Raw genomic sequence first — 57,671 nt, 5'->3', positions numbered from 1 at the left:
GTCCACTACCAGGAAGCCATCCAGACAGTCAGAAAACTTAGGATCTATATTGAAGCAAATGATTTTTGCATTCAGATTCATGTATTGTCTTAATAAAACAGGGATCTTGATATGAGAGTTTTCAATATCAGAAATCAGGCTATCGAGGTCTTTTAGCGATTCACTACTTTCAACAAGCAAATCTTTATCAATGGCCGACAAGTCCGCTTTAAACTTGTTTTTAGGTTTTACGTAATGTGCCAGCTCATAATCGAAGTGGTTTTTGGTGATGTAATCAACTATCAGCGATTTAGAAAACTTGGAGAAGTTGTTGCTGATGCTCACCGGTCCGAACATGTACCTGTACTGAGGGTTATCCAATAGGTATTTTAAAATACCTTTCCATAGTAAGAACAGGGGTAAGGGCTTTAGCTGATATTCTTTTCTGATCCATGAACGGCCAAGCTCAATACCTTTTCTCAATAATGGATAGAATGGCTCTTTAATTTTAAACAGTTCTGAAAGGTAAAATCCTCTGCGACCCATAGTGTTTAAAATTTCATCGCCTTTACCGATACGGTAGGCACCTACAATATTTTGAAGCTCCTTGTCCCATATAAATAAGTGATTGTAATAGATGTCGTAATTATCGAGGTCAATTTTTTTATTTGTCCCTTCGCCAACTTCTCTAAAGGTAATCTCCCTTAAGCGACCGATCTCTCTTAATATATTAGGGATGGCCACTGTTGGCGCAATATATACTTCGTAGTTTTTTTCCTGCCAGACCCTAAAGCCTTCCAGTCCTTCAATCTCTTCGACAATCACATTGCGATCTGTTTCTTCGATAACCGGCTCTGGCTTTTTCTTAATTTTGAAAAGGTTGATAGGGTTAAACAACTTCTTCTCTTCTTCAAGTCCGGTACCTAATGCATAAGTCCGTGCCCTTAGAAAATCAAGTAGCTTATTGGTGTTGTTCCGGTATGATATATCTTCAATATGAATAGGCTTGCCAATCCTCACTTTTATCTTAAGTCCTTGTTTATTTAAAAATTCAGACGGAAGTTTTGCAGTCCTTAATGTCGGATGTATAAAACTCAGGATATTAAACAAAACCCCATTATTACCATGAAAGTAGATAGGAACAACAGGCAGCTTCGCCCTTGCGATCAGTTTCCCTACTACCGGGTGCCATAATCTGTCGGTAATCTCCTGTTTGTCCAGACTGAATGTCGAAACTTCTCCGGCGGGGAATATTCCGATAGGAGTTCCGCTTTGTAAAAGATCGAAGGTCGCTTTTAATCCACTTATACTTGAGGTGTGTTGTACATTTTCGAATGGATTTACTGCTACAAAGAATTCGCTCAGATTAGGAATTTTTTTAAGGATAAAATTAACCATTACCTTAGATTCTGGTCTTACCGTACATAGTAATTTTACGAGTGCAAGGCCTTCAATACCTCCATATGGGTGATTGGCTATGGCAATAAATCCGCCTGTTTTAGGTATGTTCTTAAGGTCATCTTCGTCAAAATCAATACTAACGCCTATCGTTTCCAGTATTTTATCTACAAACTCAAGTCCGTTAAAATGTTCATTTTTAGAAAAGACTTTGTTGATGTCATTTAATTTCATCATCTCCATGAGCAAAGCCGCTAAACCGGGAACACCTAGCTTATCTATTTTAGTAGCTTTTGCAAACTCTTTGGTAGTTATGATCTTCATTTAAAATCTGTTTTATAGAATGTAATGCAGTTTCAAAAATAAGACTAATATTTTTAATTTGGTTACATACCGGAAATATATGGCCTGGAATAAACATGGGCTTAATTGTGGATGCTTCAATCAGGCTTGCCTAAATTAGCTGATGCGTAAATTGTTGGATACTTATTTCGGTTTTAATAGAAAGGAATACAATGGATTGATGACTTTAGTAGCACTTATTGGGTTGACAATGCTTGTACCTTATGTATATAGTTTAATAAAAGAGGAAGAACCCATTACAGAAGCTGATGAAATGGCGATTCAGGAGTTGATATTAGCTGAACAGAAAAAGTTTTCGACTATAAATAGAAATAAAGAGGGGTTTAAAAATACTAAAAGGGATAAGTCAGTACTGTTTATTTTTGATCCGAATATAATTGGACAAGCAGATTGGGTACAGCTTGGTTTATCTGAAAAGCAGGCTTCTGCAATTGTAAGGTATAGAGAGAAAGGTGGACGATTTAGAAAAGCTGAAGATTTGCAGAAAATGTATACCATTAATGAAGCCATGTATGAAAGATTGAGACCATACATAAGAATTGCAGAGGATCATTCGGTTATTAAGGAGGATGTTGTAGGAGTTGTTAAAAAACATGTCTATGAAAAGAGGATCCCCGTTGTCATTGAAATTAATGGAGCGGATACAACTGAACTGGATAAAATAAGAGGGATTGGAATGGCCTTTGCAAATCGCATTATAAAATATAGAGACCGTATCGGGGGCTTTTATAAAAAAGAACAGTTAATGGAAGTGTATGGCCTGGACTCAGTAAAGTATATTGAAATTAAAGATCAGGTGCAGATTGATGTTTCGAGGATCAAAAAGATAAATGTAAATAAAGTTAACTTTGAGGATTTTAAATTTCATCCTTACATTAGATATAAGCAGGTAAATGCGTTAATACAATATAGAAAACAGCACGGAAATTATAGTAATATTGCAGACTTAAATAAAGTAGCCATTTTAGACCAGGAAACGATAGACCGTCTGGCAGCTTATCTTGAATTTTGAACATGATCGAATCGAAAATAAAATTAACTGTACGAGATGTAAACGATTTTCCAAAACCAGGTATCGTTTTTAAAGACATTACTCCGATATTAAAAGATCCTGCTTTATGTTTAGAGATCACGAGGGCAATGGCTGCACAGGTAAAGGGAATGGATATTGATGTTGTTGCTGGAATTGAGAGCAGGGGCTTTTTGTTTGGACCACAACTTGCTGAACTTTTAAATGTGCCTTTTGTGCCAATAAGGAAAGCTGGAAAGCTACCATATACTACGGTGCAGCAGACTTATGACCTGGAATATGGTACGGCAACCATAGAAATGCATGAGGATGCTTTGCTGCCAGGACAGAAAGTTTTGATTCATGACGATTTGCTGGCAACCGGGGGAACTGTTGTTGCTGCCTCAAAATTAGTTATGCAGCTAGGTGCTGAAGTTGCAGGATATTCATTTATAATTGCCCTCGATTTTTTAAATGGACGTTTAAGATTAGCGCCATATAGCGATAAAATTTATTTGCTGGCATCATACTAAATCGAATCAGCGTATTCTATTTTATAGATTTCCATATTTATCTGTTTTTTTGAAAAAAAAATAAATATTTTTTTTTGACCTTTTTGATTTCCCTAAAATGAAAGGGTAAGGTTAATGAACTAAATACCATTTCGTTCTACCTATAATCGGGCTTTTAAGTTGTGTTGCTGTGGTTTTATTTGATTATCATTGCCCAAATTCAAACCATAAAATATGTTCGAAACGATGGATAATTCCGTAGGCTTTAATTTTAGTATTTCAGAAAATCAGGAGATGATAAGAGGGATGGTGAAAGATTTTGCCGAAAAAAATATAAAGCCCAATCTGATGGAATGGGACGAAGCACAATATTTTCCGATTGAAGTTTTTAAGCAATTAGGTGAACTGGGCTTAATGGGTGTATTGGTTCCTGAGATTTATGGCGGCTCTGGCTTCGGTTATCAGGAGTATGTGGATGTAATTGTCGGAGTGGCAAAAGTTTGTGGTTCAGTAGGTTTATCATTGGCGGCCCATAACTCATTATGTACAGGACATATCCTTACGTTTGGTAATGAAGAGCAGAAACAAAAGTGGTTACCTAAGCTGGCCACTGCTGAGTGGATAGGAGCCTGGGGGTTAACTGAGGCGAATACCGGATCGGATGCTTTAAGAATGATGACAACCGCTGTTCTGGATGGCGATGAATATATTATTAATGGTGCAAAGAACTGGATTACCCATGGTAAATCAGGTGATGTGGCTGTTGTAATGGTACGCACAGGAGATAAAGGAGATGCTAAAGGTATTTCTGCAATTGTTGTTGAACGTGGGACACCTGGTTTTTCTGCCGGCAAAAAAGAAAATAAGCTGGGAATGAGAGCTTCGGAAACAACGGAAATGATATTTGATAATTGCCGTGTGCCTGCTGCTAATCTTTTAGGTAAGGAAGGGGAAGGTTTCAAGCAAGCTATGAAAGTACTGGATGGTGGAAGAATTTCTATCGCAGCTCTAGCGCTGGGTATTGCCAAAGGAGCTTATGAAGCTTCTGTTGCTTATGCAAAAGAACGTCACCAGTTCGGACAACCTATCGCAAGCTTCCAGGGTATCAGTTTTAAACTTGCTGATATGGCAACAGAAATTGAGGCTGCCGAATTACTGATCAGACAGGCTGCTGATTTAAAGAACCGGGGTTTACCTATGACTAAAGAATCGGCAATGGCCAAATACTTCGCTTCTGAGGTGTCAGTTAGATGTGCGACGGAAGCTGTACAGATTTTCGGAGGCTATGGATATACTAAAGATTTTCCGGTAGAGAAGTTTTATCGCGACAGTAAGCTTTGTACCATTGGAGAGGGTACATCTGAAATACAAAAAATTGTAATAGCAAGAGAAGTACTTAAAGCTTAGCTTTCTCCATTTATAAAAAAGACTATTCTAACCAAATATCTATTAAAACTGGTAAATCCGGCGTATTGAAATGATACCCGGATTTATTTTATATACCTATTATTTTATAGAAATAATACTGTCTACTACATAAGGGCTGTAACCTCTCCAGGGTAGGGAGTTGACATACTCTTTATAATGCAGTTCGAATACCTTGCCGCTATTCAGCATCATCTTTTGGGCAATGGCTTCATCACTTACAGAAAATTCAAATTCATTTGACTGAATATTTCCTGTTTGTCTGGACCGTATCCCAGATTGGATCAACTTGCCTTCATAGGTTTTAAACATGTAACCCTTTTTAACTACATAATTCAGTTCGCCAGCTTTAACGCCTTCGCCAAATACAAAGTAGTAACGGTAATAGATGAACCCGCCTAGAATAAGGATTAGGATGCCGATAGTAATGTAAATTGGTTTTTTAGATTTCATAATAGACAGATTGATGAATAAATATAGCTAAATACTTTTTCATATCAAATGAAAGTTCTATCTTTGCAATCCTAAAAACAACGAGAGGAGGTATTTTTACGTTATGATCATTATTAATATTAAAGACGGCGAATCACTAGATAAGGCGTTAAAACGTTTCAAAAAGAAATTTGAAAAAACTGGGGTGTTAAGAGAATTACGTAGCCGCCAAGCTTATGAGAAAAAATCTGTAGCTCGTCGTATACAAGTGAAACACGCTATTTATAAGCAGAACATGCAACTTGAAGGAACAATCTAGTTCTTAAAAGTTTAATATAAAATTAAAACGCCATCGATTATTCGGTGGCGTTTTTTTTTGTTTTTAAAAGACATGTATTGAATAAATATTTTGTATATTCAAAAAACGAGTAATACAAGATCATCTATGACGGTTGAACAATTTTTGACCTATTTGCAGCACGAGAAGAGATATTCTTCACATACCATACAGTCTTACAGAATAGATCTGATTCAGTTTGGTGATTTCATGTTAGAGACATATGAATTGTCTTTGCCGGAAGTGAAGTATATACATGTGAGAGATTTTATGGTGTCTTTAATGGACAATGATCTCTCTGCAAATTCTGTGGGTAGAAAATTATCAACCTTACGCAGCTTTTACAAATACCTTGTAAAGCAAAATATAATCACAGCAAATCCAATGAAGTTGATAAAAGCACCAAAGGTGCCCAAAAAGCTTCCTGTTTTTGTTGATGATGAGAAACTTGGTCTTTTGCTCGACTCTGAAGAGGTTTTCGATGACAGTTTTTCATCTATACGTGAACGATTGATAATTGAAACTTTATTTGGAACGGGGATGCGTCTGGCAGAACTCATTTCGCTTAATGATTCTGATGTCAATTTTTATGACTCCACGATTCGTGTAACAGGTAAAAGAAACAAAGAACGGGTCATTCCTATAGGCCGGATTTTGAGTGATCAGTTAAAAGCTTATATCGAATTAAAAACATTACAAAATTTTGATAACAAAACAGCACGCCTAATCGTTACTAATAAAGGAGCGGAGGCTTACCCTGAATTTGTGAGAAGAATAGTTCAGCGTTGTTTGGCATATATAACGACACAAGACAAAAAGAGTCCGCATGTATTACGACATACTTATGCAACGAGTTTGTTGAACAGGGGGGCTGATTTGAATGCTATAAAAGAATTATTGGGGCATGCCAGCCTGGCTGCCACGCAGGTGTATACACACAATTCAGTAGAAAGATTAAAAACAATATATAAACAGGCCCATCCAAAGGCGTAAAAAAGGAGGAAAACATGAAAATTACAGTTCAATCGATCCATTTCAATGCAGACCAGAAGTTGTTAGATTTTATTCAAAGGAAAGTTGATAAGCTGGATCAGTTCTTTGATCAGATCATTAGTGGCGAAGTATACCTAAAACTAGAAAATGTAGATGATGAGGCTAATAAAATAAGTGAGGTTAAACTCATTGTCCCGGGAGGTACAATGTTTGCAAAAGAACAATGTAAAACATTTGAAGAGGCAACGGATTTGGCGATAGAATCATTAAAAAAACAAATCACTAAACATAAAGATAAGACCAGAACTAAATTGAGCGAACATAAGATTTTGTTGAACGCGAATGAAGTATCTGATTATTAGATATATATTTCTTCGGTTTTTGATAATGAATTGGCAGATTTAGTTCTGCCAATTTTTTTTTGAAAATAATTTTGCTTCGTATAGAAATTCTTGTAGATTTGCATTCCCATTCAGAGAGGGCGTTGGCCCGGTAAGAAAGAGGGAAGTTCTGTGAAAGATTAATATTGTAGAAAACATTACTAAATTATAGTAATGGGTTATATAAGCCTCCTTAGCTCAGCTGGTAGAGCAACTGACTTGTAATCAGTAGGTCATTGGTTCGATTCCGATAGGAGGCTCTTTCTAATTTTAGAATTATGTTCTGAAATTGAAAGAGGGGGGATACCAGAGTGGCCAAATGGGACAGACTGTAACTCTGTTGTCGCAAGACTTCGAAGGTTCGAATCCTTCTCCCCCCACTATAATAAAAGCGGAAGTAGCTCAGTTGGTAGAGCGATAGCCTTCCAAGCTATAGGTCGCGAGTTCGAACCTCGTCTTCCGCTCAAATTGGAAAAAGAAAGCTGGGCAGTCTGCAGGCAGTTTTTTAACCTTTGTTACTGGTTAGAAAAATGCAGGCTAAGAATAAAAGCCGAAGTAGCTCAGCGGTAGAGCACTTCCTTGGTAAGGAAGAGGTCGTGGGTTCAAGTCCCATCTTTGGCTCAAAAAAAGAGATGCTTTGTGAATCTGTTATAGAAAGCAGCTGAACAAGGTTTTTCGTGTTGAAATAGTATCAAAACAAATAATAAATAAAAAGTTAACCTACTAATAAGTATAAAAACATGGCAAAAGAAAAGTTTGACCGCAGCAAGCCGCACTTAAATATCGGCACAATCGGTCACGTTGACCACGGTAAAACAACCCTAACAGCAGCTATCTCTAAAGTGTTGTCTGATGCTGGTTTGTCTGAGGCACGTTCATTTGATTCTATTGACTCTGCTCCAGAGGAAAAAGAAAGAGGTATCACTATCAATACATCACACGTTGAGTATTCAACATCAGCTCGTCACTATGCACACGTTGACTGTCCAGGTCACGCGGATTATGTGAAGAACATGGTTACTGGTGCTGCGCAGATGGATGGAGCTATCATCGTTGTAGCTGCTACAGATGGTCCGATGCCACAAACTCGCGAGCACATTCTATTAGCTCGTCAGGTTGGTGTTCCTTCATTGGTTGTATTCATGAATAAAGTGGATATGGTTGATGACCCTGAATTGTTAGAATTAGTAGAAATGGAAGTTCGTGAATTATTATCGTTCTACGAATTCCCAGGTGATGATATTCCAGTTATTCAAGGTTCAGCTCTTGGTGGCTTGAACGGAGATCCGAAATGGGTTGGAAAAATTATGGAATTAATGGATGCTGTTGATAGCTACATTCCAATTCCTCCACGTTTAACTGATCTTCCATTCTTAATGCCTGTTGAGGACGTATTCTCGATCACTGGTCGTGGTACTGTTGCAACTGGTCGTATTGAGCGTGGTGTAATCAACTCTGGTGATCCAGTTGAGATCTTGGGTATGGGTGCAGAAAATCTTAAATCAACTGTAACAGGTGTTGAGATGTTCCGTAAGATCCTTGATTATGGTGAAGCAGGTGATAACGTAGGTCTATTGTTACGTGGTATTGAGAAAACTGATATCCGTCGTGGTATGGTTATCTGTAAACCAGGTTCAGTAACTCCTCACACAGATTTCAAAGCTGAGATCTATGTATTATCAAAAGCAGAAGGTGGACGTCACACTCCATTCTTTAACAAATACCGTCCACAATTCTATTTCCGTACCACAGACGTAACTGGTGAGATTTCACTAGCTGAAGGAACTGAAATGGTTATGCCAGGTGATAACGTTACGATCACAGTTAAATTGATCAACGCAATCGCAATGGAAAAAGGTCTACGTTTCGCAATCCGTGAGGGTGGTAGAACAGTAGGTGCTGGTCAGGTAACTGAAATTTTAAAATAGTCAATACCTCCTTCGGGAAGTAGAGAATATAAAGCAAAGTACTTAGGCTTTATCGCCTGAGTACTTTGTTCTAAAGATTGCCAATTCTTAAGACAAGAATTAATATACACGGGAATAGTTCAATGGTAGAATAGAGGTCTCCAAAACCTTTGATCAGGGTTCGAATCCTTGTTCCCGTGCAAAAAGATAATTATGGCTAAAGTAGTTCAATTTATTAAAGAATCATACGATGAAATGACCCACAAGGTTACTTGGCCTACATGGGGCGAATTGCAAAATTCGGCAGTGTTGGTTTTGGTAGCTTCATTAATCATTGCGTTAGTAATATTTGCGATGGATAAAGGATCTACTTTTGTTTTAGAGACTTTTTATAAATCACTTTCTAATTAAAAGAGCTAAATGGACAGTCAGTTGAAATGGTATGTAGTTAGAGCTGTTAGCGGAAAAGAGAAGAAGGTAAAACAGTATATCGATTCTGAAATTAGCCGTTTAGGTTTTTCTCATTTGGTACCGCAGGTATTGATACCAATGGAAAAATATTATCAGATGAAGGATGGTAAAAAGATTGCAAAAGAACGCAATTTTTATCCGGGCTATGTTTTGATAGAAGCTACTTTAGATGGAGAATTAGAACACATTATTAAGAATATTAATAGTGTGATTGGCTTTTTAGGGGATAAGGGAGGAAACCCTGTACCTATGCGCCAGGCAGAAGTTAACCGCATTTTAGGTAAAGTTGATGAGATGAGCCAGCAAGGCGAAACCATGAACGTAGCTTACTATGTTGGTGAGAACGTGAAAGTTATGGATGGACCATTTAATGGTTTCACCGGCGTAATCGAAGAGGTTAACGAAGAGAAAAAGAAATTAAAAGTTATGGTTAAGATTTTCGGAAGAAAGACTCCATTGGAGCTTAACTATATGCAAGTTGAAAAAGAATAGTTTTATTTTTTTAAAACAATATCAAGATCTTAAATGTTACTTGCTTCCAACATTATAACATTGAGTATTACAAATTAACAAAAACAGAAAATGGCAAAAGAAGTCAGTGCACTTGTTAAGTTACAGATCAAGGGTGGAGCTGCAAATCCATCGCCACCAGTAGGACCTGCGTTAGGTGCTAAGGGGGTGAATATAATGGAATTTTGCAAGCAATTCAATGCTCGTACCCAAGATAAGCCAGGTAAAGTATTACCAGTTGTAATTACTGTTTATGCTGACAAGTCTTTCGAATTTATCATCAAAACCCCTCCTGTTGCTATCCAACTTAAGGATGCGACTAAACTAGCGAGTGGTTCTGCTGAGCCCAACCGTAAGAAAGTTGGTTCGGTGACTTGGGATCAGGTTAAGTCGATTGCTGAAGATAAAATGACTGATTTAAATGCATTTACTATCGAATCGGCAATGAGTATGGTTGCCGGTACAGCACGCAGTATGGGAATCACCGTTAGCGGTGATGCACCTTGGTCAAATTAATTAACAATTAACAGTTTACAACAGTGGCTAAATTAACAAAAAATCAAAAAAAGGCACATGCTAAACTAGAATCTGGAAAAACGTATTCTTTAAAGGATGCGGCTGCTTTGGTAAAAGAGATTACTACAACTAAATTTGATGCATCGGTTGATATCGACGTATCTTTAGGCGTAGATCCACGTAAAGCCAATCAAATGGTACGTGGTATTGCTACTTTACCACACGGAACAGGTAAAACTGTACGTGTATTAGTTCTTTGTACTCCTGATAAGGAAGAAGAGGCTAAAGCGGCAGGTGCAGATTTTGTAGGTTTAGATGAATATGTAGCCAAGATTGAAGGTGGATGGACTGATGTTGACATTATTATCACTACTCCTGCTTGTATGGCAAAAGTAGGTAAACTGGGCCGAGTTTTAGGTCCACGTAACCTTATGCCAAACCCTAAGTCAGGTACTGTTACTAACGAAGTTGGTAAAGCAGTAACTGATGTAAAAGGCGGTAAGATTGATTTTAAAGTTGACAAAAGTGGTATCATTCACGCTTCGGTAGGAAAAGTATCATTCCCAGCAGAAAAAATATATGAAAATGCATTAGAAGTACTTCAGGTAATTTCTAAGCTAAAACCATCTGCTGCAAAAGGAACTTATTTTAAGAGCATTCATGTTTCTTCAACTATGAGTCCTGGAATTGCAATCGAAACTAAATCAGTAGCGGGGATCTAATTATGAACAGAGAAGAAAAACATGAAGTCGTTTCGGCTCTTCAAGTGAAGATGCAGGAATTCGGTAATTTTTATATCACCGATACATCAAGCTTAACTGTTGAGAAGATTAACGCTATTCGTCGCAAATGTTTCGAAAGCGGGATTGAAATGCAAGTAGCTAAAAATACTTTGATCAAAAAAGCGATCGAAGGATTAGATGGCGATGCATCAGAAATCTTTGTTGCGCTAAAAGGTCAGTCAGCATTATTATTCTCAACAGTAGGTAATGGTCCAGCTAAGCTGATCAAAGCCTTGAGAAAAGGATCTGACAAACCACAGCTTAAGGCTGCATATATCGATTCAACAGTATTTGTTGGTGATAACCAATTAGATACTTTAGTAAGCTTGAAATCAAGAGAAGAGCTTATTGGAGATATCATCGGATTATTACAATCACCAGCTAAAAACGTTATTTCGGCATTAAAGTCTGGCGGTAACAAAATTGCAGGAATTGTTAAAACTCTTCAGGAAAGAGAAGGTTAAGGGACACCTTAAAAGTTCATATTAAATAATTATTATTACGTAAATTTTTAAAAATCTATAAAAATGGCAGATTTAAAAGCGTTTGCTGAGCAATTGGTAAACTTAACAGTTAAAGAAGTTAACGAATTAGCTCAAATCTTAAAAGACGAGTACGGTATTGAACCAGCTGCTGCTGCAGTAGCTGTTGCAGCTGGTGGCGGTGACGCTGCTCCTGCGGCTGAAGAAAAATCTACTTTTGATGTTATATTGAAAGAAGCTGGTGGTCAGAAATTAGCAGTTGTTAAATTGGTAAAAGACTTAACTGGTTTAGGTTTGAAAGAAGCTAAAGACTTAGTTGATGGCGCGCCTAAAGAATTAAAAGCTGGTGTTGCTAAAGACGAAGCAGAAGCTTTGAAAAAACAATTAGAAGAAGCTGGAGCTGTAGTTGAAATTAAGTAAGAACTTAAATTCGATATAAATTAAACGTAGACTCCGACTTTATAGTCGGAGTCTATACCTGTTTATAAACATTTCATTTAGTTTGGTTGATGGAATAGTTGAGCGGCAAACCAAACAAATAGTTTATTCTTAAACTAAATTAACTTTAGTCCATTGGCAAATAAAGTCGACCAAAGAGTAAATTTTGCACGTAGTAAGCATATCATAGATTACCCAGATTTTCTAGATGTGCAGTTGCAATCATTCAGAGAATTTTTTCAGATTGAAACTACTTCAGATAACCGTCATACAGAGGGCTTATTTAAGGTGTTTGCTGAAAACTTTCCAATCACAGATTCCAGAAATATCTTTGTTCTAGAGTTCCTGGATTATTTTATTGACCCACCACGTTATGATATACCTGAGTGTATTGACCGTGGGTTAACTTATAGTGTTCCATTGAAAGCTAAATTAAAGCTTTCGTGTAATGATGCTGAACACGAAGATTTTGAAACCATCATTCAAGATGTATATTTAGGAACCATACCTTATATGACTCCTAAAGGTACCTTTGTGATTAACGGTGCAGAGCGCGTAATTGTTTCGCAATTACATAGATCTCCGGGAGTGTTCTTCGGTCAAAGCCGTCACACTAACGGAACTAAGTTATATTCTGCTCGTGTTATTCCTTTCAAAGGTTCATGGATCGAGTTTGCTACTGACGTAAATAACGTGATGTATGCATATATCGACCGTAAGAAGAAGTTCCCTGTTACCACGTTGTTACGTGCTATTGGTTACGATTCTGATAAAGACATCCTTGAGTTGTTTGATCTTGCCGATGAGGTGAAGGTTAGCAAATCTGGTCTGAAGAAATACATCGGCCGTAAACTTGCTGCAAGAGTATTGCGTAAGTGGGTAGAGGATTTTGTGGATGAGGATACTGGTGAGGTAGTTTCTATCGATCGTAATGAGGTAATCCTTGACAGGGATACTGTTTTAGAAGATGACCATATTGATATGATCATTGACGCTGGCGTTAAAACGATTATCTTATCTAAAGATGATGGTGCTAGCCAAGCTGATTATACCATTATATATAATACTTTACAAAAGGATACTTCTAACTCTGAAAAAGAGGCTGTTGAAAACATCTATCGTGCTTTGCGTAACGCAGAACCACCTGATGAGGAAACTGCAAGAGGTATTATCGAGCGTTTGTTCTTCTCGGATAAACGTTATGACTTAGGTGATGTGGGTAGATACCGTATCAACCGTAAGTTGAAAATGGATACTCCTGATCATGTAAAGGTTTTAACAAAAGCAGATATTATTGCTATTGTTAAATATTTGATTAAACTAATCAACTCTAAAGAAGAGGTGGATGATATTGATCACTTGTCGAATCGTCGTGTTCGTACTGTAGGTGAGCAATTATACGCTCAATTTGGTGTTGGTTTAGCACGTATGGCCCGTACCATCCGTGAGCGTATGAACATTCGTGATAACGAGGTATTTACACCAACAGATTTGATTAATGCCCGTACTTTATCGTCGGTTATTAATTCATTCTTTGGTACTAACCAGTTATCGCAGTTCATGGACCAAACGAATCCTCTGGCAGAGATTACGCACAAGCGTCGTCTGTCAGCCTTAGGCCCAGGTGGTTTATCACGTGAGCGTGCAGGTTTCGAGGTTCGTGACGTTCACTATACGCACTACGGTCGTTTGTGTACTATTGAAACTCCGGAGGGACCAAACATTGGTTTGATTTCATCTCTGTGTGTTCATGCGAAGATCAATAACTTAGGGTTCATTGAAACTCCATACAAAAAGGTTGAGAATGGTATCGTTGTTGTTGATGAACCGGTTATCTATTTATCTGCTGAAGATGAAGACGGTAAAACGATTGCACAGGCAAACGCTGCTTATGATGATAAAGGTAACTTCACCACTTCACGTGTAAAAGCACGTTATGAGGGGGACTTCCCGGTTATTGAGCCTGAGAAATTAGACTTAATGGACGTGGCACCTAATCAGATTACATCGATCGCTGCATCGTTGATCCCTTTCCTTGAGCATGATGATGCGAACAGGGCTTTGATGGGATCGAACATGCAACGTCAGGCCGTACCATTGTTACGTCCTGAAGCTCCGATTGTTGGTACAGGTTTGGAAGGTCGCGTAGCCCGCGATTCAAGAACACTGATCAATGCTGAAGGTGATGGTGTTGTTGAGTATGTTGATGCTAATGAAATCACTATTAAATATGTTAGAAACGACAGCGATCGTTTAGTTTCTTTCGAAGGTGATAGCAAAACTTATAAACTGATCAAATTCAAGAAAACTAACCAGAATACTTGTATCAACTTGAAACCAATCGTTCAGAAAGGTCAGAAAGTTGTTAAAGGTCAAGTACTTTGTGAAGGTTACGCTACTGAAAATGGTGAGTTGGCATTAGGAAGAAACTTAAAGGTTGCTTTCATGCCTTGGCAAGGGTATAACTTTGAGGATGCGATCGTAATTAGCGAGCGTATTGTTCGTGAAGATATCTTTACTTCATTACACATTGAAGAGTTTGAATTAGAAGTACGTGATACAAAACGTGGGGAAGAGGAGTTAACACCAGATATCCCTAACGTTTCTGAGGAAGCTACTAAAGATTTAGATGAGCATGGTATTATCCGTGTTGGTGCTGAGGTGAAAGAAGGTGACATCCTTATTGGTAAGATCACTCCTAAAGGAGAGTCTGATCCTTCACCAGAAGAGAAGTTATTACGTGCAATATTTGGTGATAAAGCAGGAGATGTGAAAGATGCATCTTTAAAAACTCCTCCATCGATTAAAGGAGTTGTAATTGATACCAAATTATTCTCAAGAGCTAAGAAAACTACTAAAGCTGAAGAAAAATCAGCGATAGAGAAATTAGACAAGCGTTATGAGATTGCTACTACGAATCTGAAAAATGAACTTGTTGACAAGTTGTTCCAGATTGTAAATGGCAAAACATCTCAAGGTGTATTCAACGTTTATAAAGAATTGTTGTTCCCTAAAGGTGCTAAATTTACTCAGAAGAGCTTAACTGATCTTGAATATGCTCACATCAATCCATACAAATGGACTACTGATGATGATAAAAATGATCAGATTAAAATGTTGTTGCATAACTATGGTATTCGTGTAAACGAAGAACTTGGTGCTTACAAACGTGATAAGTTTGCCATCAGTGTTGGTGATGAACTTCCATCAGGTATTGTACAGATGGCTAAAGTTTATGTAGCTAAAAAACGTAAGTTAAAAGTAGGGGATAAGATGGCTGGACGTCACGGTAATAAGGGTATTGTTGCTCGTATTGTTCGCGATGAAGATATGCCATTCCTTGAAGATGGAACTCCTGTTGATATTGTGTTGAACCCACTGGGTGTACCTTCACGTATGAACTTGGGCCAGATCTATGAAACTGTATTGGCATGGGCCGGTAAAGAATTGGGTGTTAAATTTGCAACTCCGATTTTTGATGGTGCTAAACATGACGAGGTAGAAGACTGGATCGCTAAAGCTGGTGTTCCTGCTTCAGGTAGAACCTATTTACATAATGGTTTAACGGGTGAGAAATTTGACCAGCCAACAACTGTAGGTATTATCTACATGTTGAAATTAGGGCACATGGTTGATGATAAGATGCACGCCCGTTCGATCGGACCATACTCATTGATTACACAACAACCATTGGGTGGTAAAGCCCAGTTCGGTGGTCAGCGTTTTGGTGAGATGGAGGTTTGGGCATTGGAAGCATTTGGTGCTGCCAATATTCTACAAGAGATATTAACTGTGAAATCAGATGATGTTATCGGTAGGGCCAAAACTTATGAGGCGATTGTAAAAGGCGAGAACCTTCCTACTCCTGGTGTACCAGAATCGTTTAACGTGTTGGTGCATGAGTTACGTGGATTAGGTTTAGATATTACGTTAGACTAATGTTGAAAGTTATTTTGTTGGGGTGCTTAGCATCCCAACTTTTTAAATTTTTCAACTTTCAAACAAAAGAGCTATGTCTTACAAAAAGGATAATAAATTAAAAAGCAATTTCACCTCGATTACCATTAGCTTGGCATCGCCGGAGGCTATTTTAGAGCGCTCAAGTGGTGAGGTGTTAAAACCTGAGACTATCAATTATCGTACTTACAAACCTGAACGTGATGGTTTGTTTTGCGAGCGTATTTTTGGTCCGGTAAAAGATTACGAATGTCATTGCGGTAAATATAAACGTATCCGTTATAAAGGTATTGTTTGTGACCGTTGTGGTGTTGAAGTAACAGAAAAGAAAGTACGTAGAGAGCGTATGGGACACATCAATTTGGTGGTTCCTGTTGCGCATATCTGGTATTTCCGTTCTTTACCAAATAAAATTGGATACTTATTAGGCTTACCAACAAAAAGACTTGATCTGATCATTTACTACGAGCGTTATGTAGTAATTCAGCCAGGTTTTATGGCAGAAGAAGGTATTCAGTATATGGATTTCTTAACTGAAGAGGAATATTTAGATATTCTTGATAAGTTACCTAAAGAAAACCAATACCTGGATGATAAAGATCCTAATAAATTCATCGCCAAAATGGGTGCTGAAGCATTAGAAGATTTATTAAAACGTATTGACTTAGATACATTATCATATAACCTGCGTCACCAGGCTGCAAACGAAACTTCTCAGCAACGTAAAAACGAAGCTTTGAAACGTTTACAGGTGGTTGAAGCTTTCCGTGGATCAAGATCTCGTATTGAGAATAACCCTGAGTGGATGATCATTAAGATTGTTCCTGTTATTCCACCAGAATTACGTCCTTTAGTTCCATTGGAAGGTGGTCGTTTTGCGACTTCAGATTTGAACGATTTATATCGTCGTGTGATTATCCGTAACAACCGTTTGAAGCGTTTGATCGAGATCAAAGCTCCAGAGGTAATTTTACGTAACGAAAAACGTATGTTACAGGAAGCTGTAGATTCGTTATTTGATAACTCACGTAAAGTAAATGCGGTAAAAACTGAAGGTAACCGTGCTTTGAAATCTCTTTCAGATATCCTGAAAGGTAAACAAGGTCGTTTCCGTCAGAACTTATTAGGTAAACGTGTGGATTATTCGGCACGTTCGGTAATTGTTGTAGGTCCTAACCTTAAATTACACGAATGCGGTTTACCTAAAGATATGGCTGCTGAGCTATTCAAACCATTTATCATCCGCAAGATGATAGAAAGAGGTATCGTTAAAACAGTAAAATCTGCAAAGAAAATTGTAGACAGAAAAGATCCATTAGTTTGGGATATTCTTGAGAATGTTTTAAAGGGACACCCTGTATTACTAAACCGTGCGCCTACGTTGCACAGATTAGGTATACAGTCGTTCCAGCCTAAATTGGTTGAAGGTAAAGCGATCCAGTTACACCCATTAGTGTGTACGGCTTTTAACGCGGATTTTGACGGTGACCAGATGGCAGTACACTTACCATTAGGGCACGCCGCAATCCTTGAAGCGCAAGTATTAATGCTTGCAGCACACAACATTCTGAACCCTGCAAATGGTACCCCAATTACAGTACCTTCTCAGGATATGGTTTTGGGTCTTTATTATATTACTAAAGGCCGTAGAACTGATGAAACACGTGTAGTTAAAGGTCAGGATTTTTCTTTCTATTCTCCAGAAGAGGTAATCATTGCTTACAATGAGAAGATGATCGATCTTCATGCATTTATCAAAGTAAAAGTAAATGTTAAATTAGAAGACGGTACAATCGCTAATAAATTGATTGAAACTACTGTAGGTCGCGTATTGTTTAACCAAATGGTACCGGAAGAAGTAGGTTATATCAACGAATTGTTGACTAAAAAATCTTTAAGAGATATTATTGGTGAGGTTGTTAAAATCACAGGTATGGCTCGTGCATCAAGGTTCCTTGATGACATTAAGGAATTAGGTTTCCAAATGGCATTCCGTGGTGGTTTATCATTTAACTTGCAGGATGTAAACATCCCTGTTGAGAAGCAAGCGCTATTAGAGCAAGCTTCTAACGAAGTTGATGAGGTAAGAAACAACTATAACATGGGTTTCATTACCAACAATGAACGTTACAACCAAATTATCGATATCTGGACTCGTATCAATAACAGATTAACATCATTCGTGATGAATCAGTTGTCGAGCGATAACCAAGGTTTCAACTCTGTATATATGATGTTGGACTCTGGAGCCCGTGGTTCGAAAGAGCAGATTCGTCAGCTATGCGGTATGCGTGGTTTGATGGCTAAGCCTCAGAAATCTGGTTCAGGTGGTGAGATTATTGAAAACCCGATCTTATCAAACTTTAAAGAAGGTCTGTCGGTATTAGAGTACTTTATCTCTACCCACGGTGCTCGTAAAGGTTTGGCGGATACGGCGTTAAAAACTGCCGATGCTGGTTACCTGACACGTCGTTTACATGATGTGGCCCAGGATATGATCGTTAATTCTGAGGATTGCGGTACATTAAGAGGTATGTATACTACAGCATTGAAAGATAATGAAGACATTGTTGAACCGTTATATGACAGATTATTAGGTCGTATCTCTCTACATGATGTATTCAATCCTTTAAATGGAGAATTATTAGTTGGTGCCGGACAGGATATCACTGAAGAAATTGCTAAGACAATTGAAGAATCTCCGCTTGAGGGTATTGAAATTCGTTCGGTGTTAACCTGCGAAAATCAAAGAGGTGTTTGTGCATTGTGTTATGGTCGTAACCTTGCAACTGGTAAACGTGTTCAAAAAGGAGAGGCTGTTGGTGTAATTGCTGCACAGTCAATCGGTGAGCCGGGTACACAGTTAACACTACGTACGTTCCACGTTGGGGGTACTGCATCGAACATCGCTGCAGAATCTCAGATCATTGCTAAGTTTGATGGTCAGATCGAATTTGAGAACGTTCGTACTGTAGCAACTAAAACTGAAGATGGTGATACTCAGATTGTATTAGGTCGTTCAGGTGAATTCAAGATTGTTGAGCCAGGTACTGGTAAAGTAATCATGACAAACAATATTCCTTATGGTTCATTCTTATATGTTGAGGATGGCACTAAGATCACTAAAGGTGATAGAATTTGTTCATGGGATCCGTACAACGCGGTTATCATCTCGGAATTTGCCGGTAAGATTGAGTTTGATGCAATTATCGAAGGTGTAACCTTCCGTGAAGAGTCGGATGAGCAAACTGGTCACCGTGAGAAAGTAATTATTGATACACGTGATAAAACTAAAAACCCTTCAGTAAGAATCGTTGACAAAAAAGGTGAATTGATCAGAGGATATAACATCCCGGTTGGTGCCCACATTGCAATTGATGAAGGTGATATGGTTCAAACAGGACAGATCCTTGTTAAGATACCTCGTGCAACTGGAAAAACAAGGGATATTACGGGTGGTTTACCACGTGTAACTGAACTTTTCGAAGCACGTAATCCATCTAACCCTGCTGTAGTAACAGAGATTGATGGTGTGGTAACTTTAGGAGGTGTGAAACGTGGTAACCGTGAGATGACTATCGAATCGAAAGATGGTGAGGTTAAAAAATATCTGGTTCCATTGTCTAAACACATCCTTGTACAGGATAATGACTTTGTAAAAGCAGGTATGCCTTTATCAGATGGTTCAATCTCTCCTGCAGACATCCTGGCTATTAAAGGCCCTGCGGCTGTACAAGAGTACTTAGTGAATGGTATCCAAGAGGTTTACCGTTTACAAGGTGTGAAAATCAATGATAAGCATTTTGAGGTAATTGTACACCAAATGATGCAGAAGGTTCATATTGAAGATCCGGGAGATACAACTTTCTTAGAGAACAACTCTGCGGATCGTTGGGACTTCATGATCGAGAATGACGAGATCTACGACAAAAAAGTTGTTGTTGAAGCTGGTGATTCTGAGACTGTGAAACCTGGTCAGATCATTTCATTACGTAAATTAAGAGATGAGAATTCTCAATTGAAACGTAAAGATTTGAAACAGATTGAAGTTCGTGATGCAAGACCTGCAACGGCAAGTTCTATGTTGCAAGGTATTACACGTGCTTCATTAGGTACGAAATCGTTCATCTCGGCGGCATCGTTCCAGGAAACTACAAAAGTGTTAAACGAAGCAGCAATTGCTGGTAAACGTGATAGCATGCTTGGATTGAAAGAAAACGTAATTGTTGGACACTTAATCCCTTCAGGTACTGGTGTACGTGGATATGAGCGTATCATTGTAGGTTCTCAAGAAGAATACGATAAATTATTAGCTTCGAAACAAGAAGAAGTAGATGCTTAATATTTAGATATCTTTTAAAGATCCCCCTTCTTTTTAGTTGGGGGATTTTTTTTGCCATCCACACTAAAATTTTCTCTAAGTTTGTTTTATGGAAGAACAAAACAACGATAACCAATTAAACATTGAGCTTTCTGAAGAAATCGCAGAAGGGGTATTTTCAAATCTTGCCATTATAACGCATTCAAATACTGAGTTTGTACTTGATTTTATCAGGGTTATGCCTGGCGTACCTAAAGCAAGAGTGAAATCCAGAATAATATTAACACCAGAGCATGCCAAAAGGTTGGTAGCAGCGATGTTGGATAATGTAGAGAAATATGAAGCAGCAAACGGGCGTATTAAAACGCAGGAAGAGCCTCCAGGTTTTCCAATGAATTTTGGTGGGCCAACAGCTCAGGCTTAATCTATTTTTTTACTGATGTAATTGATGACAGTATCATCTTGTCCCGGTTCAAACCAGGCGGTGCTGTCATCTCTTCTAAACCAGGTTAACTGGCGCTTGGCAAATCTTCGGGTGTTTTGCTTAATCTGATCTACAGCTTCTTTTAAACTGATATCTCCATCTAAATGAGTAAATAACTCCGAGTATCCTACGGTGTTTAGTGCGTTATTTTTTCTAAAAGGCAGTAATCCTTTAACTTCATTAAGTAAGCCCGCTTCCATCATTTTATCTACCCGCATATTTATGCGGTTATAAAGTGATGCACGATCCATATTTAATCCTATTTTAAGGATATTAAAAGATCTGACTTTTTTGTTATTAGTTAGGTGTGCTGATAATTTTGTGCCAGTTGATAAATAGAACTCCAATCCCCTTATCATGCGTTGAGGGTTCGCCTGATCAACTTTCTGATAATATTCAGGATCAAATTCACTCAACTGTTTTTTAATAGATTCCAAGCCCTCGCCAGCAAGTTGTTGATTGAGCTTTTCCCTGATATTTAAATCAGTTTCAGGCAGATCATCCAGTCCTTTACATACCGCATCAATATAAAGTCCGGAGCCACCTACCATCACAAGTGTATCGTGTTTTTTAAACAATTGTTCAATCAGCTCGATGGCTTGTACTTCAAAATCACCCGTACTAAACAGGGTTTCAATACTGTGAGAGTTGATAAAGTGATGAGGAGCAGCAGCAAGTTCTTCTGCCGAAGGCTTAGCTGTGCCAATTTCCATTTCTTTAAAAAACTGTCTTGAATCTGCTGAAATGATTTCTGTATGGTATTGCCTGGCTATAGAGATAGCCAAGGCAGTTTTTCCTATTCCTGTAGGGCCGACAACGACAATCAGGGTTTTATTTAATGCCATGATAGGCACTAATAATCATCTTCTTTATATTCCTCATCTCCGAAGTTATCATCGTCAGAGAATTCATCATCCTCATCAGCAGTCTCTTCTTCCTCAGCGTCGTCAGACTTTTCTTCAGCATTGATACCTCTTCCACCCATTGCTTCAAGTTCTTCAGTATCTTCAGGAACAAAGTCCATCTCATTTAAAAAGTCAAAATCTGTTGATACAGGATTTGAAGATACAGCCACAGCATCAAGATTGTTTTTTTCGATGATTTTTGGGGCTTCTCCAGAACTCTTTACTAAGAAAGGGTATTCGATATTAGGATCAGTATTCAGAATAATTTTAATCAGTTCTACGTGAAAGTCAAATGGACGATCGAAGTTATAGATATAATAAAATTTTTGATGAGGGTCATCAATAAATTTATTCAGTCTGGCATTCTCCATAAGCGCAACACCTCTGTCTATTTTACGCTGATTAGGCAAGTATGCAATTTCATCACCCTTTATCCAATTATCGGTACTTACAAAAAAGGACGATGATTTTTCCGTTGAATATCCGGTTGAACGATGAATTGCTTTATGTAAATCTTCAAATGTCTGGGTCGATTTGATATCTATTTCCCTAACTACTTCATCGAAATCTTCGAAAGTTATTCTAAATCTATAAATTGCCATTTTAGCCTCTTTTCTAGGTATAAAATTAAAAAATAAAATATACTTTATATAATTGTATTAACGCTTTATGGGTTGAAGTCCGAACTCCTTAGCCTTTTCGAGCATAAACTTTAATGCGTTATCGTATGTGTTTGTTATTTCACCTTCCAGAATTGCTTCTCTGATTGCATTCTTAATCAGTCCAACTTCTTTCCCTGCAGTTAACCCAAATGTTTCCATAATGTCATTGCCAGAAATTGGAGGTTGCCAGTTTCTGATCTTGTCCCGTTCTTCTACATCTTTGAGTTTTTGTTTAACCAGCTCAAAGTTATTACGGTACTTCTTTACTTTGTACTCATTTTTTGTAGTTACATCAGCATTACAAAGTAGCATCAGACTCTCAATATCTTCACCTGCATCAAATAAAAGCCTGCGAACTGCCGAGTCTGTAACCACCTCTTGTGCAAGTACAATAGGGCGTAGGTGTAATTGTACCATTTTCTGCACAAACTTCATTTTTTCATTTAATGGAAGTTTGAGTTGTGCGAATATTTTAGGAACCATTCTAGCCCCCTTATCCTCATGACCATGAAAGGTCCAGCCATGCCCCTCTTCAAATCTTTTTGTTGCAGGCTTGGCTATATCATGCAGTATTGCTGCCCAGCGAAGCCAAAGGTCTGAAGTAGATTTACAAATGTTATCGAGCACCTGTAAGGTATGATAGAAATTATCCTTATGTCCTTTTCCATTGATGATATCAACTCCGTAAAGTTGTGCCATTTGAGGAAATATAAGATGCAATAATCCAGTATCAAATAAGTATTTAAAGCCGACAGATGGTACCTCTGATAGGATAATTTTATTCAGTTCATCAGTTATACGTTCTTTAGAAACTATGCTGATCCTTTCTTTTTGCTTTTTGATAGCATTTAAAGCCTGTTCATCAATTGTGAAATTAAGTTGACTTGCAAAACGAATTGCACGCATCATCCTTAAAGGATCATCAGAAAAAGTCAGTTCAGGATCTAAAGGTGTTTTGATCAATTTATTGTTAAGATCTGCGATCCCATTAAAAGGATCGATCAGCTGTCCATAATTCTCTTTATTAAGCGATATAGCCAGCGCGTTGATGGTAAAATCTCTCCTGAGCTGATCATCTTCAATTGTTCCGTTTTCGACAATCGGTTTTCTCGAATCAGAACGGTAAGATTCTTTTCTTGCACCTACAAATTCTATTTCAAGATCCTGAAATTTCAGCATTGCTGTGCCGAAATTTTTAAATACAGCGACTTTACTTCTCAGGTGTTTGCCAGCGAGTTCTGCAAAATGAATTCCGTTTCCAAGAACAACAATATCAATGTCTTTCGACGGTCTATTAAGGAAAATATCCCTAACATAACCACCAATTATATACGCTTCGATATGATGCGTATTCGCAATATCTGCAAGGGCTTTAAAGACAGGGTGTTGTAAATGTTGTTCCATTGATGAGATTGCAAAAGTAGTAAAACTTACCTTCTAATAAAGGAAAATTGACCTCCGGGTGCTAATTTCATTATAGTTGACGGCTTTTTATTGGTTCTGAGTTCTTGTTCCCAGTCTACCACATGATCCACAGCATCTTTTATTTCATCACTGATTTCATCAAAAAACATTGGGGTGGGTACACCTGATACATTCGCAGAGGTGGAGGTAATAGGTTTGCGGAACCTTTGGATTAGCTGCTGACAGAAGTCGTGTTTAGCTATTCTTATTCCTACGCTTCCATCTGCATTTATGACATTTTTTGCTAAATTTTTTGCTCCTGGAAAAACCAATGTAAGTGGGTTTTCTGCATACTCAATCAGGTCGTAAGCAACATCGGGTACTTCATTTACATAACTTTGCAATTTAGCATCTGTATCCAATAGAATGATAAAGCTTTTATCAGCTGTGCGCCCTTTTATTTCATTTATTTTAGCAACAGCCTCTTCATTTGTAGCATCGCAGCCTAAACCCCATACGGTATCGGTAGGGTAGAGTATAACACCACCATTCTTTAAAACAGCAAGTGCTTTTTCAATTTCTGTTTTTAGCATGAGGTAAAATTACAGTTTATCCAAGAGTTTTAAGGTATAACTGCATCATTTGACTACTGATATTCTCGTTATTAAATTTTTGAACATAACTCAGGCCTTTTCCTATCATCTCTTCTTTCAGCGATGGATTTGTTAAGATCTCGTTAATGGCTTTTGATAGTGCGGTATGATCATCAGGATGCACATATAGACTATCTGGTCCGCCAGCTTCTTCAAGACAAGAGCCGGTAGCCGCAACAACGGGAACTTTGCTATATAAAGCTTCAATGATGGGGATACCAAAACCTTCAAAAACGGAAGGGTATGCAAATACCGATGCCATTTGATAAATGACGGGCAGATCAGTGAAAGGAATATGCTGAAGAAATACAATGCGATTTTGTAGGTTGAGTCTATGGATCTCATTTTCAACCAGTTTAAAATAGCTCGTTTTTTTTCCAATAACAATTAGCTTAATTTCCTCATCAATAGTTTTTAATGCCCTAACCAGTGCAATCAGGTTTTTTCTGGTTTCTATGGTACCAACATTGAGAATATATTTAGCTGGTAAATTATATTTCTTCTTTATCTGTTCTTTAACTTCCTCTGTTGCTGCTGATTTGAAACTATCATCACAGCTTTGGTAGATGACTTCAATTTTTTCAGGGTCAGTTTTATAAAACTCGATGATATCCCTTTTAGTCTGTTCGCTAATGGCAATGATGCGGTCTGCATTTTTACAAGCAGTTTTCGTTTTTATTTTATAGATAAAACGATCAATTGCACTAAAATTTTGCGGATACCTGATAAAGATGAGGTCGTGGATGGTGACTATAGACGGTATACCTGTATTGCGAATACCTATTGGAAGTTCATGGCTTAAGCCGTGAAACAAATCTATTTTGTCATTTATGAGTTGTTTTTTTATTCCCAGTGCCCGCCATAAAATGCCTTTTGTATCAGGTAATTTCAGGTGGATAGATTTGATATCAGTAAAAAAACTGATTTGAGGATTGTCTTTTACCTTGGGGGTATAAACGAAATATTGGTTTTGAGGGAAATATTTTGCCATGTGGGCAATAAGCGATCGACTATAGTTTCCTAAGCCGGTAAGGTTATTCGCTGCTCTTTTTCCATCAAAACCAATCTTCATTATATTATACTGATACATTGTTTTCTCTCAATGCATCATTAAGAGAAGTCTTTTTATCTGTTGATTCTTTACGTTTTCCTATAATTAAAGCACAAGGAACGCTGTATTCGCCTGCAGGGAATTTTTTAGCATAGCTACCTGGAATTACCACAGAGCGGGCAGGAACAATACCTTTATATTCTACAGGAGAAGGACCTGTTACATCAATAATTTTTGTAGAGGCTGTTAATACTACATTGGCACCTAGAACTGCTTCTTTTTCTACACGTACACCTTCAACAACAATTGCTCTTGAACCAAGGAAACAGTTATCTTCGATAATTACCGGAGCAGCTTGAATAGGCTCTAATACCCCTCCAATACCAACACCACCACTTAAATGTACATGTTTTCCGATTTGTGCACATGATCCCACAGTAGCCCATGTATCAACCATTGTACCTTCGTCAACATAAGCCCCAATATTTACATAAGAAGGCATCATGATTACACCCTTAGCTAAATATGCTCCGTAACGTGCACTTGCACCAGGAATAACTCTTACGCCAATTTCCTTATAATTGGTTTTTAATTTCATCTTGTCATGGAAAACAAAAGGGCCAACTTCTATTTCCTTCATTTGTCTGATCGGGAAATAAAGTATAACTGCTTTTTTAATCCATTCATTGATACCCCAGGAATTAAGTACAGGCTCTGCAACGCGTAACTCACCTTTATCTAGCTGCATGATTACAGTTTCAATTGCCTCGCAATGTTCACTATACTCTAGTAAGGTTCTGTCTTCCCAAGCGGCTTCTACTAACTTTTTTAATTCTGCTATCATGATTGATTGTATTTTTTGACAAAATAAATGAATTTTATGTATTGATCTATGTTTTCTGTGTATTTTCCTCAGGAAATTTAATAAAATTGTTATTATCACTATTTTTGGGGTGTTATGAGTGAACAGGAAAAATTAAGGATTGATAAATATTTGTGGGCAATCAGGTTGTTTAAAACCAGAAGTTTAGCAACAGAGGCTTGTAAAGCGGGGCGTGTTAAGTTTAATGGTCAGAATCTTAAACCATCAGCTATAGTAAAACCGGGTGATGTTTATCAGGTATCAAAGGGGATAGAGAAGAAAGTGATTGAGGTGGTCGAATTACTTTATAACAGAGTAGAATCGAAGATTGCGGTAACCAAGTATAAAGATATTACTCCCGAAGAGGAGACTTATGCTTTTAAATCAGTTTTTCATGCACCTACTTTAAAAAGAGACAGGGGAACAGGAAGGCCAACGAAGAAGGACAGAAGAGAAACAGATGATTTAATTGGTGGTTTGTTTGAGGAAGAGGATTAGTTCAACCTGGTCTGGTCTAATAAACGTAATCTATAAGCCTGCATTGCAGTTTTACCTAGTTTCTTTATCAATTGATAATTGGCGACAGCACCAACAGCGGCGCCGACTACAGGTAATAATTGAGCCAGTTTAGCAAGATCTATGTAATCGCGGTATTCTTGCTGGAAGGTTAGCCAGTCAAATTCTTCAGGTTTTTCAGGTAATGTTTTTAATTGATATTCCCAGTTTTGAATGTGCTGGAATACTTTTGTAGTTCCTTGTTTACTTGAAAAAGCAAGTTGAAATATGTAAAGAATATACAATCTTTCACGATAGTCTTTTACATTATAACCATATAATGAAGCAACTTCAAAGAGGAGTTTCATTTTAATTCCAATTAAGATTGGAAAATCAGCCATACTCATTAAGAACCCTCCGGCTCCCGTTATGCCACCTTCTGCCGCTCCGGTTTTGCAGTAACTATCTATCTTTTGTGAAATCAATGCTTCTCTTTGAACCAGGCTCATATCTGGGTAAGGCGTAGCAGTAGTCGTATAAGTAGAGCCATACAAAACAGTTTTTACCATTCCCTTCATTGCTGTAGTGATAGCTTGATGAACTTTTTGAGGAATATAGCTATTGATTTTTTTCTGAACGTTGTTCGTTACCTTATTCAGAAAAGAGGGTTTTTGCATCATTTCTCTTTTCCAGAATTCAAGTTCAATTCTTACTTTTTCTTCATATTTCATGGCTAAACAAAATTACAGATTATCGTAACATAAAAAGAGCCTGATCAATGATGATACAGGCTCTCAAAATTATTATGTAATGTGTTTATTTAAAATGTATAACCTAATGATAATGCAAATCCTTTGTTTTTGATTTTATCCTGATTCACATCATCCTTTAATGCATTTTGGAAGTCCATCATATACCTGGCGTTCAGGTTGATGTTTGGAGTAATGTCATAACCCAAACCTATTGCAGCGCCGGCTAATGACTTACTGAAATTTTCTGTATCCGTTGATTCTGTTTGAGGATCGTTATTTACCAAACCTGTTGATTTTTGAGAAAGCAAGAACGATACCTGAGGACCGGCAAATACAGTTAATTCAGGAGTTGCTTTATAGCCAATTAGTAATGGGATATCTAAATAGTTGACTTTAGTGTCAAATTCTCCGGTAGTTCCAAGAACTGTTTCCTTTATTTTAGCCCCTTTTTGGATATACATAATCTCTGGAAGGAAGGCAAAGCCTCCACCCATAGGTAGATCTCCATACAGCCCAACCTGAAAACCAACTTTTGAATCTGTTGAGTAATTTTGATCAGCTACCTGAAGTTTTCCCATGTTCATCAAGTTTGCACCAGCTCTGATACCGATTCTCATTTGATCATTTGCAGCTGATTGTGATGTTTGTGCGCTCGCCTTAAAAGCCAAACTGCTAACAGTTAACCCAAGACCTATAATGAATAATTTTTTCATAATTTTCTGTTTAAAATTCAATGGGTGTATTGTAATAACCATGCCAAAACTTTGAAAAATATAGAATAGAGGTAGTAGGTGTTGTGTGTTAATTGATTTGTTTTCTGATAGTTAAGTTTGTTTGTTGGAGGTTAGTGAAACTTAAGTGAAGACTGTCTAAAGGTTGTCCCAGATTTGAGACACTTAATAAGATTAATGTGAATCTCAAAAAAAAAGCCCGACCATTTAATGATCGGGCTCCTTGAAATTTTAATATTTAATTACTTTTTGTAAGCTTCGTTTAATCCGATAATTACTTCACTTGTAACATCTAAACTTTCGTCAGCAAATAGTATTGTACCGTTTCCTTTAGAATAACCCAATACCATTTTGTAGCCTTTCTTTTTTGCGTACTCTTTTAGGTAGTCAGCAACTTTATCATAAAGCTTTTCATTTTCTGCAGCTTGCTCATTTTGGATGGCTGCACCAGCATTTTGAGTGTACGTCTGTAATTCCTGTTGCTTACGTGCTAATCTTTCTTCTGTTGATGCTCTTTGGTCTGCAGGTAAAGTGTTCGCTTGTTGCTGATATTGTGCAACTTCACGTTGAAAAGCCTGTTGCTTAGAAGCCAGGTCAGTCTGAGCAGTTTTAGATTTAGCTTCAAGCTTTGTTTTAAGGTCTGTAAAGTAGTGGTATTTTGTTAACAAAGAATCCGAGTTTACATAAACGATTTTTTCGCTGTTAGCTACTGCTGTAGAATCTGTTTTTTTAACTGTAGCACCCTTGTCGTCCTTATTCTGGCACGAAGCCATAACTGAAACTATGGCTACTGCTGTAGCGATACCGCTTAATTTTAATGTTGCTTTCATTTAAGTATAATTATCTTTTTTTGTCAAATGTAGCGTTCGTTATCTCTTTTTACGCCCTTTTGCGCTCATTTGAATACCGTACGGCTTATCTTTTTATGATAAATTTCAACAAATATAAAATTTCAAAATTACTATCCTAAGGATTCTGTTTTTTAGAATGTTTTTAGGCCATTATTTGGTCAAATAGTTATCCACATTTGCCGGAAATTGACCATAATTGGTTAAATTTGAATCTTATTGTATAATAAAAAAATATGAGCGAAGAAAAGGATCCAAAGTCAAATTATTCGGCAGATAATATACAGGTACTAGAAGGATTAGAAGCGGTGCGTAAGCGCCCTTCGATGTATATAGGCGATACTGGAATTAAAGGTTTGCATCACCTTGTATATGAGGTAGTAGACAATTCAATTGATGAGGCATTGGCAGGACATGCCGACTCTATTTATGTAACGATATTAAAAGATAACTCAATTAGGGTTGAAGATAATGGCCGTGGTATCCCAACAGGGATCAATACCAAGGAGCAGAAATCAGCTTTGGAGATTGTAATGACGGTATTACATGCCGGTGGTAAATTTGATAAAGATACCTATAAGGTTTCTGGTGGTTTGCACGGTGTGGGGGTAAGTTGTGTGAACGCATTGTCTACACACTTAAGAGCTGAAGTTCACCGTGAAGGTAAAATATGGGTACAGGAGTATAATATTGGTAAACCTTTATATGATGTAAAGTCTATTGGCGATACTGATAAAAGGGGTACAATTGTAACATTTACTCCGGATGCTACTATTTTTACTCAAACTACTGAGTATCGTTATGATACTTTAGCATCCAGATTAAGAGAATTATCTTTCCTTAACAAGGGCATTAAATTAACTTTAACTGATGAGCGTGAGCTTGACGATAAAGGGGAGGCTTTAACTGAGCTTTTCCACTCTGAAGGTGGCCTGAAAGAGTTTGTTCAGTTCCTGGATGGTACTCGTCCATCATTAATTCCTGAACCTATTTATGTAGAAGGAATTAAAAACGGAATTCCGGTAGAATTAGCTTTACAGTATAATGATAGTTATTCTGAAAATGTTCATTCATATGTGAATAACATTAATACTCATGAGGGTGGTACACATATCGCTGGTTTTAGAAGAGGTTTAACCAGAACATTGAAAGCTTATGCTGATAAATCAGGTTTGCTTAAAAATGTAAAATTTGAGATCACAGGTGATGACTTTAGAGAGGGCTTAACTGCTGTTGTTTCTGTTAAAGTTCAGGAACCTCAGTTCGAAGGTCAGACAAAAACCAAGTTGGGTAACTCTGAAGTAATGGGTGCTGTGGATATTGCTGTTGGTGAAGCTTTAGGTATTTACCTTGAGGAGTATCCTAAAGAAGCAAAAATGATCGTTAACAAGGTTATTCTTGCGGCAACAGCTCGTGCAGCGGCACGTAAAGCACGTGAAATGGTTCAGCGCAAGAGTGTTATGGGTGGCTCAGGTTTGCCTGGTAAACTTGCCGATTGCTCTGATAGTGATCCTGAAAAATGTGAGCTATACCTGGTGGAGGGAGACTCTGCGGGTGGTACTGCAAAACAAGGTCGTGATCGTAACTTCCAGGCTATTCTTCCTTTGAAAGGTAAAATCCTTAATGTGGAGAAAGCAATGGAGCATAAGATCTATGAAAATGATGAGATCAAAAATATGTTTACAGCTTTAGGTGTAAGTATAGGAACTCCGGAAGATGATAAAGCATTGAATATGACGAAGCTTCGTTACCACAAAATTGTGATTATGACGGATGCTGATATCGATGGTTCTCACATTACCACATTGATTCTGACTTTCTTCTTCAGATATATGAAAGCACTTATTGAGGCTGGCTATGTTTACATTGCTGCTCCGCCTTTGTATCAAGTGAAGAAAGGTAAAGAGTTTGAATATTGTTGGAATGATGTACAACGTGATGCTGCTGTACAACGTTTAAAAGGTGCAGGTAAGGAAGAAAGTGTACATATTCAACGTTATAAAGGTTTGGGTGAGATGAATGCTGAACAGCTTTGGGATACTACATTGAATCCAGCTACCCGTACTTTAATGCAGGCAACTATAGAAAATGCTGCTGAATGTGATCATACTTTCTCTATGTTAATGGGAGATGAGGTTGCACCACGCAGAGAGTTTATAGAAAGAAATGCGAAGTACGCAAAAATTGATGCTTAAAAAAGGGTAAAAATAACCATTCTCTTCGGAGCCTGGTACCTTTTGCTGAAGGGCAAAAGCGCCTCAGGTCTCCTCTGAGAAGGTGATTTTTATTTCATTAAGATAACCAAACAGGGCCGCTGATTCAGCGGCCCTGTTTGGTTATGTGTGTTTTTACAAAAAAAAAACCTTCTCGGAAGAGACATAGGAATAATTTGCGCTTTTTCAGCGCGATTTGTTCCCGCCTCAGCGGAGAATGGTCATTTTTAGCTTCATTTTTTTGTAATTGATTACTGCATTATATTTAAGTAGCAGGTCGCCCCCTAAGATTGCTGCGATTGGACCATGTCCTAATCCCTCATAGGCTTGATTTACTGCCTCAAGATCCAACGCAACGGCTTCATAATCTTTGATGATCAGCGAGCCGATTTTTAACTTTGGAATGGTTGCCTGTAATGTGCTTGATGTGGTGAAAAGTGTAGTTGCATGTACTTCTTCTTCATTGTTTTCCAAATCTGTGATATGAGTTTCGATAAAAGTTTTATCAAAAACAGTTCTTGAAGCCCCGGTATCAACTACAGCTAATATGTTTTGTCCAAAAACAACAATTTCCACTAATAAGTGGAAACCATCGTCTTGTAAGTTTATTAAGGTGAGCGGAACAGAAATTGTTCTCATTTAATATTGTACTCCTTATCTTGTTTTAAACTAGATTCATGTCTGTTAATACTGCATTCATATTGCGTACAGCATCAGCACTTTTGTTAAATGCAGCTTGTTCATCGTCACTCAATTTAAAATCAAGGATTTTCTCAACGCCATTTTTACCAATGATGACAGGTACAACAAGTGATATATCTTTTTGTCCATATTCACCATCAAGGTAAACTCCCGACGAGATGAGTTTTTTCTCATCACGAACAATGCTTTCAACCATTGCTGCTGTTCCGGCTCCAGGGGCATACCATGCTGATGTGCCGATTAATCCTGTTAATGTAGCTCCGCCAACCATGGTTGCTTTTACAACTTTATCCTGTTGTTCTTTGCTTAGCAATTGTGTTACAGGAATGCTGTTCCAGGTTGCATGGTTGATCAAAGGAATCATTGTTGTGTCGCCATGACCACCTATCACTACTGCATTAAGGTCAGCAGGTGAACAGCCTAATTCAAGGCTCAGGTAATATTTAAATCTTGATGAATCCAGCGCACCGCCCATACCAAGAATACGGTTTTTAGGGAGTCCGGATGTTTTTAAGGTAAGATAATTCATCGTATCCATTGGGTTTGAAACCACAATGATTATGGTGTTTGGTGAATATTTTAGGATATTCTCTGTTACACCCTTTACAATATTTGCATTTGTACCAATCAATTCTTCACGGGTCATTCCAGGTTTACGTGGGAGCCCAGAGGTAATTACAACTACTTCAGAATCTGCCGTACTGGCATAATCGTTGGTAACACCTTTAATTTTAGTGTCGAAGCCTAGTAATGCTGCGGTTTGCATCATGTCAATTGATTTACCTTCGGCAAAGCCTTCTTTGATGTCTAGTAAAATAAGTTCTTCAGCTAATTCTTTTCTGGCAATATTATCTGCGCAAGTGGCGCCTACAGCGCCGGCACCTACAACTGTTATCTTCATAAATTTTATTTTTTTATGTATGTTACCTTCTGTCGAAGTTATAAAATTACCCCAGTTTAAAAAATGCTTTTAAAAACTTTATTCTTGGTTAGGGGTTTTATGATAAAGAATTTACATTTGCCAAATACCAAACAACCGGAGAGCTTATGGACAACCAACCAGTACAACGAGTAGATATTATGGCTTACGCTGGAAAGTGGTATTCTTTGTATTCTATTCCAACATTTATGGATAAACATTGGCGAAGGAAAATAGAAACGTATGTGATTCATCCTGATGGTTATTATGCTGTATTCACTACTTACAATGTTGTAGGCGAGCAGAAGAGAAAATATATCCGATCTAAACTTTTTGTAACCAAGAAGACTGGTAATGCAGTTTTTAAGGCACAACTGGTATGGCCTTTTAAAGTAGATTATTGGGTGGTTGAACTGGCGGAGGATTATTCTTATGTGGTGATTGGACATCCAAAACACGAGAGATTATACATCATGTCCCGAAAACCAGAACTGCCGAAAGACTTGCTTAAGGGGATTGTAGACCGTTGTAAAGAAAGAGGCTATAATATTAGTAAACTTGTTTCTCAGGGACATAAGCCTGTGCATCAGGAGCTCGAAAAGGAGCATGCCTAAAATTACAATTACGTTAGTCAAAGGCAGCTAAAAATCCGTATTTTTGGGGTAATCATTTTCATTTCAGAAAGCAAGAATAATTACCAGCTATGTATTTAATATTTGATACCGAAACCACAGGTTTACCACGCAATTGGAATGCGCCAATTACTGACATAGACAATTGGCCCAGGTGTATTCAGATTGCATGGCAATTACATGATGAACTTGGTAATCTTATAGAGCATCAGGATTACCTTGTAACTCCAGATGGCTTTAATATTCCTTATGATGCAGAGCGTATTCACGGTATTTCTACTGAACTAGCTGCAGAACAGGGAATCGCATTGAGCGAAGTACTTGAAAAATTCAATATAGCTTTATCCAAAGCTAAGTTTGTGGTGGGTCAGAATGTTGGCTTTGATGTCAATATTATGGGTTGCGAGTTTCACCGGATGGGCGTTGAGAGTCCTATGGCCAGCATGCCTGTATTGGATACCTGTACAGAAACCACAGCAGAGTTGCTTAAACTTCCAGGTGGACGTGGAGGTAGATTTAAGCTACCTACTCTAACTGAGCTTCACGAGTATCTTTTTGGTGAGCCTTTCTCAGAAGCCCACAATGCTACTGCCGATGTTGAGGCTACTACCCGTTGTTTCTTACAGCTGGTTAAGCTTGAGGTTTTCAGACCTGAACAACTACAGGCTGATCCAGCCTATATACAACGTTTTAAACAAAACACGCCACAAGTATTTGAGCGGGTTGGTTTAAATCACATTAACCTTAAATCAGCTTCTGATGAAATCAGAAAGCGGTTACAGCAAACAGAAGTCCCCAAGGTTTCTAAAAGTACACTTAATGAGAATAAGCGAGAACTTGCTTCGGCAAATTTCGTGCATTTGCATAACCATACGCAGTTTTCAGTACTGCAATCTACCATCAACATCCCTTCCTTGATTAAAGCGGCTGCAGGCTTTAAAATGCCAGCTGTGGCCATGACTGATCATGCCAATATGATGGGAGCCTTTCATTTTGTTGCACAGGTTCTTAACCATAATAAAGGAGTGGAAGCAAGAAATGAGGCTGCTAAGGCCGAAGGAAAAACTCCTGAAGAAACAATTATTAAGCCTATTGTAGGTTGTGAATTCTTTGTGTGTGAGAACCATGAAGATAAAAGCAGGAAAGACAATGGCTACCAGGTCGTATTATTGGCCAAAAATAAGGCAGGTTACCATAACCTGGCTAAGATGTCATCCATAGCTTATACAAAAGGATTTTATTATATTCCAAGGATAGATAAGGCAGTTATCGAACAGTACAAGGATGACATTATTGTATTGTCTGGTAATCTTTATGGCGAGATTTCGAGTAAACTATTGAATCTTGGTGAAAAACAAGCTGAAGAAGCTTTGTTATGGTGGAAATCGCAATTTGGTGATGATTTTTATGTGGAACTAATGCGCCACAGTCAGGAGGATGAAGATATTGTAAATACCTCACTGGTTGCCCTGGCTAAGAAACATGATGTTAAGCTGATTGCTACCAACAATACTTATTATATCAATAAAAAGGATGCCAATGCACATGATATTTTATTGTGTGTAAAGGATGGTGAGAAACAGGCAACTCCTATTGGTAGAGGTAGAGGTTTCAGGTTTGGATTACCCAATCAGGAATATTATTTTAAGTCGCCTGATGAAATGAAAAACCTGTTCACAGATCTGCCTGAGGCTATCGTGAATATACAGGAAGTTGTAGATAAGATTGAGATCTATAAATTAGCAAGGGAAGTGCTCTTACCTAAATTTGATATTTCAGATGAGTTCCTTGTAAAAGAAGATGAGGAAGACGGAGGTAAAAGAGGGGAGAATAAGTACCTGCGACATTTAACTTATGTCGGTGCTAAAAAACGATATGGAGAAATCACACCAGAGATCACTGAGCGTTTAGATTTTGAACTTCAGACGATTGAAAAAACAGGGTACCCAGGTTACTTCCTTATTGTACAGGATTTTATTGCAGAGGCCAGAAACCTTGATGTTTCTGTTGGTCCGGGAAGGGGGTCTGCTGCAGGGTCTGCAGTAGCATATTGTTTGGGGATCACCAATATTGACCCGATTAAGTATGATTTGCTTTTTGAGCGTTTTCTGAATCCCGACCGTGTATCCATGCCGGATATTGATATTGACTTTGACGATGAGGGTCGTGGCAGGGTTATGGATTATGTAATCAAGAAATACGGAGCAAATCAGGTTGCCCAGATTATTACCTATGGTACCATGGCTGCCAAATCATCTGTTAAGGATACAGCAAGAGTGTTGGATCTGCCATTGTTTGAAGCTGAGAAAATAGCGAAGCTCATTCCAAACATGAAGCTGGCAAAGATCTTCACACTAGATGAAGCTAAACTTAAAGAAGCGTTACGTGCAGATGAATATGAGAAGGTTCTGGAGCTTAAAAACCTTGCTGGTGCAAAGGATCTTGGTGCTAAAACACTGGAGCAGGCTCAGATATTAGAAGGCTCGTTAAGGAATACAGGTATTCATGCCTGTGGGGTAATTATTACCCCTAGTGATATTACCAATTTTGTTCCTGTTGCTACTGCAAAAGATTCAGATTTATATGTTACCCAGTTTGACAACTCGGTAGTTGAAAGTGCTGGGTTATTGAAGATGGACTTTTTAGGGTTGAAAACATTAACGCTGATTAAGGACACAGTCAAACTGGTTAAACATAGACATAATATAGATCTTGATCCGGATAATTTCCCGATTGACGATGTGAAAACTTACGAGCTTTTCCAAAGAGGTGAAACCATCGGGATTTTCCAGTACGAGAGTACAGGGATGCAGAAATACATGAAGGAGTTAAAGCCTACTGTATTTGCCGATTTAATTGCGATGAATGCTTTGTATCGTCCAGGCCCACTAGAGTATATACCAAGTTTTGTTCGTAGGAAAAATGGTGAAGAAGAGATTACTTATGATTTAGATGCCTGTGAAGAATATTTAAAGGAAACTTACGGAATTACAGTTTACCAGGAGCAGGTAATGCTTTTGTCCCAGAAACTTGCAGGATTTACTAAAGGTGAGGCCGATGTTTTACGTAAGGCCATGGGTAAAAAGCAAAAGGACGTACTGGATAAAATGAAGCCTAAGTTTGTTAAGCAGGCAGCGGAAAAAGGTCATGATGCAGCAAAGCTGGAAAAGATATGGAAAGACTGGGAGGCGTTTGCATCTTATGCTTTTAATAAGTCACACTCTACTTGTTATGCCTGGATCGCTTATCAAACAGCATTTTTAAAGGCACATTTCCCAGCGGAATATATGGCTGCCGTTTTATCAAACAACATGAACGACATTAAGCAGGTTGCATTTTTTATGGAAGAATGTAAGCAGATGGGAGTTCAGGTGTTGGGTCCTGACGTAAACGAGTCGGGTACAAAATTCTCTGTAAATAATCAGGGAGAGGTTCGTTTTGGTCTGTCAGGTATAAAAGGGGTAGGTGAAAAGGCCGTAGAGAGTATCATAGAAGACCGTAATGAAAAGGGCATATATAAGGATCTTTATGATTTTGCCAGGCGGTCTAATACCAGAACTGTTAACAAGAAAGCGTACGAGAGTTTTGTGTATAGTGGGGCTTTTGATTGTTTCGGTTACCATAGGGCTCAATATTTCTTTGTTGGTATTAACGACAAACTGAATGGTATCGAGAAGGTGATCAAATATGCAAACGACTTCCAGAATAATGAGTCTTCTTCACAGTCATCATTGTTCGGTGGTTCTGTAGCTGACCTGATTCTGGAGCCAGCTTTACCTGTGTCACCTGAATGGAGTTTAATAGACAGGCTGAAATGGGAAAAGGATGCTATTGGTATCTTTTTATCAGGGCATCCGCTAGATAACTATAAACTTGAACTGAAGGAGTTTTGTCAGAACAAGGTTAGACATCTGGCATTGGTGAATAAGATTAGGACTGGAGATACTAACGAAGAAGTACTTGCAGAGTTTGAAACGATAAAAAACCGCGAGCTTGTGGTGGGTGGATTGGTAGTTATTGCTGCACAGCGTATGACCAAGACAGGAAAGCCTTTTGGTACCATGGTTTTTGAAGATTATGATGATACTTGTGAGCTTGCTTTATTTGGAGATGATTTTATCAAGTTTAAACAGTTTTTAACAGATGGATATTTTCTTCAGATTCGTGGCAGAGTAGGTGAACGTTTTAGAAAAGAGGGGGACTGGGAGTTTAAAATCACCTCGATCAACTTGCTTTCGGAATTGAGAGACAAACTGGCTAAGAGTGTGACCATACAAGTTCCCATAGAGCGTGTCACAGACGATTTTATGAGTCAGGTACTGGCTATTTTAGAGAATAATAAGGCTACTACAGAGCAGCAGAACTGTCAATTGTTGTTTGATGTATACGATCGCGAACAGAATGTCGTAGTTAAATTACCGTCAAAGTCTATGAAGATCAATCCTACGAATGATTTTTTACAGCAGCTGGAAGCTTTAAACGTAAGTTCAAAGTTGAACTAATGTCATAATGGCATTAGCCGGATAGATGGCATTACAATTGATGATATATTTGTAGTCTGCAAGAGCTACACGGTTATAAAGCAATCCTGCTCGGCAAACTAAATTAGAGAACTAATATAAAAAAATAGAATTATGGCTTTAGAAATCACAGATGCTAACTTCGAGGAAGTTGTGTTAAAATCAGATAAACCCGTTTTAGTAGACTTTTGGGCAGAATGGTGTGGTCCATGTCGCATGGTAGGTCCTGTTGTAGATGAAATTTCAAAAGAATACGAAGGAAAAGCGATTGTAGGTAAGGTTAATGTTGATAACAACCCTCAAATTTCTACTCAGTTTGGTATCCGTAACATCCCGGCTTTATTATACTTTAAAAACGGTGAAGTTGTAGATAAACAAGTTGGTGCTGTGCCTAAATCAGTACTTGCTCAGAAATTAGATAAACAGTTGTAATAACTTATATCATAGCAATAAAAAAAGCGTTCATAACATTATGAACGCTTTTTTTATATTTACACTATGCAGTCGCCCATTGATGAACAAAGCTTACATTTTAGTGCCAACCTTGAATTGCTTGCGCGGCAGGTAGTAGAAGGATTTATTACCGGTTTACATAAAAGTCCGTTTCATGGGTTTTCAGTTGAGTTTGCAGAGCATAGACTTTATAATGTTGGTGATAATGTTAAAAATATAGACTGGAAGCTTTTTGCACGCACTGACAAGCTGTTTAGCAAGCGCTACGAGGAAGAAACGAATCTACGGTGCCAGTTCATAATAGATGTATCCTCATCAATGTATTTTCCATTAAAGGAATATAATAAGCTTAGTTTTTCTGTACAGGCTGTCGCCTCGCTCATTTATCTGTTAAAAAGACAACGCGATGCTTTCGGGCTTAGTTTGTTTACAGATCATTTGATATTGAATACTCAGGCCAAATCTACAACAACACATCAGAAATTTCTATTTGCAAAGCTGGAAGAGATTTTAAAGACAGAGCAACTAGATGTGCGGACAAATCTTGAGCAAGCCTTACATCAGGTTGCAGATTTAATTCATAAGAGATCTTTGGTTATCGTATTTAGTGACATGCTGAGTACAGTACAAGATGAGCGTCATATCGATGGATTGTTTGCCTCCTTGCAGCACCTTAAATTCAATAAACATGAGGTTGTGATCTTCAATGTGACAGATAAATCAAAAGAGGTTGAGTTTAATTTTGAGAACCGTCCGTATGAGTTTGTAGATATGGAAACCGGCGCAGTGTTAAAAACACATACATCAAAAGTTAAGGACGCATATCTTGCCAGGGTGCAGGAGTACCGGCAACTTATTCAGCTGAAATGCATACAATACAAAATAGATATGGTTGATGCGGATATTGCGCAAGGATTCCATCCAATACTTCAGGCATACCTGATTAAACGGCAAAAAATGAGTTAGTATTTATCAGTTATTTCTAATTTCTGGCTATTGCTTCAATATTTTTCAGAATTATACTACAAGCCCATTCAATTTCAGCTTCTGTAATTATAAGTGGTGGTACCACACGCATGGCATTGCTGCAATGCAAGAACCAATCGCTGATCAGTCCATCGGCAATACAAGCATCAATAACCTTTTTGTTGATTTCGAAATTTTCGAAGGCTATACCCATCATAAGTCCAATACCGCGGACTTCTTTAATTGCCGGGTGTTTCAATAATTTTTTAAAGAGCAATCCCTTTTCTGTTACACCAGCTACAATATCATCATTTAATATGGTCTGTAAAGTAGCTAAACCGGAGGCGCAGCTTACGGGGTGACCTCCAAAAGTAGTAATATGTCCTAATATAGGGTTTGTTGCCAGAGAGATCATGATCTCTCTGGAACTGATAAATGCGCCGATTGGCATTCCTCCACCAATTCCTTTGGCTAATAAAAGTATATCTGGAACGACGTTAAAGTGTTCAAAACCGAACATTTTTCCTGTGCGACCAAATCCACATTGGATTTCATCAAGTACTAACAGTGCTCCTGTATCTGTACATTTTTTTCTTAGTGCCTCAAAATAAGCCTGATCGGCTACTCTTATACCTGCTTCACCCTGAATAGTTTCAACAAAAACAGCAGCTGTATTTGAGGTAATCAGATCTAGGTCTGGAAGAGCCCCATAGTTGATAAAGCTAATTCCTGGTAAAAGAGGTCTGTAGGCTTGTTTAAATTCTTCATTCCCCATTAAGCTTAGTGCACCCTGGGTACTGCCATGATAGGAGTTATAACAGGCAATGATTTCAGATCGGTTAGTATATCTTTTGGCTAATTTCATAGCTCCTTCAACAGCTTCAGCTCCTGAATTAACGAAATACGTACAATTTAAGTTAGCGGGTAATACATCAGCAAGTGCTTTTGCAAAATTTACCTGGGGACTTTGTACAAATTCTCCGTAAACCATGATATGCATATAACTTGCAGCTTGTTCCTGTACAGCAGCTACCACTGCCGGATGACAATGGCCAACATTACTTACTCCAATGCCGGCAATTAAATCCATATACTTTTTGCCCTGGCTATCATAAAGATACATGCCATTGGCTTTATTGAATTCTAAAAGAAGAGGTTCAAGAGTAGTCTGGGCGTTATGTTGTAAAAATAATTGGCGTTGTGTAAGCATTGCCAAAAATAAGAATTAATTCTGTCTTGCTTGCCCGCTATTTCTGTATTTGGCCAGTAATTCCCGTTTGAATGCTTCCTGGGCTCTATAATATTTACCAACTATTTTAATTGGCAGACTTGATTTTAATTTATAATAATATTTCTTATCAAGATTTAAATCACGTTGTTTAAAACTGAAGTCGTTAGTGATCAATGCTTGTATTTCAGTGTCTGACAGCTCCTCAATTTCTGTGATTTTTCTAAAGCTGATCATTTTCTGTGCACGTTCTTTACGCAACGCTTTCTGTTCTTTCTGCCAATCGTTATAAATAGGCCAGAAAACCTTAGCTTCTTCAGCTGTAAGGTCAAGTTTCTGCGTTAAATAGGCAATTCTGTAGGAATCAATTTCATTATTGCGTTCGCCCCCCCGTTGTGCCATGGTGATAGTAGGAAGAAGAAAGAGCATAACGATGATTAGATGTTTCATTTGATGATGTTTATAAACCCGATACAATATCACTCTGTGTATAATTATTAAGGATATAGGTTTCCAAAGCTATATCAGAAGCGCTTTTTTTTGCCTGATCTAGGTTATTTGCTTCAATATGATCAATTATAACCTGTTCATCTATATCGTATAACATTTGTTCAGTTGGTAGATCTGAATAAATAGATTTAGTAGGGTGATCTTGTGCTTCATAAAAGTATAAGCCAGCTGCACTTAAAATAATAAAACAAGCTGCTGAAGCATATTTTAAGATATTAGAACGGAATAACCTGACAATTTTGGCTGGTTGTTTCTTGTTGTTCTCATTAACTGTTTTAGATAATATATTAGACTGCAGCTGCTCAAAATAATTAGCAGGAACAGTAGGGTATTCATTTATAGGCGCGACTACTTTTAACCGATCAGCAAGTATTTCTGTATTGATTGCTTGTGTAAGACCTTCAAAATAGTTAACAGGAGTATTAAAGCCTGTATCAGCGGTTCTGGATTTTAATTTTTCCAGAAATATGCCATTCTCAATTTGAAGAGGTAATTGGTCAAAATATCCTTCAGGTACAGAAAAAGAATGATCGTTATTTTCTACTTTATTATCCATCTCAAGTATATTGATGCATTATAAGCCAAAAGGTTTAAAAGGTAATGTCTTCATTTAGCATAAAAGTTTCAATTTTCTTAACTGCGATGTGAAAAGAGGCTTTTAGTGCGCCAACACTGGTGCCGGTTATTTCCGAAATCTCTTCATACTTTAATTCGTCAAAATATTTCATGTTAAAAATCAGACGCTGTTTTTCAGGAAGCGTGAGTAATGCCTGCTGAAGTTTTAGCTGAACTTTGTCCCCGTTGAAATGTGAAGAAGCAACAAGCGTTTCTGCTAGTTCTGACGAAACCTCATCTAAAGGAGTATTATTCCTTTGTTTCTTTTTGTTAAGGAAAGTAATGGTTTCATTTGTAGCAATTCTATAAATCCAGGTATAAAGCTGGGAGTCGCTACGGAATTTTTCCAGGTTCTTCCATACTTTAATAAAAGTATCCTGAACCAGGTCATCAGCATCATCATGATCAATTACCAGGCGTCTGATATGCCAGTAAATTTTTTGCTGATACTTATTTAGAAGCAGGTTAAAGGCTTCATCACGAGTTTTTAAGTTTGCAAACTTTTCTAAAATCTCTGAATCTTCAACCTGCTTCATTTATTTTTCTTTAGTCTTTGTTTCTAAATCCTAAGATTTAGCTCTTTTGATTACTTTTTGAGCGGCTTCAACAATGTTAATACTGTCTAAACCGTATTTAGTCATCAATTGATCTGGAGTACCACTTTCGCCAAAGCTATCATTCACGGCAACAAATTCTTGTGGTGTTGGTAATTCTGTAGAAAGTAATCTCGCCACACTTTCTCCTAAGCCCCCAAATTTATTATGCTCCTCACAAGTAACCACACAGCCCGTTTTCTTTACAGATTTCAGAACTGCCTCTTCATCTAAAGGCTTAATGGTGTGGATGTTGATGATTTCAGCATCAATGCCAAGTTCAGCAAGTTTTTCGCCAGCTTCAATTGCTTTCCAAACCATGTGGCCGGTAGCAATGATGGTTACATCTTTACCTTCATTTACCATCCATGCTTTTCCGATTTCGAATTTCTGATCAGGATCAGTAAATACAGGGATTACTGGTCTGCCGAAACGTAAATATACTGGGCCTTCGTATTCAGCAATTGCAATAGTCGCAGCTTTAGTCTGATTGTAATCACAAGTGTTAATTACCGTCATACCCGGAAGCATTTTCATTAAACCTATATCTTCAAGAATCTGGTGAGTAGCACCATCTTCACCTAATGTTAAGCCAGCATGTGAAGCACAGATTTTTACATTTTTATCAGAGTAAGCTACCGATTGGCGGATCTGATCGTAAACCCTTCCTGTTGAAAAGTTTGCAAAAGTTCCTGTGAAAGGAATTTTGCCGCCAATTGTTAAACCAGCTGCAATACCAATCATATTGGCTTCGGCGATTCCTATTTGGAAAAAACGTTCAGGAAATTCTTTAATAAAGGCGTCCATTTTTAAAGAGCCAACAAGGTCAGCACAAAGTGCTACAACTTCAGGGTTCTTTTTTCCAGCTTCAAGCAAACCTGCGCCGAAACCAGAACGAGTATCTTTTTTTTCAGTATATGTATACTTCTTCATGCTTAATAATCTTTAAGGGTACTACTTAATTGAGCTAATGCTGCGGCAAGTTGTTCGTCATTCGGAGCAACACCGTGCCATTTGTGCGATCCCATCATGAAATCAACACCAGCACCCATTTGGGTACTCATTAAGTTTAAAACTGGCTTTCCTTTACCTGTTAACGATTTGGCATAATGTAAAGCCTTAACAATGGAATCCATATCATTACCATCTGAGTTAATTACATGCCATCCAAAAGCTTCAAATTTAGCTTGAAGGTTTTCCAGCGACAAAACTTTTTCAGTTGGTCCGTCAATCTGTTGGCCGTTATAATCAACAGAAGCAATCAGGTTGTCTACCTTGTTGTGAGGAGCATACATAATGGCTTCCCAGTTTTGTCCTTCCTGCAATTCACCATCACCAAGTAATATATATACTGTAGACTGATCTTTATTTAATTTTTTAGCTTGCGCTGCACCAATAGCTACAGACAGACCTTGCCCTAAAGATCCAGAAGCAATCCTGATACCAGGTAAACCTTCATGAGTAGTAGGGTGGCCTTGCAACCTTGTGTTTAGTTTTCTGAAAGTAGCCAGCTCACTTACATCGAAATATCCTGATCTTGCTAAAACACTGTAAAAAACAGGAGAAATATGTCCGTTCGAAAGGAAGAATAAATCTTCTCCTTTTCCGTCCATTTTAAAATCAGTAGAGTGGTTCATGATTTCAAAATACAATGCAGTCATAAAATCTGCACATCCCAACGATCCTCCCGGGTGACCCGATTGGCAGGCATGCACCATTCTAACAATATCCCTTCTTACCTGAGTGGCGATATCTTCTAATTCATTTATTTTATGTTTCATTAATTGGGGTTGTTGATTAATACGACAAATGTAATTAAAAATATGTTGAGGGGAACATTTATGCTTATGTTCGATGATCTGAAACAAATTAAACAAACGTTTGCGCTAAAAAAGTTAAATAAGTATGTAATTCAATGAAAATTTATATTTTTAGAGCTTGAAGTTTTTAAAATAGTTAAACAAGTTATTCCACACATAAAACAAAACCTTAAACTTAAACCATGAATTCTACTCAACCTCAAAACAGAACGGCCTTATTGCCAATGGTAATCTGCTGTGCATTGTTTTTTATCTTGGGCTTCGTTACCTGGGCTAATGGCTCTCTTATCCCATTTGCAAAAAGAGCATTTAATCTCGAAACTGACTTACAGGCATATTTAGTGACATTTGCATCTTACATTGCTTACTTTTTTCTTGCCATCCCTAGTTCGTGGATCATAAAAAAAATCGGCTTTCATAATGGTTTAGTATCAAGTTTGGTAGTTTTGGGTATCGGATCTTTATTATTTGTTCCGGCCGCAGAAAAAAGTAGTTATACGCTTTTCTTAATTGCAATATTTGTTCAGGGCTCAGGTATGGCCTTGTTACAAACTGCCGTGAATCCTTATTTAAGTATTATTGGGCCAATAGATAGCGCTGCTCAACGCATTTCAATTGCTGGATTTTGTAACAAAACAGCCGGTATTATTGCGCCTGTTATACTTAGCTCCCTGCTTTTAAAAAGAGCTAATGCATCTGAGGCAAGGTTATTAGAAGCTGTCACTGAGGTAGAGAAACAAACTATTTTAAATGAATTGCTAGATCAATTGCATGCACCATATATAGCATTGGCCGTTGCTTTAGGTGTATTTGCACTGATTCTTAAATTTGTGAAACTACCGGAAGTAAATGTAGATGAGGAAGAAGTTACGCATGATGCACATACAGACGCTAAAAGATCAATATTTGATTACCCACATTTATTTTTAGGATCACTAGCCATATTCTTTTGTGTAGCCGTAGAAGTAATGGCGGGAGATATTATCGGAACTTATGCAAGGGAATTAGGTACAGTTCCACATGTCTTTAGAGATAATGCCACGGCATTTACTTTAGGTTTTATGTTGTTGGGTTATTTAATAGGTATTTTAACTATCCCTAGATTTATAAGTCAACAAGCCGCACTTAGGGTTTGTACTTCTGTTGGTATTTTATTTACAGTACTTTCTGTATTTACAACAGGTGTAATATCTTTTTGGTTTGTTGCTTTGCTAGGTCTGGCTAATTCATTAATGTGGCCAGCTATTTTCCCATTGGGTATTAAAGGCTTGGGTAGATTTACGAAAACAGGCTCGGCCATTATGATTATGGGTATTGCCGGGGGTGCTATCTGGCCATTGGTGTATGGGTTTATGAAAGATAAATTACATATCGATTTCCAACACGCATTTTTATATGCAATGTTACCAGCTTATTTATATATCGTTTATTTTGCTTCTGCAGGACACAAAGTTGGCAAAAAGGCATAAGACTATCAAGACTATCTTCATGTAATTGAAGGCAAAGGAATAGCTTAAGGGCTATTCCTTTTTGCGTTTAATGGGAGCCGTATTTTTGAGTTGAACAAAATGAATAGCGTTAATGGCTTGTGTATTAACTAATTTTATCCTAATTGTTAATCTACAGGGGGTTTAATAAATTTAACGCATTACTATTTATGTTCATTTCTGGTTTACTTCAGGGGCTGAAGGATATAGGAATTTCTAAAAGACTATATACTTCAATTGGATCCATTATTTTATGTGTCGTATTAGGAGTGTGTATGTTGATCTTTCCTACTGGGGCCTTTTCCATAGCTATAGTTGTAGTATTTACACTTGCTGGACTATTTGCTGCCTTATCTATACTTTCAGTGATTGCAGCGCTTAAGACTGGATTTGAACAGGTAGCGCTTAGGATGCAATTCATTAAAGAGAAAGAAGAGTCCGGTCCGCAAGATATCCATTCAAAAAATGAGTTTAGTATGCTGACCTCCAATTTTAACCAGCTTGCAGATCAGTTTGCAGAGAAGTTAAAGCAAGTTGGTTTACTCCAGGTAGAGCTTGAAAAGGAACGGTTGAATGCTGAACGTAATGAGTGTGCAAAGGATTATTTTCTGGTCAATATGAGCCATGAAATCAGAACACCTATGAATGCAATACTGGGCTTTGCGGACTGTCTGCAGCATTCTTTAAAAGATAGGGACGACCTTAAATCTGTGGGTATGATTATTAGGTCGGGTGAAACTCTATTGGCTACTTTAAATGATCTTCTTGATTTTGTAAGTATACAAACCGGGGATCTTGGTTTTTCGCCCTCTGTTTTTAATCTTAAAGATACCATTCATGCCATGGTCCTGCGCAATGAGTCGTATGTTAAACAAAAGAAAATACGAATAAACTATACTATTGATGAAGATATACCTGAATCTATTTTTGGTGACCCAGCCAGACTTACTCAAATTCTTCAGAACCTAACCTCAAATGCAATTAAGTTTACTGATATGGGTGGTGTACTTATTTCCGCAAGACTAATGGAGGATCACAAAGACCATGTTATTATTGAGTTTAGAGTTCATGACACTGGTATTGGTATTGACGTAGATATGCAGGAGACTATATTTAACCCTTTTGAACAGGGAGTGAGTAATATGCAACGTAAATTTGGGGGCACAGGAATCGGGCTTAGTATCGTAAAACATTTAACAGCAATTCAGGATAGTGAAATAGAGGTGAAAAGTCAGCTGGGTGAGGGCTCTGAGTTCTATTTTAGTTTATCTTTTCTTAAATCACATGCAGGTGGACATTTAGAGGAATTTAACAGTTTAGATTCCTATGAGAATGATGCGTCAGACTTTGGTAAAGATGTTCGTGTGTTGATTGTTGAAGATAATATGATGAACCGTGAGCTGGTGATTAAATTACTGCAGAAAAAGGGGTACAAGACCTTTACGGCAGAAAACGGGAGATTAGCCCTGGATAAATATGAGTACTCAGATTATGATATTATTTTGATGGATTTGCAAATGCCTGAAATGGATGGTTATGAAACTACACGGCATATTCGTAATATGAAATCTGGTAAAAAAGATATTCCTATTGTAGCTATGACTGCCCACACTATTAAAGGAGAGCAGGAGAAATGCCTGAGCATCGGAATGAATGACTTTATATCAAAACCTTTTCAAGCTAAAGAGCTATATGAAAAGGTCAGAAAGCTTGTCAGCGCTAGCAAAAATACAATGTTAAAATAAAATATGCCTTTCTAATAAGGCATATTTTAGTGTTATTTGTCGAGTAATTCCAGAACCTGAGCGGTTGGATTCTTAGAATCAACTTTCTTTATGATGTGAATGATATCACCATTTTCATCAATGATAAAAGTAGTTCTGTGGGTACCCATATATTTTTTTCCATACATGTTCTTTTCTCCCCAGACTCCATAATCCTGTACAATTTTCTGATCTGTATCTGCAAGTAATGTAAAGGGCAGATCGTATTTAGTAATGAACTTCTGATGTGATTTTTCATCATCCACACTTACACCTAAAACAACAATACCTTTGGTTGTAAGACCTGCGTAATTATCTCTGAAATCACAAGCTTCTGCTGTACATCCCGGCGTGTTATCTTTAGGGTAAAAATAAAGAACTACAGTTTTTCCTTTAAACTGCTCCAGGCTTACCGCATTGCCGTTCTGATCTTTCGCAGAAATTGCGGGGGCTTTCTGACCTTCTTTTAATTCGCTCATAATGCTATTTGTAAAAAGTAATTGAATAGTTTTTAATGTTGTCTTTCATGTCCGTAACAATAATTTCCAACGTATGTTTTCCAGGGGCCGTACTTTCATCAAAAGTATGCCATAAGGAGGCCGATTTGGTGTCAAATTCCATCAATATCCACTTGCCATCAATATATCCATTAAAGTTTTTAATCCCCGAAAGGTTATCTCTGATTTTGAATGACATTTTACTGATGCCAGCCATGTTTTTGCCATTTTCTATGTTAACTGGTGTAATGGTAGGAGGGATGGTGTCAATAGAGATGAAAAAACTACCAAAGTTACGCGGTTTGGCTTTCACATATCCATTTTCAAAATAACCACCCTGAGATGCTCTTCCTGTGTTTACAATAACAGCTTTATTTTTATATGGCAATAAGGTGCTATCAGCTTTTATCCACAGTTCAAAACCCGTATGTAAAGGAGTTAGATTGTTATGGATCTGGTGTACGGACGAGTAAGCATTTAATGCTGGTTTAGGTAACTTTTTATAGACAAAATTCAAATCATTGTATAAACTGCCTTTAGGGATTATGACCTTTACTTCATCATTGTTAAACTCATTGGCAAGCCCATAAGCAAAGTTTAATCCTGCATTTTTAGGTTCTGGTGTATCTATTATAGAACTCGCATTTGATTGTACATTAAAAGCTAAAGTGCTTTTATTTCCTTTGCTATCGGTAATGGTATATTTCATTTGATGCAATTTGCCATCATTAAAAGTTATACGGCCATTGTTAACCAGATTATAATAGATTTTTAGAGGATTCCCTGGATCTACAAAGCTCTTTTGAATACTCTTTTTAGTATTTATATAAGTAGGATAGTCAATATGTGAATTGATTCCTTTACTGTTTTCAAATGAAAATCTTTCTAAAGCGGAAGTGTAAACATATTTTCCGTCCATTTCAAGCTCAATTGAATAAACGCCATTTGTCCCTGATAAACCATTATGTCTGTCTGTCGTAATGACTCCAAAACCTACTTCACCTCCTAGTGTAATGGTGCTTACTTTGTTTAAGTGGTATTTCCCATTTGCACCGAGAACCTGGAAATACTGTTTAGGAACAGATTCATTAAATGGTTTGTTGTTTAATCTATACACATACATAGAGTGGATAACAGGGGGGATGTTATCAGGTATTTCAAGGCCAAAAAGCTGTGGGTTAATGGTTGCTTCAGTTTTTGTATCTCTAATTTCAAAATGTAAATGCGGGCCGCCTGAACTACCAGAATTTCCTGTGTAAGCAATAACATCACCTTTACGGACAGGAATTAATTGAGCATTGGGGAACTCATCTATTTCATATGATTTTTTCTGATACTGTATGCTTTTAACCTGTTGTGCTATTTTTGGTCCAAATCTTTGCAAATGCCCATAAACAGACGTATAGCCATTTGGATGATTTATGTATAAAGCCAGACCGAATCCACTATTTTGAACACGTAGTCTTGATATATATCCATCAGCTATGGCGTACACCGGGTAACCTTCACGCTGGTTGGTACGATAATCCATTCCAGAATGGAAGTGATTACCACGGATTTCACCGAATGAACCCGACAGGGCCGCTGGCGTAATGTCAAGAGGTGATCTGAAATCTACAAGCGGGTACTTATTGTTACTAAATATTTGCTGACTAAAAACCGGTAATGAAAATAAGGTTGCAATGAGCAGCAGGAAATGTTTTCTAATCATCAATGCTATTTTATATCAAAATTAAGTAATTGGCGTCCTTGCAGCCAGGCTTCCAGTTTGTCGCCCTGTTTCACTTGTCCAACTCCTTCTGGTGTTCCTGTATAGATTAAATCTCCCTTCTTTAGTGTGATGTATTGAGATACAAAACTGATGATCTTTTCAAATGAAAAAAGAATATCCCGGGTATTACCATTTTGCCTGGTTTCATTATTAATTTTTAATTCAAAGGACAAGTCATATAAGTTCTCAATATCTGCTTTAGGGATAAAGTTACTTACTGCTGCAGAGTGGTCAAATGACTTAGCGAGCTCCCATGGTAACCCTTTAGCTTTATGTGCTGTTTGAATATCCCTGGCAGTAAAATCTATTCCTAAGCCAAGTTCTTCATAATATTTAGGTGCAAATTTCTCAGAAATGTGCTTTCCTTCTTTGCATATTTTTAAAACGACCTCAAGCTCATAGTGGATGTCTGATGAGAAATCGGGAATATAAAAGGGTTTATTGTCTTTTAACAGAGCTGTATCTGGTTTTAAAAAGATGACAGGCTTGTCCGGGATCGGGTTATTTAATTCTTTTGCGTGTTCGGCATAGTTGCGACCTATGGCAATTATCTTCATGCTGGATATTTTAAATGATGTAGCTACAAGGATTAAGCCACTATGGGATCAAAAATACAAAAGAAATAAATGGGGAGCAATTGTACAGAGACTATAAAACGGAGATTCGTTTTACAACGGTTTCATTCCCTGACATAATTTTCAGGAAATAAATTCCGGCATTTAAGCGGTTTGGAATGGTATAGCTTTTTGTTTGTTCACCTGCAGGAATACGTTCATTGGCAAGTGTTACAATTTCATTCCCTAACAAGTCCATTATTTTAACTGAAAGATTAGATTCTCTATCCATACGAAGAATCAGGTTAATCTGATCATCTACCGGATTAGGATATACCTTTACAACGGTAAGAATTTTTTCAGGTTTAATATTGTTTGAAACTTTGTTGTTTGAAACCAGGTCATTGTATGGAACATACCCAAAGTTGTATTTAGGTTTGTAAGTAGGCACACTTCCTTTAATTTGAGGAGTCTTATTGATCTTTTTAGATCTTACTCCAACAGCCGAACTATCTGCTTTTTGACCAAAAACACTAACGCTGCACAAAACACTCATGCATATTATGCAAGAAATGTTCAGGAGAGCCGCTATTTTTCGTTGTATCTTCATGTTTGGTATTGCCAAAAATATAAATAATAAAATAAAATAATCAATGAATTCATCTACTATTTTAACATTTAACAATATTTAACATGTTTAGCCGTTTAATATCGTTTTATATTTTTGAAAATGTTTGATATCTTCTTAAACATTAATGGATTGAATTTTGTTTATTTACTGTACTTTTGCCCGCTACTTAATTAAAATAGTATAAAATCATAACGTTATATAGTGTCAACTCATAAGAATTTTAACGCGCTTTCAGCTGGTGGTTTATTAGTTAGTTTAGGGATTGTATATGGTGATATTGGAACTTCGCCTCTTTATACACTTAAGGCAATTTTTAATGCTGTAGTTGGAGGCGGACAAGTGGTTACTCCAGACTTGGTATTAGGTGCCTTATCATGTATAATATGGACACTAACACTTCAGACCACGATCAAATATGTCCTTATAACTTTAAGAGCGGATAATAAAGGAGAGGGAGGAATTTTTTCACTTTATTCCCTGGTGCGAAAAAATGCTAAATGGTTGGTTATTCCTGCAGTTGTGGGTGGTTGTGCTTTGCTCGCAGATGGAATTATCACACCCAGTATTACAGTGACCTCTGCCATTGAAGGTCTTCAGCTAAAATTTCCTACAGTAAGTGTAATTCCTATTGTTATAGCGATTATAACTGGATTATTTATCATCCAGCAATTTGGAACCAACCTTGTAGGTAAGCTGTTTGGTCCAATTATGTTTTTATGGTTCGGAGCTTTAGGTGTATTGGGAATGTTATTTGTAGTTCAGGATTTATCGATCTTTAAAGCATTAAATCCATATTATGCTTTTAATTTGCTGGTAGATAACCCTATGGCTTTATTAATCCTCGGAGGGGTCTTCCTATGTACTACAGGGGCGGAAGCTTTATATTCGGATATGGGACACTGTGGGCGTTCTAATATTAGAATTAGCTGGATCTTTGTTAAGATTATGCTTATTCTGAACTATTTGGGGCAGGGTGTATGGATTTTACATCATGGTAATTATGATACGGGCTTAAATCCGTTTTTCGAAATTGTCCCGGCACCATATCTATTGTTTATGGTTGCTTTGGCAACAGTTGCTGCGGTGATTGCTAGTCAGGCCATGATCACAGGTTCATTTACATTGATTTCTGAGGCCGTAAGACTAAATCTATGGCCAAAAGTAAGAATCAATTATCCAAGTAACCAGAAAGGACAAATCTATGTGCCTTCTATCAACTGGATCCTATGGGCAGGTTGTATTGCTGTTGTTTTAATATTTCAAAATTCAGGTGCAATGGAAGGCGCCTATGGTTTAGCTATCAATGTTACTTTCTTATCAACAACGATATTGATCGCTGCTTATATGAAGCGCAAAAAGGTACCTGTTTATGTGATAGGAATATTCCTGACTATATATTTATTGCTGGAGCTTACCTTCCTGGTAGGTAACATGTCTAAGTTCTTTCATGGTGGATGGGTAACTGTGCTGATCGGTTCAGCATTATTCACGGTAATGTGGAGCTGGTATGTCTCGAGGAAGATTAAAAATAGATTCGTTAAGTATGTGGAGATTGAGGATTATTACCAGATCATCAGTGAGCTAAGCGAAGATATCTCTGTTCCAAAATATTCTTCTCAATTGGTTTATTTAACCAGTGCCAACTTTAAAACTGAGATTGAATCAAAAATCATCTATTCAATTATACAAAAGGAACCTAAAAGAGCTGATGTTTACTGGCTGGTTCACGTAGATGTAGTAGATGAGCCCTTTACTAAAGATTACAAAGTTGAATTTTTAATTCCTGGCAAATTAATCAGGATAGATTTTAAGCTTGGATTTAGAGTTGAGCAGCGTGTGAACCTTTTGTTTAGAAAAGTGGTTGAGGAATTGGTGAAGAATGGTGAAGTTGATATCACCAGTCAATACACTTCTTTAAATAAACATAAAATTGCCGGCGATTTCCGTTTTGTACTTTTAGAAAAGCATTTGTCTAGATTCTCTAAACTAAGTTTTTACGAACGTAGTATTATGGATTATTATTTCATTCTTAAGCGCTTGAGTCTTTCTGAAGAACGAAGTTTTGGATTGGATTCCAGTTATGTTGATGTGGAAAAGGTTCCGTTGATTTTTGTCACTCCTGACGATATTGAATTGAACAGGTTACCTGTCTAGGTAGGTCATTTCAATATTTCTTAACTTTATCTTTATACAAATAAGGCTCCGGGAGGAGCCTTGTTGTCTGACCCTCCGATCAGAAAACTATAGGGATAATTAGGAAGGCGATATTAAGCTCAATTTTACGTATGCTAACACATAAAAGAGCAATAAGTTATACGTTAAAATTCGTTTGCCTAATGTAAAGATATATTCTCAAAATACGACTATAACAATAAAAATATTTCTAAATGTGAACTTTTTCTGTATTGAGTTTGCTATGTTTATATCCATACAGGAAATAAACAACTAGGCCTACAACCAACCAGATACCGAAACCTATCCAATTGGAAATTCCAAGCTCACACATCATATAAAGGCAACTCAGTAAACCTAGTACGGGGATAAGGGATAGGTTTTTAGTGATACAGTAATAAGTAATCACAACACTGATAAATAAGAAAATCCACATTGGGATTTTATGTCTGAACAGTTCCCAACCTGTTTCATATTTTTTTAGTGGACTTATGGCCGAGTTGTCTATAAAATTTTGGTATTCCTGTTCAGTTAAGCGGTTTAGATAAGCCTCTGCATCAACATCGTTGTTTGAGCGTATGCCGACCTTTATATTAGCATCAACAATTTCTTGTTTAATAATTCCTCTTTCTGAATCATTTAGAGAGGTCACAATCCTTATTGGGTCATTAATTACCGGGGTATTAAAAATAAAAGATTTAGTTTCTTTTTCATAAGATGTAAATCCTACAGCTATCAAAGCCAGAAAAATAACCGGTATTACATATTTAGCATTTACATAGGGAGTTTTGAATTTACCTCTTTTAACATCTGGTCTGTTCTGCAATACCAGTACCCCTGCACAAACCAGTACAAAAGCGAATAATGTACCGATAGAACACAGATCAGTTACAATTGTAAGATTCATAAACAAAGAAGGCACGGCAACCACAAAGCCAACCACAATAGTAGAAAAGGAAGGTGTTTTATATTTAGGATGGATCTTCGAAAATGACTTAGGCAGTAATCCATCTCTGCTCATACTCATCCAAATTCTTGGTTGGCCCATTTGAAAGACCAGCAATACACTAGCCATTGCAAAAACTGCGCTGACTGCAATAATGCCGCTCATCAATTTTAGGTCTATCTGATCAAATACAAACGCCAGGGGATCACCTACTGCCAGTAGTTTATAATTTACGATACCTGTCAGAACAAGAGCGATTGCTACATACAATACCGTACAAATGATAATGGCCCACATCATTCCACGTGGCAAATCGCGTTGTGGGTTTTTACATTCTTCAGCCGTTGTTGATATGGCATCAAAGCCTATATAAGCGAAGAATACAGCAGATACTCCTTTTAAAACCCCTGAAACTCCATTCGGTGCAAAAGGATTCCAGTTTTCTGTATCTACATAAAACACTCCAACAGCAAGAACGAGCATAATAACTGCCAGTTTTACAATAACCATGGCATTGCTCGCATTTCTGGATTCTTTCATTCCTCTGTATACCAGCCAGGTAATAAAGATGATGATTCCTAATGCAGGTAAATCAGCAACCAGATGAAAACTGCCAATTTTGGGCGCTGTCATCCAGGCATTATTTGCTAGTCTTGTTGCATCATCAAGATTGGCAAAGCTTTTACCAGCGTTGATCAATGCTTCAGCATGTTTATGTCCATTGTAAGCAGTCAGATAGTCCATTGTCATCCAATCAGGCAGATGAATTCCTTTAATTCCTAATGCCGGAATATGTATGGAAGAGAGGAGTCCTGTAAAATAATCAGACCAGGAAATAGCCACCGTAATATTGCCTATGGCATATTCCATAATTAAGGACCAGCCAATAACCCAGGCTACAACCTCGCCAAATGCAACGTAAGAATAAGTATAAGCACTACCCGAAACTGGTACCATTGAAGCAAACTCTGCATAAGCAAATGCTGCAAAGCTACAGGCAATAGCCGTAAAGATGAATAAGAATATGACAGCCGGGCCACCATCGGCACTAGCTTTTCCAATTGTACTAAAAATACCTGCTCCAATAATGGCGGCGATACCAAAGGCGGTAAGGTCTCTTACCCCAAGCGTTTTGTGCAATGATGAACCATGTTCACCATAACCCTTTTCGGCATCCGCCAGTATTTTATCTATTGATTTTTTACGAAGCAGTTTTTGAAGCATAAGCTAGTTTAGTTTTTCTAATTCTTCTTTAACAAAAGATGCAAGTTGATCAATGTAATCAAGACTGAAGTCGAATTTGATGCCAGCAGTTTCGTAAATCTCATTAATAGGTTTGGTATAACCTAAAGCAAGTGCATCAAGGTATTGTTGTAATGCCTTTTGTGGATTTTCTTTATAGTTTTTCCAGATAGCTATGGCACCTAGTTGAGCAATTGCGTATTCAATATAATAAAAAGGCACTTCAAATAGGTGAAGTTGCTTTTGCCAGATATTACCGAATTCTTTCTCCAGGTCGTCCCAATTCGCAAAACCACTTCCAAACCTGGTATAAATTTGTTTAAATGCCTCTTCACGATCGGTAGCATTATGACCAGGATTGGTATATATCCAATGTTGAAATTGGTCTATTACTGCAACCCAGGGAAGTGTTTTAAGTACGTCGGCCAGTTGTTCTTTCTTTGCCCGTATCAGATCTTCTTCGTTGTCGAAATAAATATCCCAGTTATCCATAGATATTAACTCCATGCTCATAGAAGCTAGTTCAGCTACTTCAGAAGGACAATGTTTAAAATCGTTCAGTTCCAGGTTGGCAGTCAGAAAAGTATGAATGGCGTGTCCACCCTCATGTACCATTGTGGTCAAATCTCTGAATGAGTTAGCCGAATTCATGAAAATGAAAGGCGCACCAGTTTCTGCCAATGGATAGTTGTATCCACCCGGGGCTTTACCTTTTCTACTTTCTACATCAAACAATTGATTAGCTTTCATAATCAAAAGCATCTGTCCCAGTTTAGGGTCAATTGCATTAAAACAAGCAATCGTTTTGTCGATTAACTCTTCACCATTTTTAAATGGTTTTAATGCTGCTTTACCTGTTGTACTTACATCCATGTCCCAAGGTTTCAGAACTTCAATGTTAAGCAGTTCTGCTCTCTTTTCAGCTTGTTCTTTTAAAATCGGAACGATTTTCTTTTCAATAGCTTCATGGAATTCATAGCACTCTTTTGGCGTATAGTCAAACCTGCCCAATGCCTGGAACATGTAGTCCCTGTAGTTCTCAAAGCCAGCATTTAATGCTACCTGGTGGCGCATGCCTATCAGTTCATCAAACAACATGTTTAAGTCGTCTTTATCAACAATGCGGCGTTGCTGTACTGTTTCCCATGCCTGTTGTCTGACAGATCTGTCAGTATCTTTAATAAAGTTGGCGGCTTGTTCAAGTGTATATTCTTGTCCGTTTATGGTAACAGTCATTGCACCTGTAATGCCCTGATATTTTTGTTGACTGACTTGTAATTGGGTTAGCAATTCAACGTTTTCTTCGCGATAAATTTCAAGTGCTTTCCTGATTGCTCTGATGTAAACGAAATATTTGTCATGATCCAGTTCTTCAATAAAAGGACTGTTGTTAAACTTCTGATTCAGTAAGTTCGCAACTGGCGAAATTTTAGGCTCAATCTCTGTGGCAAAGTATTGAAAGTTTTTAACGAGTTCTTCATTTGCCGTATCACAGCTCATACGGATATAACGCCAGGCAAAGTCTTCTTCTAAAGCAGCTTCCAGTTCACTTTTATCTTTAAGCCATTGCTCCAGCTCAATCACATCATTAATCGGGCGTTCCAGCAATTCGTTAAATAAAGGTTCAAGATTCTTCCATTCAATCTGAAGGTCCTGAGGGATGTAGTTTCTTATTTTCTTGGGTATGCTTAGGTTGATCATTGGATCTAAAAATTATAATGAGTTCTTAAAAAAGCGTCCAGCAAAAAGCAGATCGCAAAAAATACAGAGGCATAACCATTAGCTGTCATAAAAGCCCTGTTAACCTTACTGAGGTCGTTAGGTTTTACCAATAGATGCTGATAAATTAACATCATGCAAAAGAAGGCTACACCAATATAATATACCCAGCTAAAACTACTGAAAAAGATAGGAAGTATTACACATATTGCAGATAAAACATGCAGAAAAACTGATAGGTTTAAAGCGTTTTTTACACCTAATGCAGTTGGAATAGAGTGTAGTTTTTCACCTTTGTCAAAATCTTCATCCTGCAGCGCATAGATAATGTCGAACCCACTAACCCAAAAAAGCACTGCAAAAGAATAAAATAAAGGTACAATGTTAAATACCCCTGTTACTGCTATATATGCCCCAATAGGTGCAAGAGCAAGGCCGAGACCAAGTACCAGGTGGCATAATGCCGTAAATCTTTTGGTATAACTATAAAATAAGACTACAAACAAGGCTATGGGAGATAAATAAAAGCATAGGTTATTGATGAAAAATGTAGTCGCAGTAAAAAGAACACAATTGATAATCACAAATGTCAGGGCTTCTTTCGCTGATATTTTACCAGCTGGAATATCACGCATTTTTGTGCGCGGGTTTTTAGCGTC

51 protein-coding genes and 5 tRNA genes (2 of these 56 running past the window's edge) are annotated in these 57,671 nt (G+C 37.6%); 30 read left to right on the top strand and 26 right to left on the bottom strand.

All coding sequences use genetic code 11. From position 1 onward, the window contains the following. Window positions 1-1,701, bottom strand: the 5' portion of a protein-coding gene (locus tag WC623_RS00710) for a lysophospholipid acyltransferase family protein (protein ID WP_372847618.1). The gene continues 51 nt to the left of window position 1, outside the view; the window shows 1,701 of its 1,752 coding nt (coding positions 1-1,701); its start codon is at window positions 1,699-1,701; the stop codon falls past the left edge of the window. Between the two features lie 142 nt (window positions 1,702-1,843). Here WC623_RS00710 and WC623_RS00705 point away from each other — a divergent pair, with 142 nt between their 5' ends. The 3 genes from WC623_RS00705 (at window position 1,844) to WC623_RS00695 (ending at window position 4,668) form a co-directional block, all read left to right on the top strand. Further along, entirely contained in the window at window positions 1,844-2,752 is a 909-nt protein-coding gene (locus WC623_RS00705) for a ComEA family DNA-binding protein (protein WP_372847617.1), read from the top strand. Window positions 2,753-2,754: 2 nt separating this feature from the next. Continuing rightward, the gene (locus tag WC623_RS00700; protein ID WP_372847616.1) at window positions 2,755-3,282 is read left to right on the top strand and encodes an adenine phosphoribosyltransferase; all 528 of its coding nucleotides are present in this window, start codon (window positions 2,755-2,757) and stop codon (window positions 3,280-3,282) included. A 225-nt stretch (window positions 3,283-3,507) separates the two neighbouring features. Then, window positions 3,508-4,668: an acyl-CoA dehydrogenase family protein gene (locus tag WC623_RS00695; protein WP_372847615.1), complete on the top strand. Its 1,161-nt coding sequence runs from the start codon at window positions 3,508-3,510 to the stop codon at window positions 4,666-4,668. 99 nt (window positions 4,669-4,767) lie between these two features. Here the strand turns inward: WC623_RS00695 and WC623_RS00690 are convergent, their stop codons facing one another. After that, window positions 4,768-5,139, bottom strand: a complete 372-nt coding sequence (locus tag WC623_RS00690; RefSeq protein WP_372847614.1) for a hypothetical protein — start codon at window positions 5,137-5,139, stop codon at window positions 4,768-4,770. Window positions 5,140-5,242: 103 nt separating this feature from the next. Between WC623_RS00690 and rpsU the strand changes: the two genes are divergently transcribed. The 18 genes from rpsU (at window position 5,243) to WC623_RS00600 (ending at window position 20,636) form a co-directional block, all read left to right on the top strand. Continuing rightward, complete coding sequence (rpsU, locus tag WC623_RS00685) at window positions 5,243-5,437, top strand: 30S ribosomal protein S21 (protein WP_349784562.1); 195 nt, start codon at window positions 5,243-5,245, stop codon at window positions 5,435-5,437. A 126-nt stretch (window positions 5,438-5,563) separates the two neighbouring features. Beyond that, the gene (locus WC623_RS00680) at window positions 5,564-6,448 is read left to right on the top strand and encodes a tyrosine-type recombinase/integrase (protein ID WP_372847613.1); all 885 of its coding nucleotides are present in this window, start codon (window positions 5,564-5,566) and stop codon (window positions 6,446-6,448) included. Window positions 6,449-6,462: 14 nt separating this feature from the next. After that, window positions 6,463-6,810: a ribosome hibernation-promoting factor, HPF/YfiA family gene (hpf, locus tag WC623_RS00675; RefSeq protein ID WP_372847612.1), complete on the top strand. Its 348-nt coding sequence runs from the start codon at window positions 6,463-6,465 to the stop codon at window positions 6,808-6,810. A gap of 205 nt (window positions 6,811-7,015) precedes the next feature. Next, a tRNA-Thr gene (locus WC623_RS00670) sits at window positions 7,016-7,088 on the top strand. Between the two features lie 37 nt (window positions 7,089-7,125). Next, window positions 7,126-7,208, top strand: a tRNA-Tyr gene (locus WC623_RS00665). 11 nt (window positions 7,209-7,219) lie between these two features. Next, window positions 7,220-7,292: transfer RNA gene (locus WC623_RS00660), tRNA-Gly, on the top strand. An 85-nt stretch (window positions 7,293-7,377) separates the two neighbouring features. Continuing rightward, window positions 7,378-7,449 (top strand) — tRNA-Thr (locus tag WC623_RS00655). A 119-nt stretch (window positions 7,450-7,568) separates the two neighbouring features. After that, on the top strand, window positions 7,569-8,756 hold the full coding sequence (gene tuf / locus WC623_RS00650) for an elongation factor Tu (RefSeq protein WP_372847611.1): 1,188 nt from the start codon (window positions 7,569-7,571) through the stop codon (window positions 8,754-8,756). 108 nt (window positions 8,757-8,864) lie between these two features. Continuing rightward, window positions 8,865-8,935, top strand: a tRNA-Trp gene (locus WC623_RS00645). A 13-nt stretch (window positions 8,936-8,948) separates the two neighbouring features. Continuing rightward, window positions 8,949-9,146 carry a preprotein translocase subunit SecE gene (secE, locus tag WC623_RS00640; RefSeq protein ID WP_349784566.1) on the top strand — a complete coding sequence of 66 codons (198 nt, stop codon included), beginning with the start codon at window positions 8,949-8,951 and terminating at the stop codon, window positions 9,144-9,146. Between the two features lie 9 nt (window positions 9,147-9,155). Then, window positions 9,156-9,698 carry a transcription termination/antitermination protein NusG gene (gene nusG, locus WC623_RS00635; protein ID WP_372847610.1) on the top strand — a complete coding sequence of 181 codons (543 nt, stop codon included), beginning with the start codon at window positions 9,156-9,158 and terminating at the stop codon, window positions 9,696-9,698. A gap of 90 nt (window positions 9,699-9,788) precedes the next feature. Continuing rightward, window positions 9,789-10,232: a 50S ribosomal protein L11 gene (gene rplK, locus WC623_RS00630; RefSeq protein ID WP_372847609.1), complete on the top strand. Its 444-nt coding sequence runs from the start codon at window positions 9,789-9,791 to the stop codon at window positions 10,230-10,232. 23 nt (window positions 10,233-10,255) lie between these two features. After that, window positions 10,256-10,954, top strand: a complete 699-nt coding sequence (gene rplA, locus WC623_RS00625; RefSeq protein ID WP_084291015.1) for a 50S ribosomal protein L1 — start codon at window positions 10,256-10,258, stop codon at window positions 10,952-10,954. Window positions 10,955-10,956: 2 nt separating this feature from the next. Next, window positions 10,957-11,478 (top strand): 50S ribosomal protein L10, encoded by a 522-nt coding sequence (rplJ, locus tag WC623_RS00620; RefSeq protein ID WP_372847608.1) that lies wholly within the window; start codon window positions 10,957-10,959, stop codon window positions 11,476-11,478. A gap of 63 nt (window positions 11,479-11,541) precedes the next feature. Further along, window positions 11,542-11,916 carry a 50S ribosomal protein L7/L12 gene (rplL, locus tag WC623_RS00615; protein ID WP_349784571.1) on the top strand — a complete coding sequence of 125 codons (375 nt, stop codon included), beginning with the start codon at window positions 11,542-11,544 and terminating at the stop codon, window positions 11,914-11,916. Between the two features lie 153 nt (window positions 11,917-12,069). Next, window positions 12,070-15,873, top strand: a complete 3,804-nt coding sequence (gene rpoB, locus WC623_RS00610) for a DNA-directed RNA polymerase subunit beta (RefSeq protein ID WP_372847607.1) — start codon at window positions 12,070-12,072, stop codon at window positions 15,871-15,873. Between the two features lie 73 nt (window positions 15,874-15,946). After that, window positions 15,947-20,233 (top strand): DNA-directed RNA polymerase subunit beta', encoded by a 4,287-nt coding sequence (gene rpoC / locus WC623_RS00605; protein ID WP_372847606.1) that lies wholly within the window; start codon window positions 15,947-15,949, stop codon window positions 20,231-20,233. 88 nt (window positions 20,234-20,321) lie between these two features. Beyond that, window positions 20,322-20,636, top strand: a complete 315-nt coding sequence (locus tag WC623_RS00600; RefSeq protein ID WP_349784575.1) for a DUF3467 domain-containing protein — start codon at window positions 20,322-20,324, stop codon at window positions 20,634-20,636. Here the strand turns inward: WC623_RS00600 and miaA are convergent. The 6 genes from miaA to WC623_RS00570 are packed head-to-tail and all read right to left on the bottom strand — an operon-like array spanning window position 20,633 to window position 26,215. Further along, window positions 20,633-21,541, bottom strand: a complete 909-nt coding sequence (miaA, locus tag WC623_RS00595) for a tRNA (adenosine(37)-N6)-dimethylallyltransferase MiaA (RefSeq protein ID WP_372847605.1) — start codon at window positions 21,539-21,541, stop codon at window positions 20,633-20,635. The genes WC623_RS00600 and miaA overlap by 4 nt on opposite strands. 8 nt (window positions 21,542-21,549) lie before the next feature. Continuing rightward, a complete protein-coding gene (locus WC623_RS00590) occupies window positions 21,550-22,203 on the bottom strand; it encodes a hypothetical protein (protein ID WP_372847604.1) in 654 nt (217 codons plus the stop codon). A gap of 57 nt (window positions 22,204-22,260) precedes the next feature. Beyond that, a complete protein-coding gene (locus WC623_RS00585; RefSeq protein ID WP_372847603.1) occupies window positions 22,261-23,667 on the bottom strand; it encodes a CCA tRNA nucleotidyltransferase in 1,407 nt (468 codons plus the stop codon). Between the two features lie 26 nt (window positions 23,668-23,693). After that, window positions 23,694-24,260, bottom strand: coding sequence for an L-threonylcarbamoyladenylate synthase (locus WC623_RS00580; protein ID WP_372847602.1), 567 nt, complete (start codon window positions 24,258-24,260; stop codon window positions 23,694-23,696). A gap of 16 nt (window positions 24,261-24,276) precedes the next feature. Beyond that, entirely contained in the window at window positions 24,277-25,392 is a 1,116-nt protein-coding gene (locus tag WC623_RS00575) for a glycosyltransferase family 4 protein (RefSeq protein WP_372847601.1), read from the bottom strand. A gap of 4 nt (window positions 25,393-25,396) precedes the next feature. After that, window positions 25,397-26,215 carry a 2,3,4,5-tetrahydropyridine-2,6-dicarboxylate N-succinyltransferase gene (locus WC623_RS00570; RefSeq protein WP_372847600.1) on the bottom strand — a complete coding sequence of 273 codons (819 nt, stop codon included), beginning with the start codon at window positions 26,213-26,215 and terminating at the stop codon, window positions 25,397-25,399. A gap of 114 nt (window positions 26,216-26,329) precedes the next feature. On the opposite strand from WC623_RS00570, the gene WC623_RS00565 reads away from it, so the two are divergent. Further along, window positions 26,330-26,731 carry an RNA-binding S4 domain-containing protein gene (locus WC623_RS00565; RefSeq protein WP_372847599.1) on the top strand — a complete coding sequence of 134 codons (402 nt, stop codon included), beginning with the start codon at window positions 26,330-26,332 and terminating at the stop codon, window positions 26,729-26,731. Here WC623_RS00565 and WC623_RS00560 read toward each other — a convergent pair. The 3 genes from WC623_RS00560 to WC623_RS00550 form a co-directional block, all read right to left on the bottom strand. Continuing rightward, the gene (locus WC623_RS00560) at window positions 26,728-27,459 is read right to left on the bottom strand and encodes an EcsC family protein (RefSeq protein WP_372847598.1); all 732 of its coding nucleotides are present in this window, start codon (window positions 27,457-27,459) and stop codon (window positions 26,728-26,730) included. The two genes, WC623_RS00565 and WC623_RS00560, sit on opposite strands and share 4 nt — an antisense overlap. A gap of 89 nt (window positions 27,460-27,548) precedes the next feature. Then, complete coding sequence (locus tag WC623_RS00555; RefSeq protein WP_372847597.1) at window positions 27,549-28,193, bottom strand: porin family protein; 645 nt, start codon at window positions 28,191-28,193, stop codon at window positions 27,549-27,551. Window positions 28,194-28,453: 260 nt separating this feature from the next. After that, entirely contained in the window at window positions 28,454-29,041 is a 588-nt protein-coding gene (locus tag WC623_RS00550) for an OmpH family outer membrane protein (protein WP_372847596.1), read from the bottom strand. A 254-nt stretch (window positions 29,042-29,295) separates the two neighbouring features. Between WC623_RS00550 and gyrB the strand changes: the two genes are divergently transcribed. After that, window positions 29,296-31,254, top strand: coding sequence for a DNA topoisomerase (ATP-hydrolyzing) subunit B (gene gyrB / locus WC623_RS00545; protein WP_372847595.1), 1,959 nt, complete (start codon window positions 29,296-29,298; stop codon window positions 31,252-31,254). Between the two features lie 225 nt (window positions 31,255-31,479). Here the strand turns inward: gyrB and WC623_RS00540 are convergent, their stop codons facing one another. Both WC623_RS00540 and mdh read right to left on the bottom strand, forming a co-directional pair. After that, a complete protein-coding gene (locus tag WC623_RS00540) occupies window positions 31,480-31,911 on the bottom strand; it encodes an aspartyl protease family protein (RefSeq protein ID WP_372847594.1) in 432 nt (143 codons plus the stop codon). A 25-nt stretch (window positions 31,912-31,936) separates the two neighbouring features. Beyond that, complete coding sequence (gene mdh, locus WC623_RS00535; protein ID WP_372847593.1) at window positions 31,937-32,875, bottom strand: malate dehydrogenase; 939 nt, start codon at window positions 32,873-32,875, stop codon at window positions 31,937-31,939. A 146-nt stretch (window positions 32,876-33,021) separates the two neighbouring features. On the opposite strand from mdh, the gene WC623_RS00530 reads away from it, so the two are divergent. The 4 genes from WC623_RS00530 to WC623_RS00515 all read left to right on the top strand — a co-directional run bounded on the left by WC623_RS00530 (window position 33,022) and on the right by WC623_RS00515 (window position 39,464). Next, entirely contained in the window at window positions 33,022-33,507 is a 486-nt protein-coding gene (locus tag WC623_RS00530; protein ID WP_372847592.1) for a lipocalin family protein, read from the top strand. Window positions 33,508-33,596: 89 nt separating this feature from the next. Further along, window positions 33,597-38,027, top strand: a complete 4,431-nt coding sequence (gene dnaE, locus WC623_RS00525; protein WP_372847591.1) for a DNA polymerase III subunit alpha — start codon at window positions 33,597-33,599, stop codon at window positions 38,025-38,027. Between the two features lie 132 nt (window positions 38,028-38,159). Beyond that, window positions 38,160-38,477, top strand: a complete 318-nt coding sequence (gene trxA, locus WC623_RS00520; RefSeq protein WP_316816023.1) for a thioredoxin — start codon at window positions 38,160-38,162, stop codon at window positions 38,475-38,477. A 66-nt stretch (window positions 38,478-38,543) separates the two neighbouring features. Beyond that, window positions 38,544-39,464 (top strand): DUF58 domain-containing protein, encoded by a 921-nt coding sequence (locus tag WC623_RS00515; RefSeq protein ID WP_372847590.1) that lies wholly within the window; start codon window positions 38,544-38,546, stop codon window positions 39,462-39,464. Between the two features lie 16 nt (window positions 39,465-39,480). On the opposite strand, the gene WC623_RS00510 is transcribed toward WC623_RS00515, so the two are convergent. The 6 genes from WC623_RS00510 to WC623_RS00485 are packed head-to-tail and all read right to left on the bottom strand — an operon-like array spanning window position 39,481 to window position 44,212. After that, complete coding sequence (locus tag WC623_RS00510) at window positions 39,481-40,674, bottom strand: aspartate aminotransferase family protein (protein ID WP_372847589.1); 1,194 nt, start codon at window positions 40,672-40,674, stop codon at window positions 39,481-39,483. A gap of 15 nt (window positions 40,675-40,689) precedes the next feature. Further along, window positions 40,690-41,142, bottom strand: a complete 453-nt coding sequence (locus WC623_RS00505) for a hypothetical protein (protein WP_372847588.1) — start codon at window positions 41,140-41,142, stop codon at window positions 40,690-40,692. A 10-nt stretch (window positions 41,143-41,152) separates the two neighbouring features. Further along, on the bottom strand, window positions 41,153-41,758 hold the full coding sequence (locus tag WC623_RS00500) for a hypothetical protein (RefSeq protein ID WP_372847587.1): 606 nt from the start codon (window positions 41,756-41,758) through the stop codon (window positions 41,153-41,155). A gap of 34 nt (window positions 41,759-41,792) precedes the next feature. Next, entirely contained in the window at window positions 41,793-42,353 is a 561-nt protein-coding gene (locus tag WC623_RS00495; protein ID WP_372847586.1) for an RNA polymerase sigma factor, read from the bottom strand. 30 nt (window positions 42,354-42,383) lie between these two features. Continuing rightward, a complete protein-coding gene (locus WC623_RS00490; protein ID WP_372847585.1) occupies window positions 42,384-43,343 on the bottom strand; it encodes a transketolase family protein in 960 nt (319 codons plus the stop codon). A 2-nt stretch (window positions 43,344-43,345) separates the two neighbouring features. Beyond that, window positions 43,346-44,212: a transketolase gene (locus tag WC623_RS00485; RefSeq protein ID WP_372848960.1), complete on the bottom strand. Its 867-nt coding sequence runs from the start codon at window positions 44,210-44,212 to the stop codon at window positions 43,346-43,348. Window positions 44,213-44,412: 200 nt separating this feature from the next. Between WC623_RS00485 and WC623_RS00480 the strand changes: the two genes are divergently transcribed. Together WC623_RS00480 and WC623_RS00475 are read left to right on the top strand one after the other, a co-directional pair. Next, on the top strand, window positions 44,413-45,699 hold the full coding sequence (locus WC623_RS00480) for a sugar MFS transporter (RefSeq protein WP_372847584.1): 1,287 nt from the start codon (window positions 44,413-44,415) through the stop codon (window positions 45,697-45,699). Window positions 45,700-45,887: 188 nt separating this feature from the next. Next, window positions 45,888-47,462: a response regulator gene (locus WC623_RS00475; RefSeq protein WP_372847583.1), complete on the top strand. Its 1,575-nt coding sequence runs from the start codon at window positions 45,888-45,890 to the stop codon at window positions 47,460-47,462. A 32-nt stretch (window positions 47,463-47,494) separates the two neighbouring features. Here WC623_RS00475 and bcp read toward each other — a convergent pair whose 3' ends face one another. From bcp to WC623_RS00455, 4 genes are all read right to left on the bottom strand, one after another. Next, window positions 47,495-47,959, bottom strand: coding sequence for a thioredoxin-dependent thiol peroxidase (bcp, locus tag WC623_RS00470; protein ID WP_372847582.1), 465 nt, complete (start codon window positions 47,957-47,959; stop codon window positions 47,495-47,497). A gap of 4 nt (window positions 47,960-47,963) precedes the next feature. Further along, window positions 47,964-49,688 carry a M23 family metallopeptidase gene (locus tag WC623_RS00465; RefSeq protein ID WP_372847581.1) on the bottom strand — a complete coding sequence of 575 codons (1,725 nt, stop codon included), beginning with the start codon at window positions 49,686-49,688 and terminating at the stop codon, window positions 47,964-47,966. A 5-nt stretch (window positions 49,689-49,693) separates the two neighbouring features. After that, window positions 49,694-50,305 (bottom strand): fumarylacetoacetate hydrolase family protein, encoded by a 612-nt coding sequence (locus WC623_RS00460; RefSeq protein WP_372847580.1) that lies wholly within the window; start codon window positions 50,303-50,305, stop codon window positions 49,694-49,696. Window positions 50,306-50,396: 91 nt separating this feature from the next. Next, entirely contained in the window at window positions 50,397-50,858 is a 462-nt protein-coding gene (locus WC623_RS00455) for a T9SS type A sorting domain-containing protein (protein ID WP_372847579.1), read from the bottom strand. 276 nt (window positions 50,859-51,134) lie between these two features. Here WC623_RS00455 and WC623_RS00450 point away from each other — a divergent pair, with 276 nt between their 5' ends. Then, window positions 51,135-53,087: a KUP/HAK/KT family potassium transporter gene (locus tag WC623_RS00450; RefSeq protein WP_372847578.1), complete on the top strand. Its 1,953-nt coding sequence runs from the start codon at window positions 51,135-51,137 to the stop codon at window positions 53,085-53,087. A gap of 229 nt (window positions 53,088-53,316) precedes the next feature. Here the strand turns inward: WC623_RS00450 and WC623_RS00445 are convergent, their stop codons facing one another. The 3 genes in view from WC623_RS00445 to WC623_RS00435 are tightly spaced (at most 5 nt apart) and all read right to left on the bottom strand, a layout consistent with a single transcriptional unit that may run on beyond the window. After that, window positions 53,317-55,275, bottom strand: coding sequence for an amino acid permease (locus WC623_RS00445; protein ID WP_372847577.1), 1,959 nt, complete (start codon window positions 55,273-55,275; stop codon window positions 53,317-53,319). 3 nt (window positions 55,276-55,278) lie between these two features. Further along, the gene (locus WC623_RS00440; protein ID WP_372847576.1) at window positions 55,279-56,994 is read right to left on the bottom strand and encodes a M3 family oligoendopeptidase; all 1,716 of its coding nucleotides are present in this window, start codon (window positions 56,992-56,994) and stop codon (window positions 55,279-55,281) included. A 5-nt stretch (window positions 56,995-56,999) separates the two neighbouring features. Continuing rightward, window positions 57,000-57,671: the 3' portion of a UbiA-like polyprenyltransferase gene (locus WC623_RS00435; protein ID WP_372847575.1), read on the bottom strand. It continues 195 nt past the right edge of the window; the window shows 672 of its 867 coding nt (coding positions 196-867); its start codon lies beyond the right edge, outside the window — the gene reads right to left on this strand; its stop codon occupies window positions 57,000-57,002.

The sequence above is a fragment of the Pedobacter sp. genome, assembly GCF_041645105.1.
GTDB lineage: Bacteria > Bacteroidota > Bacteroidia > Sphingobacteriales > Sphingobacteriaceae > Pedobacter.
This window is presented reverse-complemented; position numbering and strand designations above follow the sequence as displayed.

Bases quoted from the DNA above. Each gene is read 5' to 3' on its own strand.
- WC623_RS00705 (WP_372847617.1), top strand. From the start codon at position 1,844: ATGCGTAAATTGTTGGATACTTATTTCGGTTTTAATAGAAAGGAATAC.
- WC623_RS00700 (WP_372847616.1), top strand. From the start codon at position 2,755: ATGATCGAATCGAAAATAAAATTAACTGTACGAGATGTAAACGATTTT.
- WC623_RS00695 (WP_372847615.1), top strand. From the start codon at position 3,508: ATGGATAATTCCGTAGGCTTTAATTTTAGTATTTCAGAAAATCAGGAG.
- WC623_RS00690 (WP_372847614.1), bottom strand. From the start codon at position 5,139: ATGAAATCTAAAAAACCAATTTACATTACTATCGGCATCCTAATCCTT.
- rpsU (WP_349784562.1), top strand. From the start codon at position 5,243: ATGATCATTATTAATATTAAAGACGGCGAATCACTAGATAAGGCGTTA.
- WC623_RS00680 (WP_372847613.1), top strand. From the start codon at position 5,564: ATGACGGTTGAACAATTTTTGACCTATTTGCAGCACGAGAAGAGATAT.
- hpf (WP_372847612.1), top strand. From the start codon at position 6,463: ATGAAAATTACAGTTCAATCGATCCATTTCAATGCAGACCAGAAGTTG.
- tuf (WP_372847611.1), top strand. From the start codon at position 7,569: ATGGCAAAAGAAAAGTTTGACCGCAGCAAGCCGCACTTAAATATCGGC.
- secE (WP_349784566.1), top strand. From the start codon at position 8,949: ATGGCTAAAGTAGTTCAATTTATTAAAGAATCATACGATGAAATGACC.
- nusG (WP_372847610.1), top strand. From the start codon at position 9,156: ATGGACAGTCAGTTGAAATGGTATGTAGTTAGAGCTGTTAGCGGAAAA.
- rplK (WP_372847609.1), top strand. From the start codon at position 9,789: ATGGCAAAAGAAGTCAGTGCACTTGTTAAGTTACAGATCAAGGGTGGA.
- rplJ (WP_372847608.1), top strand. From the start codon at position 10,957: ATGAACAGAGAAGAAAAACATGAAGTCGTTTCGGCTCTTCAAGTGAAG.
- rplL (WP_349784571.1), top strand. From the start codon at position 11,542: ATGGCAGATTTAAAAGCGTTTGCTGAGCAATTGGTAAACTTAACAGTT.
- rpoC (WP_372847606.1), top strand. From the start codon at position 15,947: ATGTCTTACAAAAAGGATAATAAATTAAAAAGCAATTTCACCTCGATT.
- WC623_RS00600 (WP_349784575.1), top strand. From the start codon at position 20,322: ATGGAAGAACAAAACAACGATAACCAATTAAACATTGAGCTTTCTGAA.
- miaA (WP_372847605.1), bottom strand. From the start codon at position 21,541: ATGGCATTAAATAAAACCCTGATTGTCGTTGTCGGCCCTACAGGAATA.
- WC623_RS00590 (WP_372847604.1), bottom strand. From the start codon at position 22,203: ATGGCAATTTATAGATTTAGAATAACTTTCGAAGATTTCGATGAAGTA.
- WC623_RS00585 (WP_372847603.1), bottom strand. From the start codon at position 23,667: ATGGAACAACATTTACAACACCCTGTCTTTAAAGCCCTTGCAGATATT.
- WC623_RS00580 (WP_372847602.1), bottom strand. From the start codon at position 24,260: ATGCTAAAAACAGAAATTGAAAAAGCACTTGCTGTTTTAAAGAATGGT.
- WC623_RS00575 (WP_372847601.1), bottom strand. From the start codon at position 25,392: ATGAAGATTGGTTTTGATGGAAAAAGAGCAGCGAATAACCTTACCGGC.
- WC623_RS00570 (WP_372847600.1), bottom strand. From the start codon at position 26,215: ATGATAGCAGAATTAAAAAAGTTAGTAGAAGCCGCTTGGGAAGACAGA.
- WC623_RS00565 (WP_372847599.1), top strand. From the start codon at position 26,330: ATGAGTGAACAGGAAAAATTAAGGATTGATAAATATTTGTGGGCAATC.
- WC623_RS00560 (WP_372847598.1), bottom strand. From the start codon at position 27,459: ATGAAATATGAAGAAAAAGTAAGAATTGAACTTGAATTCTGGAAAAGA.
- WC623_RS00555 (WP_372847597.1), bottom strand. From the start codon at position 28,193: ATGAAAAAATTATTCATTATAGGTCTTGGGTTAACTGTTAGCAGTTTG.
- WC623_RS00550 (WP_372847596.1), bottom strand. From the start codon at position 29,041: ATGAAAGCAACATTAAAATTAAGCGGTATCGCTACAGCAGTAGCCATA.
- gyrB (WP_372847595.1), top strand. From the start codon at position 29,296: ATGAGCGAAGAAAAGGATCCAAAGTCAAATTATTCGGCAGATAATATA.
- WC623_RS00540 (WP_372847594.1), bottom strand. From the start codon at position 31,911: ATGAGAACAATTTCTGTTCCGCTCACCTTAATAAACTTACAAGACGAT.
- mdh (WP_372847593.1), bottom strand. From the start codon at position 32,875: ATGAAGATAACAGTTGTAGGTGCCGGCGCTGTAGGCGCCACTTGCGCA.
- WC623_RS00530 (WP_372847592.1), top strand. From the start codon at position 33,022: ATGGACAACCAACCAGTACAACGAGTAGATATTATGGCTTACGCTGGA.
- dnaE (WP_372847591.1), top strand. From the start codon at position 33,597: ATGTATTTAATATTTGATACCGAAACCACAGGTTTACCACGCAATTGG.
- trxA (WP_316816023.1), top strand. From the start codon at position 38,160: ATGGCTTTAGAAATCACAGATGCTAACTTCGAGGAAGTTGTGTTAAAA.
- WC623_RS00515 (WP_372847590.1), top strand. From the start codon at position 38,544: ATGCAGTCGCCCATTGATGAACAAAGCTTACATTTTAGTGCCAACCTT.
- WC623_RS00510 (WP_372847589.1), bottom strand. From the start codon at position 40,674: ATGCTTACACAACGCCAATTATTTTTACAACATAACGCCCAGACTACT.
- WC623_RS00505 (WP_372847588.1), bottom strand. From the start codon at position 41,142: ATGAAACATCTAATCATCGTTATGCTCTTTCTTCTTCCTACTATCACC.
- WC623_RS00500 (WP_372847587.1), bottom strand. From the start codon at position 41,758: ATGGATAATAAAGTAGAAAATAACGATCATTCTTTTTCTGTACCTGAA.
- WC623_RS00495 (WP_372847586.1), bottom strand. From the start codon at position 42,353: ATGAAGCAGGTTGAAGATTCAGAGATTTTAGAAAAGTTTGCAAACTTA.
- WC623_RS00490 (WP_372847585.1), bottom strand. From the start codon at position 43,343: ATGAAGAAGTATACATATACTGAAAAAAAAGATACTCGTTCTGGTTTC.
- WC623_RS00480 (WP_372847584.1), top strand. From the start codon at position 44,413: ATGAATTCTACTCAACCTCAAAACAGAACGGCCTTATTGCCAATGGTA.
- WC623_RS00475 (WP_372847583.1), top strand. From the start codon at position 45,888: ATGTTCATTTCTGGTTTACTTCAGGGGCTGAAGGATATAGGAATTTCT.
- bcp (WP_372847582.1), bottom strand. From the start codon at position 47,959: ATGAGCGAATTAAAAGAAGGTCAGAAAGCCCCCGCAATTTCTGCGAAA.
- WC623_RS00465 (WP_372847581.1), bottom strand. From the start codon at position 49,688: ATGATTAGAAAACATTTCCTGCTGCTCATTGCAACCTTATTTTCATTA.
- WC623_RS00460 (WP_372847580.1), bottom strand. From the start codon at position 50,305: ATGAAGATAATTGCCATAGGTCGCAACTATGCCGAACACGCAAAAGAA.
- WC623_RS00455 (WP_372847579.1), bottom strand. From the start codon at position 50,858: ATGAGTGTTTTGTGCAGCGTTAGTGTTTTTGGTCAAAAAGCAGATAGT.
- WC623_RS00445 (WP_372847577.1), bottom strand. From the start codon at position 55,275: ATGCTTCAAAAACTGCTTCGTAAAAAATCAATAGATAAAATACTGGCG.
- WC623_RS00440 (WP_372847576.1), bottom strand. From the start codon at position 56,994: ATGATCAACCTAAGCATACCCAAGAAAATAAGAAACTACATCCCTCAG.